Origin of the sequence: Tsukamurella spumae (genome assembly GCF_012396015.1) — a bacterium.
GTDB classification, from domain to species: Bacteria; Actinomycetota; Actinomycetes; order Mycobacteriales; family Mycobacteriaceae; genus Tsukamurella; species Tsukamurella spumae.
Genome location: NZ_JAAXOQ010000013.1, coordinates 1 through 56,441 on the forward strand (window position 1 = coordinate 1; position 56,441 = coordinate 56,441).

A 56,441-nucleotide genomic window follows, 5' to 3' on the forward strand; every position below is an offset into this window, starting at 1 on the left:
GCAGTCCATGCTACTCTCTCCAAACCAACCAGTCAAAAACCCTGGCCGGCCCGCTCGGAGCAACCGTTCAAGCTTAGCAGATCGGAAATCCGTGTGCAACTCGCTCTCGCGGGCCACCCTCGGAAGCGCTTCGAACCGCTCAACCGCACGTTCAAGTGCCCTCGACCGTGTCATACGTTCGAGAGGCGATCTCTCCGTGGAGGCTGGCTGCTCGGAGCAACCGTTCCAGCTTATATCGGAGTCGATCTCGGTGTCAAACCGGGGCTCGGCTCCATCTTGTCAAGCTATCAGAGTTTCTACCTTCTGACCTGGGCTTTTCGGCCCCGTCCTGGTCGGTGTCGCTCTGACTTCGAATAAGTTACGCACCGTGGAACGGAAGCACAAATCCGCAGGTCAGCTCGTAACATCCCGTTCATCTATGCAGGTCAGCGGCCTGACTGGACCGACGCACCGTCGAATCCCATGAATGTGATCCGCAGCACAAAGGCCGCCCCGCGCTCGATGACGGGACGGCCTCAGTGGTGATGACCAGGGGATTCAGGCGATGCGGGCGCCGGCGAAGGACTTCTTGCCTCGGCGGAGCACCAGCCAGTGCCCGTGCAACAGGTCGTTCGGGGTCGGCTCCCACTCCTCCGACTCCACCTTGACGTTGTTCGCGTAGGCGCCGCCCTCCTTCACCGCGCGGCGCGCCGCGCCCTTGGACTCGCACAGCCCCGACGCCGTCAAGAGGTCGACGATGGTGCGCGGCTCACCGGCCGCGACCTCGATCACGGAGGCCTCCGCCAGCGCGGCCGCGAGCGTGCCCTCGGGCAGATCGGCGAGGTCTCCCCTTCCGAACAGCGCCTGGGATGCCAACTCGGCGGCGCGGGTGTGCTCCTCCCCGTGGACCAATGTCGTCATCTCGGCGGCGAGCCGCTTCTGGGCGGTGCGTCGCTGCGGTGCCTCCGCGGTCTCACGCTCCAGCTCCGCGATCTCCTCGCGGGTGAGGAACGTGAACCAGCGCAGGTAGCGGATCACGTCGGCGTCCGCGGTGTTCACGAAGTACTGGTACCAGGCGTACGGACTGGTCAGCTCCGGGTCCAGCCACAGCGAGCCGCCGCCGGTGGACTTGCCGAACTTCGTGCCGTCGGACGACGTGACCAGTTGCGTGGTCAGGGCGTGCACGTGCCGGCCGTCGATCTTCCGGTTCAGGTCGACGCCCGAGACGATGTTCCCCCACTGGTCGGAGCCGCCGATCTGCAGCGCGGCGTCGTACCGGCGCGCGAGCTCCACGTAGTCGTAGGCCTGGAGCAGCATGTAGCTGAACTCGGTGTAGCTGATGCCGTCCGACTCGAGCCGGCGCTTGACCGTGTCGCGCGCGAGCATCACGTTGATCGAGAAGTGCTTGCCCACGTCGCGCAGGAAGGTCGGCACGTTCATCTGCCCGTGCCAGTCGAGGTTGTTAACCAGGATCGCGGCGTTCTCGCCGTCGAAGGTGACGAACCGCTGCAGCTGCGTGTCGATCTTCGCCGCCCACTCCGCGACGGTGTCCACGGAGTTCATGACCCGCTCGCCGACGTCGCGGGGGTCACCGACCTGCCCCGTCGCACCGCCGCCGAGGACGACGGGCCGGTGCCCCGCCTCCTGGAAGCGACGCAGGGTGAGCAGCTGGACGAGATGCCCCGCATGCAGCGACGAGGCGGTCGGGTCGAACCCGGCGTAGAGCGTGATCGGTCCCGCGTCGAGGCGCTCGCGCAGCGCGTCGATGTCGGTGGACTGCGCGATCAGTCCGCGCCAGGACAGTTCCTCGAGGATGTCAGTGCTCACCGGTCCATTGTGAACGAACGGCCGCATCGCCGAGGTCACCCCCCTGCAGAGCGGTGACCAGCAGCTCGCGGTCCGCCGGACCGCCACCCCGGGTGAACATCACCAGGTCCCCGTGCACCAGCTGATTCACCAGCAGGTCCGCGACCGCCCGGGCCGCGCGGTCCGCGTCCTGGAGCCCGGCGGCTCCGGAGATCCGGGCGATCGCCGCGAGATCGGCGACCATCACCGCCGCGGGCTCCGCCTCGTACTCCGGGGTCAACTCGGCGACGAGGGCCATGTCCCGCACCGTCCACCGGGCCTCTATCGGACCCACGGTCCCGAACCGGTCGAACAGGCGCTCCCAGCCGTCGAACGGCCCGCGCAACCAGGCCGGGGCGGGGAGTTCCTCCCGGAGCGCCAGCGCGCCCGGCACCCCCGGGCGGAGGTATCCGGTGAGCAGGTCCCGCACGTCGTCGCTGGTCGACGGTGCTGCCCGCTGCACGTCCCGGAGAAATCGGGGCCGCGCCACCACCCCGACGGTCCCCGCGCCGTCGTCGACGGTGACCAGGTCCCGGTCCTCCGTGAAGGTGACGCCGGCGAGCCCGTGCGGGAGGTCGAACAGGGACTGCACCGCCGCGGCGGTGGCGGGCGGGAGGCCCGCGAGCCACGGCGCGATCACCAGTCCACGGACGGTGATGCGGGCGGGGTCGAGCTCGGCGCGGTCCATCCAGCGAAGGATCCCGACGATCCCGGCGCCGAGGATCACGACCGCGAGCAGGGCCCCGATGGCGAAGACCGCGCCGAGCAGGGACAACAGCCACAGCACCACCGCGCCCACGCCCGCCAGCCCCAGAGCGATCGCGACCGCGGCCGCGACCTCCACCGGGATCTGCGCGCGATGCGCGGCCCGACGGTGGCGCTCGAGCTCAGCCTGCGCACGCCCCGCACCCGGTCCCAGTCGCCGCAGGTCCAGTAGGCCGAGGATCGCCGCGAGCCGCGCCTCCGCGGCGGTCGCGAGTGCGGTCGCCGACCGGGTCTGGAGGATGGGAACCAGTCCCCAACCCGCCTCGATCAGGCCCTCGGTGGTCGCGGGGAACGGCGCCCCCATCAGGGCGCGGGCGGCCCGCTCCTCGTCGGGGTCGGCGAACGCCCGCCCGTTCATCGCGTTCAATCCGCGGTCTCGGTCGAGTTGGTCGGAGTCGATCATGGGCCCAGTCGAGCAGTTCCACCTTGGCCGGCGGTTGGCTTCCGCTGGGGGCGGGTCAACGACTCACGGAGGGGTGGCCCTGCAGCCACAGCCGCCACGGAAGATCGACCGCTCTGCTGATCCCGATCCGCGGTCCGGCGGCGATCGGGCCCCGTCGGGCGGCGATCTCGAGCCTGACCTCGGAGGACGGGGCGAGCACGTCGACGCCCTTGTCGGCCAGCGTGAGCCCGAGAGCCTGGCCGAGCCGTCCGGGCCCGGCGGCGAGCCGCGCGTCCGGGTCGCGCACGGCGCGCCGTTCCCGCACCAGGTCCAGACCGGATTCGATCGCGGCGCCGCGGAGCAGCACGCCCGCGCCGACACCGTCGGGCCCGGCGGTCACGTTGATGCAGGTGTGGATGCCGTACGAGAGGTACACGTACAGGTGTCCGGCCGGGCCGAACATCACCTGATTGCGGGGCGTGGGCCCCGGGTAGGTGTGCGCCGCGGGGTCCGGCCAGGGCCCGTCGGCGGGCGAGCCGTACGCCTCGACCTCGACGATGCGGGCCCGCACGTCTCCCACGGTGAGGACGGATCCGAGCACGAGCCGCGCGGCGTCGAGGGGGTGGCCGGACAGCCGCTCCCGCGCGCGCTCGGGGGTCACTGCGCGGCGCGGGCCAGGATCGCCTCGTGCTCGGCCGCGTCCACGTCCCGCGCCTCACCGATCAGCAGCACGGGCAGTCCGTCCTCGATCGGGTACGCGCGGCGCAGGCGCGGGTTGTAGAACAGCTCGTCCGGCACGTACAGCAGCGGTCCCTTGTCCTGCGGGCAGGCGAGGATCTTCAGCAGCGTCGCGTCGATGGCCATGCGCCCATGCTACCCAGCTGGGAGCCAGACCGGCTTGACCGCGGTGCCCTCGCGGGCCGCGGCCCAGGCCTCGTCGAAGTCGGTGAACGCGGTGACCAACTTGTCGACCGGGAGTCGCCCGTCCGCGACGGCCGCCGCGAGTTCGGGGAGGAACTCCGCGGGCTCCGAGTCCCCCTCGATCACGCCGATCACGCGCAGGCCGCGGGCCATGATGAGCATGACGGGCAGGTCGGCCGACGGTGCTCCGAGCCCGACCACCGCGAGGGTGCCGCGCGGTCGGAGGGCCAGGACGGCCTGCCCCAGCACCTCGGCGCGGGCCGTGGTGTCCACGGCGGCGTGCGCGCCGCCGCCCGTCGCCTCGATGACCTGCTGCGCGGCCTGCGGACCGGCCTCGACGGCGTGCGTGGCACCGAGCTCGAGGGCGAGCGCGCGGCGGTCCTCCCGCGGGTCGACCGCGACGATCGTGGTGGCGCCGGCGAGCTTCGCCCCCATGACCGCCGCGAGCCCCACGGCGCCCGTCCCGAAGACCACGACGGACTCCCCCGACCGCACCTTCAGCGCGCGGGTGACGGTCCCGACGCCGGTCTGGACGCTGCACCCGAGCGGTGCGGCCAGCGCGAAGGGCACATCGCCGATGGGGACCGTGTTGCGGTCCGTCGCGAGCGCGAGGCCCGCGAAGCTCGACTGGCCGAAGAAGCCGCCGGTGACGGCCGTCTCCCCCGAGCGGATGCCCGGGAGTCCGAGGTAGTTGCGGGTGATCGACTGCTCGCAGTAGCCGGGCGTACCCGCCGCGCAGAACTCGCAGGTGCCACAGCTGTCGAAGGTGAGCGAGACCCGGTCGCCGACGGCCAGTCCCCGCGCATCGGGGCCGAGCGCCTCCACGACGCCCGCGCCCTCGTGGCCGAGGATCACGGGCATGCCCTGCTCGGGCCACTGCGCGGCGAGGGTCAGGTCGGTGTGACAGACGCCGACCGCGTGGATGCGCACCAGGACCTGGTTGCCGGTGGGCGCGGGGATCTGGACCTCGAGGGGCGACGGTGCCTCGCCCGGCGCGGCGACGACCCGCGCGACGGTGCCGGTCACCGGTCCGCCAGACAGCCGCCGGACGACGCTGGGCGGGCGTCACGCTCGAGGTAGAAGTAGAAGTACGGCGCGACCAGCTTCTTCCCGGTCATGACTCCCATGACGGTGTCGTCGTCGACCTTGGCGAAGTGGTCGATCACCGGCTGCCCGTCGTAGACCATCGACGCGGTCACGGTCCCGTCGAAATCGATCAATCGCAGCGTGGCCTCCCCCTTACCGAGGGCGACATCGGAGAACTTCTCGCCCTGCTCGTCCAGGCAGACCAAGGGCTGGACGTCGTTCGCCGAGGCGAAGCTCTTGCCGTACCACCGGGCCTTGCCGAGGGCGCCGTCCATCGGGTGACCCGACGGCAGCTCGCCGCCGCGCCAGTCCCCGAGCAGGAACTCGATCGAGACGGGCTCGAGCTGCGCGAACAGCCCCGCGAGTTCGGCGGGTTCGGAGTAGCGCGGCTCGTCGATGAGCCCGCGGACGGTGCGCTCTGCGGTCATACCGCGATGTTATCCGAGGTTCTCCGGAGTCCGGGCCGGAACCGGAACACGTTCCAGGCGATCTCGACCAATCCCTTGACATCGCCCCGAGCGCGGGCGCAGAATTCAACCGTCCATGAATTCATCGATCAGTGAATTGATCGGAGGCGCGATGACCAGCGCGATCACCCTGTCCGGGCTCACCGTGGTCCGCTCGGGCACCACCGTTCTCGACCACCTCGATGCCGAGATCCCCGCGGGCGCGATCACCGGGCTGCTCGGGCCGTCGGGGTCCGGCAAGACCACCCTGATGCGGGTCATCGTGGGCGCCCAGCGGATCACCGGCGGCACGGCGACGGTGCTCGGCCGTCCCGCGGGTCGGGCAGACCTGCGCGCCCGCATCGGCTACACCACGCAGTCCCCCGCGGTGTACGGCGACCTCACCGTCGCGCAGAACGTCGCGTACTTCGGCGCGCTGTACCCCGGGCGCCGCGCCTCGGCGAAGGCCGATGTCGCGGAGGCGATCGCCGCTGTCGGGCTCGAGGCCTTCGCCGGACGCCGGGCGGACTCCCTCTCGGGCGGGCAGCACTCGCGGGTGAGCATCGCGTGCGCGCTGGTCGCGCACCCCGAGCTGCTCATCCTCGACGAGCCGACCGTCGGCCTCGACCCGCTGCTGCGGGCCGAACTGTGGGAGCGATTCGCGGCCATGGCCGCCGCCGGCACCACGCTGCTGGTCTCCAGCCATGTCATGGACGAGGCCGCCCACTGCGCCCGGCTCCTGCTGCTGCGCGAGGGCCGCCTCGTGGCCTCACCGACCCCGTCGGAACTGCTCAGCAGCACCGGAGCCCCCACCCTGGACGAGGCCTTCCTCGCGCTCGTCCGCAACCAGGAGGCTGCGGCGTGAGCACCGTCCTCAACCCCGGCATCACCCGTGCCACAGCGGTCCGCGTGCTGCGGCAGCTGCGCGCCGACCCGCGCACCGTCGCCATGATCGTCGTGGTCCCCACGGCCCTGCTGGTCCTGCTCTACTTCCTCTACCGCGACTCCCCGGGCGGCTCGGCGGTCTTCAGCCGCATCGCCCTCGTGCTGCTCGGCGTGCTGCCCTTCGCGCTGATGTTCATCGTGACCTCGATCGCGATGCAACGCGAGCGCGTCTCCGGCACGCTCGAGCGCCTGCTCACCACGCCGCTCGCCAAGGCCGACCGCCTGCTGGGCTACGCCGCCGCGTTCTCCCTCGCGGCCACGGCACAGGCAGCGATCGCGACGGCGGTCGCGGCGACCCTGCTCGGCATGAACCCCGCGGGCAGCGTGTGGCTGGTGGTGCTCATCGCCGTGGTCGACGCCTGGCTCGGCGTCGCGCTCGGGCTGCTGTTCAGCGCGTTCGCGCGCACGGAGTTCCAGGCGGTCCAGTTCATGCCGATCGTGGTGGTGCCGCAGCTGTTCCTGTGCGGACTGTTCGTCCCGCACGACGCGATGCCCGGATGGCTGCAGGGCATCGCCGATGTCCTGCCGATGACCTACGCGGTCAAGGCCCTGCAGGAGGTGGGTGCCCACGCATCCCCGACCGGGACCATGTGGACCTCCCTCGCCGTGGTCGCCGGGTTCGCGGTCGCGGCGCTCGCCCTCGCGGCGGCGACGCTACAGCGCAGGGTCGCGTGAGCGCGGGCCGCTCGGGCCGACGGTCCGGAAACCCGGACACCCGCACGCAGATCCTCGACGCCGCCCGGGCCGGGTTCGCCCGTGGCGGCCTGGCGGGGACGACGGTGCGCTCGATCGCCGAGGCCGCCGGCGTGGATTCGGCGCTGGTGCACCACTATTTCGGGACCAAGCAGCAGCTCTACCTCGCGGCCCTGGCGATACCGGTCGACCCGGAGCTGGTGCGCGCGCCGCTTCGGGACGCCCCGCTCGAGGACACCGCCCGGGCGCTGCTCCGTGCCGTCCTGACGATGTGGGACGGGCCGCTGCGCGAGGTCGGCGTCGCGGTGGTCCGCACCAACCTCGGCACCGACGGCGCTCCCTCGATCGTGCGGGGATTCCTGCTCGAGATCGCCCTCGGCGAGTTGATCGTCCGCCTCGAGGAGGGGCCCGGCGACGGGGTGCTCCGAGCGAATCTCATAGTGGCCCAGGTGTTCGGCCTGCTCGTGGCGCGCTACGTCGTCGGCCTCGAGCCGCTCGCGTCGCTCCCGCTCGAGCAGGTGGTCGCCGTCGCCGCTCCCCCGCTCCAGCGGGTGATGACGGGGCCCCTCCCGGGTTGCTAGGCGCCCGCCCAGGCCCGCAGGGCGGGCAGGGCCGCGGTGACCCGGTCGAGTTGCGTGGCCACGGCCGACGGTGCCGTGCCGCCCCGGGCGCTACGGGAGCCGACCGAGCCGCGCACCGTCAGGACCTCGCGGACCTGCGGGGTCAGCGCCGGATGGATCCCGGCGAATTCCTCGTCGGTGAGGCCGTCGAGGCCGACGCCGCGGGACTCGGCGGCGCGGACGCACTCGCCCGCCGCCTCGTGCGCGACGCGGAACGGGATGCCCTGCCGCACCATCCACTCCGCCACGTCGGTCGCGAGCGTGAATCCTGCGGGCGCCAGCTCACCCATGCGTTCGGGGTGGAAGGTCAGCGTGGCGGTCAGTCCGGCGACGGCGGGCAGCAGCAGTCGCAGCTGCTCGACCGAGTCGAAGACCGGTTCCTTGTCCTCCTGCAGGTCCCGGTTGTACGCGAGCGGCTGCGCCTTGAGCGTCGCGAGGAGACCGGACAGGTTGCCGATGAGCCGGCCCGCCTTGCCGCGCGAGAGCTCCGCGACGTCGGGGTTCTTCTTCTGCGGCATGATCGAGCTGCCCGTCGACCACGCGTCCGCCAGGGTCACGTACCCGAACTCGGCTGTGCTCCACAGGATCACGTCCTCCGACCACCGGGACAGGTCTACGGCGATCTGCGCGAACACGTACGCGGCCTCCGCGGCGAAGTCCCGCGAGGCGGTGGCGTCGAGGCTGTTGTCCGCGGCGGAGTCGAAGCCCAGGTCGGCCGCGATCGCGCCGGGGTCGAGCCCCAGCGACGATCCGGCCAGGGCGCCGGACCCGTACGGCGAGACCGCGATCCGCTTGTCCAGGTCCTGCAGCCGCTGCACGTCCCGCAGCAGCGGGTGCGTGTACGCGAGCAGGTGGTGCGAGAGCAGGATCGGCTGCGCCGCCTGCAGGTGCGTCTTGCCCGGCAGGATCGTCTCGGGGTTGGCCTGCGCCTGCGCGACGAAGGCGTCCACCACGTCGAGCACGCCGACGGCGACCAGCCGCACCGCGTCGCGCAGCCACATCCGGAACAGGGTGGCCACCTGGTCGTTACGCGACCGGCCGGCGCGGAGGCGCCCGCCGACCTCGGCGCCCGCGCGCTCGATCAGCCCGCGCTCCAACGCGCCGTGCACGTCCTCGTCGGACTCGGCCGGCCGGAACGCGCCCGATGCCACATCGGCCCCGAGCTGATCGAGCGCCGCGAGCATCGAGGCCAGATCCTCGTCGGAGAGCAGCCCGGCGCCGTTCAACACGCGGGCGTGCGCCTTCGACGCCCGTACGTCGTACGGGGCCAGCGCCCAGTCGAAATGGGTGGACTTGCTCAACGCGGCCATCGCCTCGGCGGGGCCGGACGCGAACCGTCCGCCCCACAGGCTGCCCTCGTTGGTGCCGTGCTTCTCGCTCACTGGCGTGTCGATCCCTTCCGCGGTCGGGTGGTCAGTCGGTGCCGAGGTCGAACGCGGCGTGGTTGCTGGCCTCGTCGAGCGCCGACGGGATCTGCTCGCCGCCGGAGACGATGGCCTCTGCGCCGCCCCGCTCCAGCTCGCCGACCAGCGCGGCGGTCTCGCCCGCGACGATGCCCTGCGCGGCGTACTGCTCGAGCCGCGAACGGGAATCGGCGATGTCGAGGTTGCGCATGGTGAGCTGGCCGATGCGCTCGTCGGGGCCGAAGGCGGCGTCGCCGACGCGCTCCATCGAGAGCTTCTCCGGGTGGTAGCTCAGGTTGGGGCCGGTGGTGTCGATGATCGAGTAGTCGTCGCCGCGGCGCAGGCGCAGCGTCACCGAGCCGGTGACGGCGGACGCGACCCAGCGGATGATGGCCTCGCGCTGCATCAGCGACTGCGGATCGAGCCAGCGGCCCTCGTACATCAGGCGGCCCAGGCGGCGGCCCTCGTTGTGGTAGGTCGCGATGGTGTCCTCGTTGTGGATCGCGTTCACCAGGCGCTCGTAGGTCGCGTGCAGCAGCGCCATGCCGGGCGCCTCGTAGATGCCGCGCGACTTGGCCTCGATGATACGGTTCTCGATCTGATCGGAGATGCCGAGACCGTGGCGGCCGCCGATGCGGTTCGCCTCCCGGACCAGCTCGACCGGGTCGGAGAACTCCACACCGTTGATCGCGACCGGCACGCCGGCCTCGAAGGTGACGGTGACGTCCTCGGTAACGATCTCCACCGACTCGTCCCACGGGGCGACGCCCATGATCGGATCGACGATGAGCACGCCGGTGTTGAGGAACTCCAGGTCCTTGGCCTCGTGGGTGGCGCCCCAGATGTTGGCGTCGGTGGAGTAGGCCTTCTCGGTGGAGTCGCGGTACGGGAAGCCGTGCGCGACGAGCCACTCGCTCATCTCCTTGCGGCCGCCGAGCTCGGTGACGAACTGCGAGTCCAGCCAGGGCTTGTAGATCCGCAGCGCCGGGTTCGCCATGAGGCCGTAGCGGTAGAACCGCTCGATGTCGTTGCCCTTGTAGGTGGAGCCGTCGCCCCAGATGTCGACGCCGTCCTCCTTCATGGCCCGCACCAGCATGGTGCCGGTCACGACGCGGCCGATCGGGGTGGTGTTGAAGTAGGTCTTGCCGCCCGAACGGATGTGGAAGGCGCCGGTCTGCAGGGCGGCGATGCCCTCCTGCACCAGCAGCGGCTGCACGTCGACCAGGCGCGCGATCTCGGCGCCGTACTCCTTCGCCCGGTCCGGCACCGCGTCGATGTCCGGCTCGTCGGGCTGGCCGATGTTCGCGGTGTAGGTGCAGGGCACGGCGCCCTTGTCGCGCATCCAGGCGACGGCCACGGAGGTGTCGAGGCCGCCGGAGAAGGCGATGCCGACGCGCTCGCCGACGGGCAGGGTGGAGAGGACCTTAGACATGGTCGATAAGCCTATCTGGTGGAGGGTGTTCGGATTCAGGCGAGCGCCACGAGCCGCTCGGCGAGGTCCTTGCCGGTCAGGGGCTCGCGCGCGACGACGAGGACGGTGTCGTCGCCGGCGACGGTGCCCACGACCTCCGGCAGCGACGAGCGGTCGAGCGCACTGGCGAGGAAGTTCGCCGCGCCCGGCGGGGTGCGCAGGACGCAGATGTTGCCGCTGTGGTCGGTGGAGACGAGCAGTTCCCCGAGGAGGCGGGAGAGCCGCTCCGTGCCGCCGGACACGCCCCGCACGGGCGAGCCGTCCTCGGGCACCACGTACACGCCCGTGCCGCCGTCGGCGCCGCGCAGTTTCACGGCGCCGAGCTCGTCGAGGTCGCGCGAGATGGTGGCCTGCGTCGCCTCGTAGCCGCCCCGCACCAGGAGCGCCTGCAACTCGGCCTGGCTGCGGACCTGGTGGTTGGCGAGGATCTCGACGATGGCCGCCTGCCGCCCGGCCCGGGTGGCGAGCGGTTGGTCGGTCACGGTCTGGCCTTCCGGGCGGTCGTCACGAGTGCTCCAGGAGCCAGGCGAGCAGCGCCTTCTGGGCGTGCAGGCGGTTCTCCGCCTCGTCGAAGACGGCGGACTGCGGGCCGTCGATCACCTCGTCGGTGATCTCGTCCCCGCGGTGCGCGGGCAGGCAGTGCAGCACCATCGCGTCGGGGTCCGCGTGCGCGAGCAACTCGGCGTTGACCTGGTACGGCCGGAAGGGCGCGTTGCGGTCGATGCCGTCGTCCTCCTGCCCCATCGACACCCAGGTGTCGGTGACGACCACGTCGACGCCGGCGACCGCGAGCACCGGATCGGAGATCACGCTGACCTCGGCCCCCGTCTCCTTCGCCCGGGCCCGGGCCGCCGCCACGAACCTCTCGTCCGGCTGGAAGCCCGACGGTGCGCTGATGGTCACGTCCATCCCGGCGGTCACGCAGCCGAGCATGTAGCTGTGCGCCATGTTGTTCGCGCCGTCGCCGAGGTAGGTCAGCTTGAGACCGGCCACGGAACCGGTCCCCTCCGCTCCCTTCCGCTCGGCGATCGTCTGCAGGTCCGCGAGGATCTGGCACGGGTGGAAATCGTCGGAGAGGGCGTTGACGACGGGCACCGTCGAATACCGGGCCAGCTCCTCGAGGCCCTCCTGCGCGTAGGTCCGCCAGACGATGGCGTCGACGAACCGGGACAGCACCCGGGCGGTGTCCGCGAGGGACTCGTCGCGACCCATCTGGGTGGACTTGGTGTCGACGACCACGGCGTGGCCACCGAGCTGCGCGACGCCCACGTCGAAGCTGAACCGGGTGCGGGTGGAGTTCTTGTCGAACAGCACCGCCACGCCCTTGGGACCCTCCAGCGGGCGCCGGGAGAAGGGCGCGGCCTTCAGCTCCGCGGCCAGTGCGAGCACCTCGCGCTGCTCGGCGGGGCTGAGATCGTCGTCGCGGAGGAAGTGGCGGGTCATGAGTTCTCCTGGGCTGCATCGAGAAGAGCGGGAAGCGCGGTGAGGAAGCGATCCGTCTGCTCGTCGGTGAGGACGAGCGGCGGGGCGAGCCGGATCACATCGGGCTGCGCGGCGTTGAGGAGGAAGCCCGCATCGCGGGCGCCGGTCTCGACCGCCTTGGAGACGGGCTGCGCGAGCGTGATCCCCAGCAGCAGACCCGAACCCCGCACCCCGGTGACGAGCGGGTGGCCGAACCCCTCGACGGTGGCGGCGATGTGCTTGCCGAGCGCGTCCGCGCGCGCGGCGAGGCCCTCGGATTCGACGACGTCGAGTACGGCGTTCGCGGCGGCCGCGGCGATCGGATTGCCGCCGAAGGTGGTGCCGTGCTGACCGGGGGTGAGCAGCTCGCCGGCCGCGCCGACGGCCACCGTCGCCCCGATGGGCAGGCCGCCGCCGAGCCCCTTGGCGAGCGTGAAGACGTCCGGGGTCACGCCGGCGCGCTGGTACGCGAACAGTGTTCCCGTGCGGGCGATCCCGGTCTGCACCTCGTCGAACACCAGGAGGGCGCCGGCGTCGGTCGCGGCGGCGCGGGCCTCCGCGAGGTAACCCTCGGGCGGGACCACGACGCCGTACTCCCCCATGATCGGCTCGAGGAAGATCGCGGCCACCTCGCCGGCCTCGGGAGCGGTGGCGGCCCGGAGTGCGGCGGCGTCGCCGTAGGGCACGTGGGTCACCGACTCGATGAGCGGCTCGAAGGGCTCCCGCTTCCCGGGCTGTCCGGTCAGTGCCAGCGAACCCATGGTGCGGCCGTGGAAGGCGCCCTCAGCGGCGAGCATCCTCGTCCGGCCGGTCCGCCGACCGATCTTGATGGCGGTCTCGTTGGCCTCCGCGCCCGAGTTGCTGAAGAACACCCGCGTTCCCGGGACGCCCACCGCGTCGGTGAGCCGCTCGGCGAGGCGGACGACCGGCTCGCTGATGTACAGGTTCGAGACATGGCCCAGGGTCGAGACCTGCCGCGTGACCGCCTCGATGATCTTCGGATGCGCGTGGCCGAGGGCGTTGACGGCGATGCCGCCGAGAAGATCGACGTACTCCTTGCCGTCGGCGTCCGTCACCGCCGCACCGCTGCCGGAGACCAGCGCGACGGCCGGGGTGCCGTAGGTGTTCATCAGCGCGGCGTTCCACCGCTGCTGCATCGTTTCGTTCGTCATGTGTGTCAGATCCAGGTCTTCTCAGTGTGATTCGGGGCGGTCACCATCGTGCCGATGCCCTTGGTCGTGAACAGTTCGAGAAGCACGGAGTGCGGCACCCGCCCGTCGATGACGTGCGCGGTGGGGACGCCCCCGTGCACGGCTCGCAGGCAGGCCTCCATCTTCGGCACCATCCCGGAATCGAGGCTCGGCAGCAGGGCCGCCAGCGTGTCGGTATCGATCTCGGAGGTCAGCGAGGACCGGTCGGGCCAGTTCGTGTACAGGCCCTCGACGTCGGTGAGCACCACCAGCTTCTGCGCGCCCAGCGCCTCGGCCACGGCGGCCGCGGCCGTGTCTGCGTTGATGTTGTGCACCACGCCGTCGGCGTCCGGCGCGATCGTCGAGATCACCGGAATCCGGCCGGCGGAGATGAGGTCGTTCACGGCCTCGGGGTTGACCTCCGTGACATCGCCCACCAGCCCGATATCGGTGGGGGCACCGTCGACCACGACCTCCCGGCGGGTGGCCGTGAACAGGTGCGCGTCCTCGCCGGACATGCCGACGGCGAAGGGTCCGTGGGAGTTGATCAGCCCGACGAGCTCACGGCCGACCTGGCCGAACAACACCATCCGCACGACGTCCATCACCTCGGGCGTGGTCACGCGGAAGCCGCCCTTGAACTCGCCCTCCATGCCGAGCCGCCCCAGCATCGCGTTGATCTGCGGGCCGCCGCCGTGCACCACCACCGGGTGCAGGCCGCAGGTGCGCAGGAACACCATGTCCTGGGCGAACGACCGCTTGAGCTCGTCGTCGACCATGGCGTTGCCGCCGTACTTGACCACCACGGTCTTGCCGTGGAAGTCGAGCAGCCAGGGCAGCGCCTCGGCGAGGACGCCCGCCTTCTCGAGCGGGGTCAGATCGGGGCCGTTCATGAGGAGTAGGCCGAGTTCTCTTCGACGTACGCGTGTGAGAGGTCCGTGGTGCGGATCGTCGCGGTGCCGCGCCCGAGCCCCAGGTCGACGGTGACGTCGATCTCCGGCCCGGAGAGGTCGACGTCGCGCGCTCCCGGTACGCCGCAACCGTTCTCGGCGATCGGCTGCCCGTTGAAGGAGACCGTCAGCTTGTCGTGGACCAGCTCGATCGGCGCGATCCCGATGGCGGCCATGACGCGACCCCAGTTCGGATCGCTGCCGAAGAGCGCGGTCTTGACCAGGCTGTCGCGGGCGATGGCCCGGGCGCCGATCAGGGCCTCCTCCTCCGAGGCGGCGCCGGTCACGGTGATCAGGATCCGCTTCGTGACGCCCTCGGCGTCGCCCTGCAGCTGCGCGGCGAGATCGTCGCAGACCTCGCGCACCGCCGCGTTGAGTTCGTCCTGGGTGCAGGACTTCTCGCTCGCCCCGCTGCTGAGCAGCAGGACGGTGTCATTGGTGGACGTGGCGCCGTCCACGTCGAGTCGATCGAAGGTGTAGCTCGTGGCGTAGCGCAGGGCCTCGTCGAGCTGCTGCGGCGTGGCGTGCACGTCGGTGGTGAGCACCACGAGCATCGTGGCGAGCGACGGCGCCATCATGCCCGCGCCCTTCGCCATGCCGCCCACGTTCCAGCCACCGGAGTGGTGCAGGGCCGTCTCCTTGGGCACGGTGTCCGTGGTCATGATCGCGTGCGCCGCGTCGGTGCCCCCGGTGAGGCCGCCGCCCATCTCGTGCACGATCTCGGTGACGCCGGCGAGCACCTTGTCCATGGGCAGCCGGTCGCCGATGAGGCCGGTCGAGCAGACCGCCACCTCCCCCGCGCCGGTCTCGGTCCCCCAGTGGCTCAACACCTCCGCGACCTTCTCCGCCGTGGCGTGCGCGTCCTGGAAACCCCCGGGGCCGGTGCAGGCGTTCGCGCCCCCGGAGTTGAGGATCACCGCCCGCAGGTGGCCGTCCCGGAGCACCTGCTCGCTCCACAGCACGGGCGCGGCGCGGACCTTGTTGCGGGTGAACACGCCGGCCGCCGCGTAGTGCGGCCCCTCGTTGAAGACCAGGGCGAGGTCGGGCTTGCCGGACACCTTGATCCCCGCCGCGATGCCCGCGGCCTTGAAGCCCAGCGGCGCCGTCACGCCCTGGTTCCGAACGAGTTTGAAGCTTCCGGCGGTCACGGCGCGACTCCTACGATGCTCAGGCCCGCGGTCTCGGGGAGACCGAGCGCGAGGTTCATGGACTGGACGGCGGCGCCGCCGGTGCCCTTGGTGAGATTGTCGATCGCGGCGGTGGCCACGAGCCGTCCCGCGCGCTCGTCGACGGCCACCTGCACCTGCACCGCGTTGCTGCCGAGCACCGACTTCGTCTGCGGCTGCGCCCCTTCGGGGAGCAGGTGCACGAAGGGCTCATCGGCGTAGGCCTTCGCGTAGACCTCCCGGGCCTGCGCGGAGGTCACCGTCGTGGGTGCGGAGACGGTGGCGAGGATGCCCCGCGCCATCGGCACCAGGACCGGCGTGAACGAGACCGTGACGGGCGAATCCGCCACGGCCGAGAGATTCTGGGTGATCTCGGGGGTGTGCCGGTGCGTGGTCACGCCGTACGCCCGCGCCGAGCCGATCGCCTCGGAGGCGAGCAGGTCCACCCGCAGGGACCGGCCCGCGCCCGACGTGCCGCTCACGGCGACGACGGTGACCTCGGGCGCGACGATGCCGGCCGCGACGGCGGGCAGGAAGGCGAGGGTCGACACCGTCGGGTAGCAGCCCGGGACGGCGATGCGCGACGCACCCGCCAGGACCTCGCGGTTGCCGGGCAGTTCGGGCAGGCCGTAGGGCCAGGTGCCGGCGTGCTTGCTGCCGTAGTAGTGCTCCCACTCGCCGGCGTCCTTGAGGCGGTAGTCGGCGCCGCAGTCGATGATGAGGGTCGACGGGGGCAGCGCCTCCGCGATCTCCGCGGACTTGCCGTGAGGCAGGCCGAGGAAGACGACGTCGTGGCCGCGCAGCGTCTCCGGCGTGGTCTCCTGCAACACGCGGTCGGCGAGCGGCAGCAGGTGCGGGTGGTGCTCGAACAGCGCGCTGCCGGCGTTGCCGCCGGCGGTGAGCGCGCCGATCGTGAGCTCACCGGAGAGGTACTGCGGGTGGTTCAGCAGCAGCCGGAGGATCTCTCCCCCGGCGTAGCCGCTGGCGCCCGCGATCGCCACGGAAACAGTCATGCGATGATTATGCACCATCATGCAAGCGTATTCATAAGTCCGCGCTCATCCACCGTGTCGAAGGCTTCCTCAGAGCTCCCACAGGGTGCGGCAAGCCCGAGGTCAGGCATCGTCGGCATCCTCGGTGGTGGTAACGAACCGCATCGCCGACCCGAAAGACATCACATGCGTAACGACCACCGAAACCTCACCCCCGACGCCATGACGCAGCCGCTGTCGCTGCCGCGCCGCCAGGGCGGCGTGCGCGGTTCTGTCAACCGCGTCCTCGACGGCTTCGCGCCGCGCGTGGAGAACCGCGCCATGCTCGTCAAGATGGGCCGCGGCCGCCCCAGCCTGGTCGGTGATCACCGGCGCGGCAACCACATCACGCAGGCCTTCCACCTCGGCTGAGGGGCCTCACGCCAGGTCGCGGAATCCGACCGTGTGCCGCAGTCCGCCGCGCGGCCCCGTCGCCGCGGAGACCTGCGCCCGCGCCTGCTCGATCACCGGCGTCCGCGGGTCGAGCACGGACAGGTACTGACGGTGTTCGGCCAGCGATTCCACGGCGCGTTCGGTGAACCCGGTGACATCCACGATGTACGCCGGATCCGGCGCCGTCTGATACGCGGTGACGCCCGCCGCCGTAGCGGCTTCGGCGACCGCCCGGGTGAACTCCATGTGGTCGCTCTGATTCGGCTTACCGGGCCCCCAGTCCGGCCCACCCCACAGCGTGATCACGATGTCCGGCTCGTACCGGGCGATGGACCGACGAATCGACTCCCGCAGCTCCGGCGTGTTCGCCAGCCGGGAGTCCGGATAGCCCCAGAACCGCACCTCGTCGACCCCGACGACCGCGGCGGACCGTCGTTGCTCCTCCTCGCGCACCGGGCCGGCGGTGCTGGGCGTCATGCCCGCGATCCCCGCCTCGCCGGAGGTGGCGAGACCGTACGCCACCTTCTTCCCCTGGGCGGTCCATCGTGCGACCGCCGCCGCCATTCCGTACTCCGGGTCGTCGGGATGCGCGACCAGCACCAGGCCGGTCGACCAGTCCTCGGGGAACAGTTCCGGCTCGGGAGAGGTCGCATCAGCCATGGCCCCACGGTAGCGGGGGCGTCCCATCAGCGCAGCAACTCGACCGACACCCCCTCGGCGAACCGGTAGGGCTTGGCCACGATCAACCCGGCCACGCCACGGCGCAGCCGAGAGATCTCGGCCCGAACCGTGACCACGCGCCCCGGATCGCCGAAGAGCGACTCGGAGATCTGCGCGGCCGACCACCCCTCCGCCCTGCTCGCGATGAGCTCCAGGATCTGGACGTGGCGCGGCGGGAGAAGGTGGCGCCACGTCCCACTGGAACCCGTGACGACGACCTCGGGGTCCCGGCTGGGCCGCACGTCGATGACGACCCGGACTCCGGCGCCCGAGACGACGTGCTCGCCGCCGGGTTGGATCAGCCACCCGCCGGGGAACCGGTCTACGATGCACTCGCCGAACTCGGGCAGCCACACCGACGGGCCGACGATCGGCTGGGGCAGCGTGATCCGGGACCGGGGCGCGAGGTCCCCGACCGCCACGACCCAGCCGTCGACGTCGACCGCGAGGCGTGGACCGGACATCGCGGCGATCATCGGTGCCGCGACGGTCCGCAGGCGGTCGAGCCGGAGGAGATGGTCCGCGCGAAGACGGGACTCCGCGAGACCGGCGACCGCCGCAACGAGGGCGAGCGTGGTCGGGTGCACCGTCACCGCGGGTCCCGACACATCGACCACTCCCAGGATCTGGCCCGTGCGGGGGTCCCGGATCGGCGCGCCCGTGCAGGTCCAACCGTGGTGGCTGCGCGCGTAGTGCTCCGCGGAGAAGATCTGCACGGGGCCGCGGGCGGCCAGCGCTGTGCCGATCGCGTTCGTGCCGACCTCCTTCTCGCCCCATTGCGCTCCCGGCACGAAACCGAGGCGATCGGCTTGGGAGAGCACCCTCGACGATCCGCTGCGCCAGAGCACGGTGCCGTCCCGGTCGGCGATCACGAGGATGTTGTGACCGTCGGCGGTCAACGACGCGAGCCCGGCGGCGAGGTCGTCGACGACGGCGCGGAGGCCCGAGGCATCGCGGCGACGCTCGACGGCGCACACGTCGAGCACGTTCCGGGGAGCGTCGGCGTCGGGTGCGACGCCCGCGGCACGCACCCGCCCCCAGGACTCGCTGACCACGTCCCGCGGACGAGCCGGCGGCCGCGATCCGGACATCGTGGCGTCGTAGACGGCGGCGAGGAGCCGGGCGTACTCGCGCGGATCCTCACCGAACGCCATCGCGGGCTCAGACACCGCGGTCCCGCCTCCGGGCACGGCCGCCTCCCACCGCGTCGGTCACCGGAACACGAGCCCGCCGTCGATGAGTCCCGCCTGCCCCGTCATGTAGTCGGAATCCGGGCCGGCCAGGTAGGAGACGAACGCGGCGACGTCCTCCGGGGTCTGCGCACGGCCGAGCGCGATGCCGCCGACGAACTTGTCGTAGGTCTCGCCCTCCGCGGCGCCGGTCAGTTCCGCGAACCGGCGGTCGATCTCGACCCACATGTCCGTGCCCACCACGCCCGGGCAGTACGCGTTGACCGTGATTCCCTCGCTCGCCAGCTCACGAGCCGCCGCCTGCGTGAGCCCGCGCACGGCGAACTTGGTCGCGCTGTACGGGCCGAGCATGGCGAAACCGTCGTGTCCGGCGATCGAGGAGGCGTTGATGATCTTCCGCACCCGCCCCTCCGCCCGGCCCTGCGCCCGGAACGCGGCGGTCGCCGCCTGAATACCCCACAGGACGCCGTTCACGTTCACCGACCACAGGCGCGCGATCTCCGCCTCCGTGGCCTCGGCGATGGTGCCGACGAGGGCGATCCCGGCGTTGTTGACCATCACGTCGAGACCACCGAGCTCCGCTACCGCGGAATCGACGGCGCCGAAGACCGCAGCGCGGTCGGTCACGTCGGCGGTGATGGCGACGGCTCGACGGCCCGCGTCGCGGACCTCGCGCGCCACGGCGTCGATCCCGTCGGCGGTCAGATCGACGAGGGCCAGATCGAATCCGTCCGCGGCCAGTCGCCGGGCGATGCCCGCACCGATTCCCCTGCCGGCTCCCGTCACCAATGCCACACGCACGTCGCTCATCCCACGCTCCTTCGATACCCGTCTCGGCGGGGTTCCGCCTCACCCCGGTATATGTGACTCAGGTCACGTGGACCAAGGTTGCGGACGGTTGCATCGCCCCGCGATCGGGGCCAACCGGATGCAACCTCGGGCGGCGACCCCGGCAGGGTGTGACCTGAAGCACATGACAACGACGACCGACCCCACACCACGCCGCTCGATCACTGACGGCACCTCCCGCGCGACACTGTTCGGCATCGCCGATCTCGTGGTGGTGACCGTGCTCGCGCTCGCGTCCTGGTACCTCCTGGCCGATCCGACCACGAGCCCGTGGCACTTCTACCCACTCCCGTTCAACGCGGCACTGTTCTGGGGGATCCTGTTCATCGTGTTCGCGGGCTTCGTCTGCGAGTTCGCCGGCTTCGACCGGCTGCGACAGCCCGTACGCGGACTCGCCCTGTGCGCCGCGACCTTCGTCTTCGGCATCGCCGTGACGGCGGCACTGGCCCTCGGCCTGGGTGCGTCGAACGCCGACTTCGCGGCCGACCGGCCCGGCGGGCTCGGGTACTTCACCGGAGCGCTGTTCGTCCTCGTCGGCTTCGGGACCTGGGTCATGTCGGTGTTGAACTGGCGGCATTGGCCGTGGCCGCAGCTGGGGCTGCGGCAACCCTGGGCCGGCCTGTGCGAGATCGGGGCGATCGCGATCCCGACGCTCGCGCTGTATCTGACGATCGGCCTCCCGGCCTTCTCGACCGCGGCGCACGACCCGGTGATGTCCGGCGACACGGTGCTCGGGTGGTTCTACTCGATCGTGGTGGTGGTGATCCTCACCGGACAGTGCCTGGACAACCAGCCGTGGCAGTTCCTGGGCGGCGACCGCCCCGGCCGCGTCGCGGCGATCTCCACCGTCGGGAACGTGCTCGTGGGCACCGGCCTCTACTTCGCCTTCCTCCCGTTGACGAGACTGCTCATCGGCTCGGCCGCGGCGGCCGATCTGGGGCCGGCGATCCACCAGTTCCCGGCCCAGCTCGGCGTCTGCTGGGCGTTCTGGATGATCTTCTGGGCCAACGCGTTCGGAAACCGGCCGACGTCACTGGGCACCGTCGCGAATCACCTCGCGCGGACGGCGATCACCTTCACCCTCGCCGTCGCGACGTTCCTGCTCTACTACCGGTTCGCCGCCCAGCACGTGCTGCACGAGCCCGCCGCGGCGACGGGGATCCACGGCAACGCGCTGGGCTTCCTCGACTGGATGGTGCTGTGGACCCTGCTGTACGTGGTCGGGTTCGAATCGATCGGGTTGCGACGCTGGGCGCCGTCTGCCGAGAAGCCCGCGGCCACGGTCACTGAGAGCGCGTGAAGCGGCGCGGCCGGACGCCCGCCGCGGTGCCACCGCGCACCGTCAGCGCAGGACCTCGACCGTCACCCCGTCCGCGAAGCGGTAGGGCTGCGCGGCGATGAGACCGGACAGCACACGGCGCAGCCGCGAGATCTCCGCGCGGACGGTGACCACGCGCGAAGCGTCGCCGAAGAGCGACAACGCGAGCTGCGCCGCGGTGTGCCCCGTACCGTCGGCCAGCAACTCGAGGATCTGAGCGTGCCGAGGCGTGAGCCCGTGCCGCCACTGCCCGCCCGAGCCCACGACGCTGACCTGCGGCGACCGCTCGGACCGGAGATCCACCGTGACCCGGGTGCGCTCCAGGGAGCCCGCCGCGTCGACCGGCCGCAGCAGCCACCCTCCCGGGAGCGGTTCGACGGCGCACTCCCCCAGCTCGGGCAGCCACAGGTGCGAGCCGTCCATCATCTCCGGCAGGGTGACCCGCGCCCGGGGCGAGAGCTGCCCGACGGCCGCGACCCATCCGTGCGGATCGACGACGAGGCCCGGGCCGGGCATCCCCGCGAGCAGCGGAGCCGCGACGGTGCGCAGTTGGTCCAACCCCGCGAGATGGGATTCGTGCAGCCGGGACTCGGCCAGCCGGGCGACGGTGGCCACCAGGGCGAGAGTGGTCGGGTGCACCGTGGACGCCGGGCCGCTCACGTCGACGACGCCGATCAACTTTCCGGTGCGCCGGTCGCGGATCGGGGCCGCGGCGCAGGTCCACGGGTGCTGGCTGCGGGCGAAGTGCTCCGCGGAGAAGGTCTGGACGGCGCTCCGGGCCGCGAGCGCGGTGCCGATCGCGTTCGTGCCCACGCGACTCTCGGACCACGCAGCGCCCTCGACGAAACCGAGACCGTCGGCCTGGCGCAGTACCCGCGACGGTCCGCCGCGCCACAGGATGGTGCCCTCGGCATCCGCCACCACGAGGATGCTGGAGCCGCCCTCGGTGAGCGGGGCGAGCCCACTGGTGAACTCGTCGATCATCCCGGCCAGACCCGACTCGCGCCGCAATCGGGCCAGGTCGGCGGCGTGGATCGCCGGCCCGGCGGCATCGTCCGGCCGTAGCCCCGCGGCCCGCACCCGGTCCCACGAGTCGCCGATCACCTCGCGGGGACGGGCCGGCGGTCGCTCGCCCGACATCGTCGCGTCGTAGACCTGGGCGAGCAGCCGCGCGTAGGTGCGCGGATCCTCGCCGAGAGCCACCGCGGGCTCGACCGTTTGTCCCACCCCTCGATTGTGCCTCAACTCACAGTCCGCGGCGGCCACGCCCCCGCTTTCCCCCGCCCGCGTCGTCACATCTGCAACGGAACGCAACCCTTGCCGCACCCCTTGCACCCGGCGTGTGATTCACACCACAGCACGACCTCCAGTCCCGACCTCAAGGAGCACAGACATGACCGCAATCGCGGATGCCGAACAGACCAGCGCCACTGACGCCCAGCAGCGGATCGACGCCTGGCTTCAGCAGTTCCAGGCAGCGCTGTCGGCGCGCGACATCGCCGCGGCGGTGGAGCTGTTCGAGCCCGGCGCCTTCTGGCGCGACCTGGTGTCCTTCACCTGGAACCTGAACACCAGCGAGGGCCGCGACCAGATCCGCGCGATGCTCACCGAGCGGCTCGACGACACCGCGCCGACCGGCTTCGCCACCACCGACCCCGCCACCGGCGAGGATGTCGCCGAGGCCTTCATCGAGTTCGAGACGAGCATCGGCCGCGGCAAGGGCCACCTGCGGATCCGGCAGGGCGACGACGGCGTCGACCGCGCGTGGACCCTGCTGACCACGCTCCGCGAGCTCAAGGGGTACGAGGAGTCCTTCGGCGTGCGCCGCCCGATGGGCGCCGTGCACGGGGCCCATGTGGATGCACCCACCTGGGCCGAGCGTCGCGAGCGCGAGGAGGCCGAGCTGGGCCGCACCGTCCAGCCCGACACCCTCGTCATCGGCGGCGGCCAGGGCGGCATCGCGCTCGGCGCCCGCCTGCGCCAGCTCGGCGTGCCGGCGCTCGTCGTCGACAAGTACGACCGCCCCGGCGATCAGTGGCGCGGCCGGTACAAGTCGCTCTGCCTGCACGACCCGGTCTGGTACGACCACCTCCCCTACCTGCCCTTCCCGGCCAACTGGCCCGTCTTCGCCCCCAAGGACAAGATCGGCGACTGGCTCGAGATGTACACCCGCGTCATGGAGGTGCCGTACTGGTCGCGCACCGAGGCGCTGTCCGCGTCCTACGACGAGGCCAAGGGCGAGTGGACCGTCGAGGTGAACAAGGACGGCGAGAAGCTGACCCTGCACCCCAAGCAGCTCGTGCTCGCGACGGGCATGTCGGGCAAGCCGAACGTCCCTGACTTCCCCGGCATGGACACGTTCACCGGCGAGCAGCACCACTCGAGCAAGCACCCGGGACCGGACGCCTACGCGGGCAAGAAGGTCGTGGTCATCGGCGCGAACAACTCCGCGCTCGACATCAGCAAGGCCCTCATCGAGTCCGGCGCCGAGGTCACGATGGTGCAGCGCAGCTCGACGCACATCATCAAGTCCGAGTCGCTCATGGAGCACGGCCTGGGCGATCTGTACAGCGAGCGCGCTGTCGCGAGCGGCGTGACGACCGACAAGGCCGACATGATCTTCGCCTCTCTGCCCTACCGGATCATGAACGAGTTCCAGAAGCCGATCTACGACAAGGTCCGCGAGATCGACGCCGACTTCTACAAGGGCCTCGAGGACGCCGGCTACGAGCTCGACTTCGGCGACGACGGCTCCGGCCTGTTCATGAAGTACCTGCGCCGCGGCTCGGGCTACTACATCGACGTCGGCGCCGCCGGCCTGATCATCGACGGCTCCATCAAGCTGGCCAAGGGCGGCGTGGACCACCTGACGGAGGACGCCGTCGTGCTCAAGGACGGCACGGTGCTGCCCGCCGACCTGGTGGTGTACGCCACGGGCTACGGCTCGATGAACGGCTGGGCCGCCGACCTCATGGGCCAGGACACCGCCGACCAGCTGGGCAAGTGCTGGGGCCTCGGCTCCGACACGACCAAGGACCCGGGCCCGTGGGAGGGCGAGCAGCGCAACATGTGGAAGCCCACGCAGGTTCCCGGCCTGTGGATGATGGGCGGCAACCTGCACCAGTCGCGGCACTACTCGCTGTACCTGGCGCTGCAGCTCAAGGCCCGTTACGAGGGCCTCGACACCCCCGTGTACCAGCTGGCCGAGGTGCACTACACCAGCTAGTCACCCACAGACTCCGGCCCCGGCGGTAGCACGAGCACCGCCGGGGCCGGTTCCATGTCCGGGTCAGGATCAGCGCAGGACGGCGCCCACCAGCTCGGCCGCCTTCGCCACCGCTGCGTCGCGCGCCGCCGAGGCCTCGTCCTCGGTGAGCGTGCGGTCGCCCGCGCGGAAGCGCAGCGAGAAGGCCATCGACTTGCGGCCCTCGCCCACCTGCGCGCCGGTGAACACGTCGAACAGCGAGATCGCCTCGAGGAGCTCACCGGCACCGTCGGCCAGAGCCGACCGCACCGTCTCCGCCGGGACCGAGGCGTCGACGACGACGGCCACGTCCTGCAGCACGGCGGGGAACGGCGAGACCACGGGCGCGGGCAGATTCTCCACCAGCGGGATCGCGTCCAGGTCCACCTCGGCGGCGCACGTGCGGGCCGGGAGACCGGCGCGTTCGAGCACGGCCGGGTGCAGCTCGCCCGCGTGGCCCACGACGGTGTCGCCGACGAGGACCTCGGCGCAGCGCCCGGGATGGAAGGGCGCGAACTGCGCGGATCGCAGGGTCAGCTCGACATTGCTCGCGCGGCCGATCTCGCGGACCGCCTCGAACGCGTCGGTGGCGTCCGCGGGCCGCGCCGTGCCCCAGGGACCGGACGTGCCGCGGAGCCCGGTGAAGACGAGCGCGATGTGCTCGGGCTGGACCGGCAGCGAGGCGTCGAGCTCCGCGACCTGCTCCGGCGTGGGGCGCCGGTCGACGGGGATCGGGTCCACCGCCACCGTGCCGGCGGTGGGCAGGACCACCTCGGCGATCGTGTACAGCGCAAGGTCGCGCTGGCCCCGGGAGACGTTGCGCGCCAGGATCTCCAACAGCCCCGGGAGCAGCGTCGTCGCGAGCGACGGGCGGTCCGACTCCAGCGGGTTGAGCACCTTCGTCGTGTTCCGGCGCGGATCACCGGCGTCGAGGCCCCACGTGTCGAACACCTCGGCGGGCAGGAACGGGCTGGTCAGCACCTCGACGTGGCCGGTGTGCGCGAGCGATCGGCTCACGACGCGGCGGCGACGCTGACGGGCGCTGAGCCCGCGCCCGCCCGGCGCGGCGGGCAGCACCGGCGGGATCTGCTCCAGTCCCTCGAGGCGCAGCACCTCCTCGACCAGGTCGGCGACCATGTTCAGGTCGGGACGCCACGTCGGCGGGGTCACCGTCAGGCTGCTCTTCCCCTCGACCTCGCAGCCGATCTGGGTCAGGCGGCGCACCGTCGTCCCCGGGGCGTAGGTGATGCCGGCGACGCGGTCCGGACGGTCCGCGGCGATCGTCACCTGCGGGCGCTCGTCGTAGGAGCCCAGGTCCGTGATCTCCCCGACGACGGTGCCGCCGGCGATCTCGGTCAGCAGGCGCGCGGCCTCCCGGACGGTCCACACGCTGATCGCCGGGTCGACGGTGCGCTCGTACCGCTTGGCGGCATCCGAACTGAGCTTGTGCCGCTTGCCGGTCCGGAAGACCTTGACCGGGTTCCAGATCGCGCCCTCGAAGATGACGTTGACGGTGCCGGCGCCGACCTCGGTGGTCGCGCCGCCCATCACGCCCGCCAGCGAGACGGGGCCGGACTCGTCGACGATCACCGCGTCCTCGGGATCGAGCTTCCGGGTCACGTGGTCGAGGGTCTCGAGGGTCTCGCCCGGGCGCGACGCGCGTACCGTCAGGCCACCCCGAACGAGGTCGGCGTCGAAGGCGTGCAGCGGCTGGCCGGTGAGCAGCATCAGGTAGTTGGTCACGTCGACCGCGGCGCTGATGGGACGCACGCCGGAGGTGAGCAGGCGGCGCTGCAGCCACCACGGGCTCACGGCCTTCGGGTCGATGCCCTCCACGCGCAGCGCGGTGAAGCGGGTGCAGCCCGACTCGGGCTCGACGGTGACGTCCACGCCGCCCTTCCCGCTACCGGCCTTCGCCGACGGGGTGGTGATATCGGTGAACGGGAGGTCGTAGCCGCAGGCGAGTTCGCGGGCGAGTCCGCGGACGGAGAACGCGTACCCGCGATCGGGCGTCACGTTGAGCTCGATGACGGTGTCGTCCATGCCCAGGACCGGCTTGGCGTCGTCGCCGGGCTGCGCGGTTCCCTCGGGCAGGACGAGGATGCCCGAGTGGTCGTTGCCGATCCCGAGCTCGCTGACCGAGCAGATCATGCCGTCGGAGATGTGGTCGTAGGTCTTGCGGGCGGCGATCTCGAACCCACCGGGCAGCACCGCGCCGGGCAACGCGGCCACGATCAGGTCGCCTTCGGCGAAGTTCCGCGCGCCGCAGACGATGCCGCGCGGCTCCGCCTCGCCCACGTCGACCTGGCAGAAGCGGATGGGCTTGCGGAAGTCAGTGAGCTCCTCGATGTGCGCGACGCGGCCGATCTTCAGCGGACCGGACACGGTGTCGAGCGAGTCGAGCTCCTCGACCTCGAAGCCGACGCGCACGAACCCCGCGTCCAGCTCGTCGGCCGTGACGCCCCACTCGGGGGTGTCGCGGCGGAGGATCTCGGTGAGCCATGACTGTGCAACGCGCACGGTGGAAGTCCTTCTCCTGGAGTAGCTGTGTGCTGGGGTTCTGGGCCGTCGCGTCCGACGCTAGCCGCGGACGCCGAAGGGCAGGGTGAAGCGGACATCGCCCTCGACGATGTCGCGCATGTCGGACAGGCCGGTGCGGAACTGCAGGGTGCGCTCGAGGCCCATGCCGAAGGCGAAGCCCGAGTACTCCTCGGGGTCGATCCCGCAGGCGCGCAGCACGTTCGGGTTGACCATGCCGCAGCCGCCCCATTCGATCCAGCCGGCGCCGCCCTTCTTGTTGGGGAACCACACGTCCACCTCGGCCGACGGTTCCGTGAAGGGGAAGTAGTTCGGCCGCATGCGGGTGGTGGTCTCGGGGCCGAACATGGCCTTGGCGAACGCCTCGAGGGTGCCGCGCAGGTGCGCCATCGTCAGGCCCTTGTCGACCGCGAGGCCCTCGACCTGGCTGAACACCGGGGTGTGGGTGGCGTCCAGCTCGTCGGTCCGGAAGGTCCGGCCGGGGCACGCGACGTAGATCGGCACGTCGCGGGTGAGCATCGAGCGCACCTGCACCGGCGAGGTGTGGGTCCGCAGCACCTGCCGCGAGCCCTCGGGCGCCACGTAGAAGGTGTCCTGCATGGATCGCGCGGGGTGGTCCGGCAGGAAGTTGAGCGCGTCGAAGTTGAAGTGCTCGGTCTCGACCTCGGGCCCCTCGGCGATCTCCCAGCCGATGCCCACGAAGAAGTCCGCGACCTCGTCCGCGATGATGCTGACGGGGTGCCGGGCGCCCTGCGGAGCGCGGGCCGAGGGCAGCGTCACGTCGATCGATTCGGAGACGAGGACGGCCGCGTCACGCTCGGCGTCGAGCACGGACTTGCGCTGCTCGTAGGCGGCGCGGGCGCGCCCCTGCGCCACGTTGACCCGCTTGCCGGCGTCCTTGCGGTCCTCCTTGGGAATGGACCCGAGCGCCCGCTTGCTCAGCGCGAGCGGCGACTTCTCGCCCAGGTGCGCGAGCCGGGCGGCGTTGAGGGCATCGAGGTCGGACGCTGCGTCGAACGCCCGCGCGGCCTCGTCGGCGAAGGCGTCGAGCGCGGCTTCGCTGAGGTCATCGACGGGGGCGATCTGGTCTTCCGACACTGCTCTGGGCTCCTCGGTGAGGTGGGACGGTACCGGTCCAGACTAGACGACGGGATTCCGCGGACGGAATCGCATTACCGCTGGTACGCGGCCACCGCTCGGTCAGGCGTCGCGCTGCCGCTCTCGTCACGGGTCCGACGGTACGCCCGCTCAGCGGCAGTTGGCGACGTACGGCATCGAGCCGTACGGACCCCAGATCTTCGACTCGGCGTTGGCTCGCGCCGCGGCGCGATTCGGTCCGGTGCCGTGCACCGTGCCCGCGAACGACGAGAACTGGTCGCCGAACTGCTGCGCGTAAACGTCACAGGTGACGCTGACGGGTGCGCCAGGCGCGGCCTGTGCTGCCGCGGCGGGTGCCACGACCACGCCCAGTCCGACGATTCCCGCGATGACGATGCGCTTCATTTCGACCCTCTCCACATTATTCGACACTTCCTGTTCATCAGATCACACTCCGCCCGCGGTCGCCGCGGGGCACCGGCACGTCGGCCCGAGTCCCGGCGACCGCCCGCGCCGCCACCAGCGCCGCGACGAAGACCGCGAGCGCCCACCAGCCCGTCTCCGTACCCAGCCCCTCTTTGGCCATCAGCAGAACCGCCACACCCGCGAGGCAGACGAGGGCGCCGGCCAGCGCTCCCCGGCCCCCGCGCCCCGCGACCCGCGCGTCCCACCACGGCAGGCGACGGTGTTCGAGCGGCGAGAGCAGGATGAACAGCGCGAACATCACGACCGCGAAGACCGCGGCGCGCAGCGCCATCAGGCCCCAGAACCCCGACTGGTACGGGTCGACCGCGTCGATGCCCACCGCGTGCAGCGCGAACGCCGCCACCGCGATCGCGGGGATGTGCCAGAGGTAGAGCGTCATCGCGCCCCCGTTGCCGACAGCCACCGGGTACCAGACCCGTGGGCGACGCGCCCAGCACCCGATCGCGGGCGCCGCCGCGACGAACAACAGGCTCACCCACACGCAGTGCAGGCCGAGGAGGAGCGTGGGCGGCGTGGTGTTGGAGAAGGTCTCGGCACCGGTCACGACCAGCGGCACATCGTAGGGTCCCGCCACCACCGCGACCACTGCTCCCGCGAAGGCGAGCGCCGCGACCACCAGCGCCACCGGGGTCGGGATCAGCCGCCGCGCATACGCCACGCCGATCACCACGGGGATCAACCACACGACGAGGAAGTTCGGGAACCCCCATTCGATCGAGCCTGTGGCGAGGCGCGCACCGTCGAACCCCGCGCACGCGACCAGCAGCCCGACGACGATCCCACCGAGGGCGGCGCCGCCGCATCGCATCAGGGCCGGGACGAACGCCAGGACCACCAGGTAGACGCCGATGAACCACAGCAACGCGACCGATTCGCCGCCGAGCCGCGCGGCGCTCGACTCCCCCAGTAGCACCCGCGTCGCGCCCAGGGCGAGCGACCAGAACGCCAGGTACCAGAACACCGGTCGGGCCAGCCGCTGAGCACGCCCGAGGAGCCATCCACCCCACGGCGTCCCCGGCTTGAGCCCGTAGGCCGACGAGGCCGCGCCGGCCAGGAAGAACAGCGGCATGACCTGCAGCACCCACGTGATCGGCTGCAGCGCGGGCTGCGCGCCCAGGGTGTTACCCACCCAGACGCCCGACGGGGTGACGGTGGCGAGCAGGAGCACGCAGTGGCCGAACATCACGACGAGCAGGCTGAGGATGCGAGCGACGTCGATCGCGCGATCGCGGGTGTCCGGCGTGCCGTCGACGACGACGGTGCGGGAGGGCAGCAGTCTCATGTCCACCATGCTTCCGGCCCGCGGGGCCCCGCGGATGAGTAGTCCTACCCGGAACAGGTAGGGCTCTATCCCCGATTCTGCACGCGGGAGCTCGCGTACAGGCAGATCGACGCGGCGGTGGCGAGGTTCAGCGACTCGGCGCGGCCGCGGATGGGGATGGCGACGCGATGGTCGGCGAATGCCTGCAGTTCGCGGGGCAGGCCGTGGGCCTCGTTGCCGAACAGCCAGGCGGTGGGCCCGGCCAGGAGCTCGTCCGCGTCGTCGAGGGAGACCTCGCCGTCGGCGGCGGTCGCGAGCACCGTCAGCCCGGCACCCTTGAGCTGTGCGATCGCGGCCTCGGGGTCGCGTTCCTGCGCCACCGGCAGGTGGAAGACGGAGCCCGCGGACGCCCGCACGACCTTCCCGTTCATCGGGTCGACGGTGTCGCCGGCCAGCAGGACCGCATCGGCGCCGACGGCGTCCGCGACGCGGATGACGGTGCCGGCGTTGCCCGGCTCGGAGACGTCGACGGGGACGGCGACCAGCCGCGCACCGTCGGGCACGCGTGCCTCGGGAAGGGCTCGGCAGACCGCCACGATGCCGGGCGGGGTGACGGTGTCCGACAACCCGCGCATTGCGCGCTCGGTCACGTACGCCGCGCGGCCGGTCAGCAGCTCGGGGTACCGCTCGGCGCCCTCCTCCGTGACGTAGAGCTCGACGACGAGCCCCGCCGCGAGCGCGGAGGTGACGGCGTTGGAGCCCTCGGCGAGGAAGAGCCCGGCCTTCCTGCGGCCCGCGGCGCGCAGGAGCTTGGATGCAGCAACGACCCGCGGGGTCCGCTCCGTGAAGAGCTGGTCCGCGGGTCGCTGCGGGTGCTGCGTCAAAATTACGCGGCGGGCGCGTTCACGTCGGCCGGAAGCGCCTTGCGGGCGATCTCGACGATCGCGGTGAACGCGGCGGGATCGGACACGGCGATCTCGGCGAGGTTCTTGCGGTCCACCTCGACGCCGGCCAGGTTCAGGCCCTGGATCAGGCGGTTGTAGGTCATGTCGTTGGCCCGGGCCGCGGCGTTGATGCGCGTGATCCACAGCTTGCGGAAGTCGCCCTTGCGCGCACGGCGGTCGCGGTAGGCGTAGGTCAGCGAGTGGAGCTGCTGCTCCTTGGCCTTGCGGTACAGCCGCGAACGCTGGCCGCGGTAGCCCTTCGACGCCTCGAGGATGGAACGACGCTTCTTCTGAGCGTTCACTGCGCGCTTGACGCGTGCCATAGGTCTTCGTCCTTACGTGTGAAAAGTTCTAGCGGGTGATGCGGAGCGGCTTACTTGCCGAGCAGCTTCTTGACGCGACGCACGTCGGCGGGGGCCACCTCGGCCACGCCGTCGAGGCGACGGGTCACGCGGGAGCTCTTGTGCTCGAGCAGGTGGCGACGGCCGGCCTTCTGGCGCAGCACCTTTCCGCTACCCGAGATCTTGAAGCGCTTCGCGGTACCGCTGTGGGTCTTGTTCTTCGGCATGTCTCGTCTCGTTTCTTCTCTGGTTCTTCAGCGGGTTCGCGACGTGAGTCGCTTACCCGGCCGGAGCCTCGGGCGCAGCGGGCCGCGCCGCGGGGGCTTCCTTGTCCTGTTGCGCCTTGGCGCGGGTCTTCGCACCCTTGTGCGGGGCGAGGACCATGGTCATGTTGCGACCGTCCTGCTTGGCGGACGTCTCGACGAAGCCGTACTCGGCCACGTCGGCGCCCAGGCGCTGCAGAAGACGGAAACCCAGCTCGGGACGCGACTGCTCGCGACCGCGGAACATGATCGTGACCTTGACCTTGGAGCCCTGCTCCAGGAACCGGACCACGTGGCCCTTCTTGGTCTCGTAGTCGTGGTCGTCGATCTTCGGGCGGAGCTTCTGCTCCTTGATCACGGTCAGCTGCTGGTTCTTCCGGGACTCGCGCAGCTTCTGCGCGGCCTCGTACTTGAACTTGCCGTAGTCCATGATCTTGCATACGGGCGGACGGGCGTTGGGTGCCACCTCGACCAGGTCGAGGTCCGCCTCGTACGCCAGCTTGAGCGCATCTTCAACCCGCACGATCCCGACCTGCTCTCCGCCGGGGCCGACGAGCCGGACCTCAGGGACGCGGATCTGACCGTTGGTGCGTGTCTCAGTGCTGATGGGGCCTCCTCATATAGGTACTCGCGACGCTTGCGAGCGGTCTTCACTCGTAGACCGCCGCGCAGCTTCAGACCCCGATCCCACACAGCGAAAAGGCCCCGACCAGGTGACTCACACCTGGCGGGGCCCACACCGACCGATTCGGGCCGTCGCGGCATGCACCGACGATCAACCCCTCCTCCAACGAGGAGACCGCGCGTGATGTTCCTGACGGACATCACCGCGGCGACCGGACCAGCCGACCGGAGGTCGACGTGGTGGGAGTGGACTCCACTTGCTGCCCCGGCTCAAGTCCGGAGCGGTCGCACATGACACTGTAACAGTCGTGAGTGAGAATCCGAATTCGTCCCCCGAGCCCGACACACTGGAACGCCTGGTCGCAGACTCGCCGTCGATCGAGGTGATCTCCAGCGCGTGGATGCTGCTGATGAGCGCCGCGGCGGAGAAACTGGGCCTCACCGGCGCCGAGGCCGCCGCCGAGGGCGACGATCAAGCCGCCTTCGACCCGCGCAACAGCCCCCACTTCGACCTCGACGAGGCCCGCCGCCTGATCACCGCGCTCGCCGGCTTGACCACGGCGTCCGTCGAGTACCTCGGACCGCACGCCGGCCCGTACCGCGACGGCCTCAAGTCGCTCCAGCTCGCCTTCCGCGAGTACAGCGCCTACCCCGATGAGCCCGGCCAGGGACCGGGCGAGAAGTACACCGGACCGGTGTATAGCTAACCTCAGGGTTATCCCCCAAAAACACCCTGACCTGTGTAAATAGGTCTAGTGTTCCAGGTCACACCGGGCGTACCGTTCCCCTATGAAACGGATGAGAACGCTCGCGGCCGGCGTACTGGTCGCTGCAGGAGTACTGGCTCCACTCGGGGGCGTCACCGCCGCGACGGCGTCGGCCACCCCGTCGACACCGGCGGTATCGCACCCCGGACCCCGATGGTGCGAGCAGGGCCGCTGGGTCGGTGGGTACTGGACGCAGGGTCGTTGGCACAACGGCTGGTGGCAGGCGGGCTATTGGCGGCCGGGTTGGGGCGACCGGTGGGGCTGGCACCCCGGCTACTGGGTGCAGCCGCAGTGGCATCCCGGCTGGTTCGAGCAGGGCCACTGGGTGCCCGGCCGGTGGGAACCCGGCCGTTGCCACTGGTGAGCGGCGACCGGAGCCCACGGCCTCAGGCGGGATCCGGCGGCGTGCAGCCCGCATGACGAACGACGAACGGGCCTTCCATCGCATCCCCGCGACGGAAGGCCCGTTCGTCGTTCGCGCGTCCGTACGCGCGGCGGCGTCAGGCGGCCACCAGCGCCTTGATCCGGTCCGGGCGGAAGCCCGACCAGTGGTCGGCACCGTCGATCACGACGACGGGTGCCTGCAGGTAGCCGAGCGCGAGGACGTACTCCCGCGCCTCCTCGTCGAGACTGATGTCGACGGAGGTGTACTCGACACCCGCCTTGTCGAGCGCGCGGTAGGTCGCCGTGCACTGCACGCACGCGGGCTTGGTGTAGACGATCACGTTGCTCATGCCGATAACACTACATCTTGTGTTACATCGCTGCAATTTACACAAGATAAGGCGTTTGATGCACACGTTCTCCACAACCCGATCCCCAGCCGGCGACGGTCCCGAGCAGGTCCGGACGCGGATCCGGTCCCGTCTGTGGAGGAAATCGCCCGGCCGGGTTGTGCACCGCTCGCCTACGTCCGCCCCCGGAGGTAGCTCCGCTTGGACTTGCGTACGTGCGCGGCCATCGCCATCCCGGCGGCGTCCGGATCGCCCGCATCGATCGCAGCGATGATGCCGTGGTGCTCCGGCCACGACGTGGGAGCCCGGCGTCGCGCGTCCGCGGTGTAGAGGCGCTCGATCGACCCGGCGATCGTGCGCAGCAGCAGGACCATCGTCCGGCTGCCGCTTAGCTCGGCGATCAGGTGATGGAACTGCATGTTCAGCTGCGTCAGCGGCTCGAGGTCGCCGGCGGCGAGCGCGGCGTCCCCTTCGGCGAGCACCGCATCGAGCCGCGTCCGCAGGTCGGCCCAGTCCCCGTCCTCGACCCCGTCGTCGCGGTTCGCGGCGGCACGACGGGCGGCCCGGCCGGCGGTCGCCCGCTCCAGTGCCAGGCGGATGTCGAACAACTCCCCCGCCTCGTCGGGTGCCAGATCCGCCACGCGCACGCCGGCGAAGGGACGGGATTCGACGAGGCCCTCCGTCTCCAGGAGGCGCATCGCCTCGCGGATCGGGACGCGGCTCACGCCCAGCTCACGACTCAACGCTCCCTCGCCCAACCGCTCCCCGGCCTCCAGGTCGCCCGCGATGATCCGCTTGCGCAGTTCGGCGCGCACCCGTTCGGCGTTGCTCTCGGCCACGTCGCCTCCTATCCGAAGAAGTCCGCTCCGGGGATCGCGGCCAGCAGCTCTCGTGTGTAGTCCTCGGCCGGCGCGCCGAAGATCCTATCGACGGGCCCCTGCTCGATGACCCTGCCGCGCCGCATGACCAGTACCTGGTGCGCCACCTGCCGCGCCACCGCGAGGTCGTGGGTGATGAACAGGTACGCCAGGCCCAGGTCGCGCTGCAGATCGCTGAGCAGCGTCAGGATCTGATCCTGCACCAGCACGTCCAGCGCCGAAACGGCCTCGTCGCACACCACCAGACGCGGGTTGATCGCCAGCGCCCGGGCGATCGCCACGCGCTGGCGCTGCCCGCCCGACAGCTGTCCCGGCCGGCGCTGCGCCACCGCTCCGGGGAGGGCCACGGCGTCCAGCAGCTCGCCGACCCGCGCACGACGCGCGGTGCGATCGCCGATTCCGAAGACCCGCAGCGGCTCGTCGATGAGGCGCTCGATCGAATAGGTCGGGTCCAGCGACCCGAACGGATCCTGGAAGACGGGCTGCATGAGGCGCCGGGCCGCACGGCGGCGCACGCCGCGCAGCTGGGAGACGTCCTCCCCATCGACGCGGACCGAGCCGGATGTCGGCCGCTCGAGGCCGAGGACCATGCGCGTCAGCGTGGTCTTGCCCGACCCCGACTCTCCGACGATCGCGGTGGTCGACCCCTCGTCGACGCTGAAACTCACCTCGTCGACGGCGCGGAAACTCTCGCGGGAGCCCCGGATCCGGTACTCCCGCACCAGGTCCCGCACGTCGAGGATGGGCTGCTTCGCCGCGGCCGCCTCCACCGTCGCCGCGCCCGCGACGACACCCGGTAGCACCTGCTCCCGGGCCGCGACCAGGGACGGCGCCGCCGCGACGAGCCGCTGCGTGTACTCCTCGTGCGGCGCCTTGAGGATTCGCGCGGGCGGTCCCTCCTCGACGATCCTGCCGCCCTGCATCACAACCACCCGGTCCGCGCGATCGGCGGCGAGGCCGAGATCGTGCGTGATCAGGAGCAGCGCGGTGCCACGCGCCTCGATCAAGGTCTGCAGATGATCGAGGATCTGACGCTGCACCGTGACGTCCAGCGCACTCGTCGGCTCGTCGGCGATCAACAGGTCGGGCTCGCAGGCCAATCCGATCGCGATCAACACCCGCTGGCGCATGCCGCCGGAGAACTCGTGCGGGTACTGCCGTGCCCGGCGGGCCGGCTCCGGGATCCCCGCCTGGTCCATGAGTTCGAGTACGCGGGCCCGGATCGCCCGCCGGGTTCGCGCAGGCCCGCTCGCATGAGCGCGGAGCGTATCGGCGATCTGCTCGCCGATCCGCATGGCCGGATTGAGGTTCGACATCGGGTCCTGCGGCACCAGTCCGATCCGCCGGCCGCGGATACTGCGCAGGGTCCGCTCGTCCGCGCGAGCCAGGTCGGTCCCCGCGAAGTCGACGATGCCGCCCGTCACCCTGCCTCCGGATGCGATCAGGCCGATGGCGGCGGAGGCCACCGTCGACTTGCCCGAACCGGATTCGCCGACGACGGCGACCCGTTCCCCCGGCGCCACCGACAGATCCACGCCGTGCAGCACCTCCGTCTCACCGTCGTCGCCGGCGAAGGCGAGCCGGAGCCCACGTATCGCGAGCAGTGGTTCAGCGTCCTGCGGCATAGCCCTGCGCTCCTCTCGGGTTGGCGGCGGCGCACAGCAGCCCGGTCGCCGGTTCGCGCCCCGCCATCGACAGTCGGCCGAGCGCCCAGTCCCCGGCCCTGGTGACACGGTGTCCGAGCGCCGCGAGAGCCGAGATCGTCTCCGCACCCAGACGGTCCTCGACGACCACGCCTCCGGGCGTCCAGGTGCGGGGCCAGAACGAGCCGGGCACCGACGTGGTGTGGAAGGCGGGCGCGTCGATCGCCTGCTGCGGGGTGTACCCGCCGACGATGGTGCGCAGCAGGTACAGCAGTTGCCACTGGTCCTGCTGGTCACCGCCCGGGGAGCCGAGCGCGGTGACGGGAGCACCGTCCACCAGGACGAGCGTCGGGGTGAGGGTGGTGCGGGGACGGCGCCCGGGGGTCAGCGTCGCCGGCCCACCGGGTTCGAGCCAGGTCATCTGCAGGCGGGTGCCGAGACAGAATCCGAGTTCCGGGATGAGCGGGGAGGACTGCAGCCAGCCGCCCGACGGGGTGACCGAGACGAGGTTCCCGTGGCGGTCGGCCACATCGAGGTGGCAGGTGTCCCCGCGGGACTCGCCGGTGACGTTCACGGTGGGCTCGCCGGCGCCGCCGCCGGATGGCGCGTCGTACTCCTCGCGCAGGGGCGGCACGAACGGCTGATGGCCGTCGACGGTGCCCGGGCGGAATTGGGTCGAGGCGCGCGGCCCGATCATCGCGCGGCGTTGCGCACCGTACTCGGCCGAGAGCAACTGCGGCAGAGGGACGTCCGCGGCGTCACCGTAGTAGGCCTCACGGTCGGCGAAGGCGAGCTTCTGCGCCTCGATGATGCGATGCGCACCCGCCGCGGTCGAGGGATCGAGCTCGTCGTCGGCGAAGCCCTCCAGGATGCGCAGCGTCTGCAGCAACACCGGACCCTGTCCCCAGGGACCGGTCTTGGCGATGGTGTGGCCGCGGAAGACGATGCTGACCGGGTCCTCCTCGCCGGCCCGGAAGCCGGCGAAGTCGGCGCGGTCGATGACGCCCGCGTGATCGGTGCCGGTCGAGTGGCGGTGCGGTGCGGCGACGAAATCGACGGCGGCCGCGGCGACGAACCCCGTCGACCACGCGTCCCGGGCTGCTGCGATCCGCGCCACGCGCGCCGCCTCGTCCTGTCCGGTGACGCCGGCACCGGCCTCGATCAAGCGGTCCAGGGTGCGCGCGTAGGCGGGATTGCGCAGCACCTCACCCGCGGCGGGGACCCTTCCGTCGGGCAGCCACATCGCCGCCGATGTCGGCCAGTGCCGCTCGAAGAGCTCACGCACCGTGGCGATCGTCTCCCCGACGCGTCCGACCATCGGGCACCCCGCACGGGCGTACCCGATCGCGTAGGCCAGGACGTCGGACAGCTCCCAGGTGCCGTGCTCGGCGAGCAGGTGCAGCCAGGCGTCCACCGCACCGGGAACCGCGGCCGCGAGAGCTCCGGCCCCGGGCACCAGGTCGAGGCCCTCGGCGCGGAAGTGCTCGGGCGTGGCCGCCGCGGGCGCCGGGCCCTGCCCCATCAGGACCCGGGGCGCACCGAGCCGGACATCGAAGAAGACGCCCGTCAGATCGCCACCGGGTCCGTTGAGGTGCGGTTCGGCGAGGTGGAGCACGAAGCCCGCCGCGACCGCACCGTCGAAGGCGTTGCCGCCCCGTTCGAGAACGCTCTGCGCCGCCGCGGTCGCGAGCCAGTGCGTCGAGGCGCTCATCCCGAAGGACCCGCGCAGGGTCGGGCGGGTGGTGAAGGCATCGGGTTCGGTGAAACTCATGGTTACCTCCGTCGGGTGGCCGGGTCGAGCGCATCGCGCAGGGCATCGCCGAACAGGTTGAAGGCGAGGCAGATCAACATGATCGCCACGCCCGGGAAGATCGCGGCGTAGGGGGCCCGGAAGATGTACTGCTGGGCGTCGGAGAGCATGATGCCCAGGCTCGCATCGGGAGGCTGGATCCCGAGCCCGAGGAAGGAGAGCACCGCCTCGCCGATGACGGCGATCGGCATGATCACGGTCGCCTGCACGATCACGGCGGACGCCACGTTCGGCAGCACGTGTCCGCCCAGGATGCGCACCGGGCCGGCGTCCATGGCACGGGCGGCCGTGACGTAGTCGAGCTCCTTGACCCGCATGGTCTCGGCCCGCACCACGCGGATCATGGTGGGGATCTTGGCCAGCCCCAGGGCGATCGCGGCGCCGGCCAGGCTCGCGCCGTTGATCGCGGCGATCCCCACCGCGACGATGAGGAACGGGAAGGCGAGCAGCACGTCGGCGACGCGCGAGATCAGCGCGTCCAGGCCCCGCCAGTAGCCCGCGAGCAGGCCGAGCGGGGCGCCCACGAGCACTGCCAGGCCCACGGCGAGCAGACCGACCTGCAGCGAGGCACGAGTGCCGTAGAGCAGGCGGGACATGATGTCGCGTCCGAGATCGTCCGTCCCGAACCAGAATCCGACGGTGCCCGGCTGCTGGTAGGGCGTGGCGAAGTGGACCTCGGTCGGGTCGTAGGGGGCCAGGACCGGCGCCAGGAGCGCCGCTCCGAGGACGAGTACCAGGAGCACCGCGCCGGCGACACCCACCGGATTGCCGAACACCGCGCGCAGCACGCGGTGCCGCTCGCCGCCCAGTGCGGCCGTGGACGGGGTCGTGGCGGTCATCGATCTCCTCCCACCCGGATACGGGGATTGATCACGGAGTACAGCAGGTCCACCACGAGGTTGATCACGATGTAGGACGCCGTGACCACGAGGACGACGGCCTGGATCACGGGGTAGTCGCGGGTGAACACCGAATCGAGGGTGAGCTTGCCGAATCCGGGGAGGCCGAAGATCCTCTCGGTGACCACGGCGCCCGAGATCAGGCCGCCCAGTTGCAGTCCGGCGATGGTCACCACCACGACCAGGGAGTTGCGCAGGCCGTAACGCAGCAGGATGCGACCGCGGCCGAGCCCCTTCGCGCGTGCCGTGCGGACGTAGTCCGAGCCCATCGCCTCGATCATCGACGCTCGCGTCTGCCGCATGATGACCGCGGCGAGGCCGATGCCGAGGATGATCGCCGGCAGGGTCAGGTAGTAGACGCCCCGCACCGGATCCGAGAGCACGGGAACGTAGCCCGATGCCGGGAACCAGCCGAGGTTCACCGCGAGCAGCGTGATCGCGAGGATCCCGAGCCAGAAGTTCGGTACCGACAGTCCGATCACGGCGCCCGCGCTGGCGATCCACTCCGGCCAGCGGCCGCGGAATCTCTCGGCCACGATACCCGCGCTGATGCCGACCACCACGGCGATGAGGATGGCGAAGGTCGAGAGCCACAACGTGACCGGCAGAGTCGAGCCGATCAGGTCGGACACCGGCGTACCGGTGCGGATCGAGCTGCCGAAGTCACCGCGGAGCGCGTCCCCGAGGAACTTCACGTACTGGACCGGGATGGGGTCGTCGAGGCCCAGCCGGTCCCGGATCGCTGCGAGCGCCTCGGGATCCGCCTCCTCCCCCGCCATCGTGCGCGCGGGGTCGCCGGGAATGGCCCGCACCCCGGCGAAGACGACCATCGACGCGACGAGCAGAGTCACCGCGGACTGCCAGGCCCGGCTGAACAGATATCGGCCCATGATCACTCCTTCTCGGCCAGGAAGGCCGCGCGTTCGAGGCGCACCACGCCGTCCGCGTACGTGCGCACGCCCGCCACGTCGGAGACGTACGCGGTGAGATTGCGCATCCGGTAGCCGTAGACGATCGGCACGTCCTCGTGCACCTTCGTGGTCACCAGCCCGTACAGCCTGGCGCGCTCGCCCTGGTCGTTCGTCCGCGCCGCGTCCGTCAGGAGCCGGTCGACCTCGGGATCGGAGTACCCGCTGTAGTTCCGCACCGCCCCGGACGCGAGGAAGGCGGCGAGGTTCGCGTCGGGGTCCACGCGCCCGGACCAGCCGAGCAGCACCGCGTCGAAGGTGCCGCGCGCCTGGACGTCGAGCAGCGTGGAGTACTCGACGGGGCGCACCGCCACGTCGAAGCCACCGGCGCGCGCGCTCGCCTGCACCGCCTGGGCGTACCGCTGCGAGTCCGGCGATGTCGCCACCGAGAGTTCGACCCGCACCGGCAGGGTGTAGCCGGCGTCGATCAGGATCTTGCGGGCCGCGGCCGGGTCGTAGGGCGGGCAGGCGTTCGACGCGGGCGTGGCGTACGGCGAGGCGGGAGAGATCGCCGAGCACGCCGCCTCGTGCCAGTTGTTGAAAACCGAATTGACCATCGCCGCGCGATCGAGCGTCATCTGGAAGGCCCGGCGCACCCGCGCGTCCCGAGCGATCGGCGTCTCACGCTGCCGCACCGGCTTACCGACGCCGTCCGCGTTGCCGATGTTGAACGTGATGCCCTGGTAGCCGAGCGAGGCCGACTGGAGCAGCGTGATCCCCTTCTCCCGCTGGAGGGCATCGGCGTCCTGGGGCGAGATGGTGTCGGCGACCTGCACGCTCCCCGAGCGCAGATTCGCCGCGCGGATGTTGGCGTCGGACATGATCCGGTAGACGATCTCCGACAGGTGCACCTCGCGCGCGGCGTAGTACAGGGGATCGCGCACCAGGCGGATGGACGTCTGCGGAATCCTGCGCTCGAACTTGAACGCGCCCACGCAGACCGGGCTCTCCGCGAACGGGCGCGGGTCCTTGAGCCTGGTCGGCGAGACGATCATGCCGGCGCGGTCGGCGAGGGCGGCGGTCAAGGGGGCGAACGGGCGCTTGAGGGTGATCCGGACGGTGGCCGGATCGGCCACGGTGACTGTGTCGATGGGGCCCAGCTCGGACTTGCGCGCCGAACCGGGAAGTGTCAGGTTGCGATCGAGGGTGACCCGGACCGCCTCGGCGTCGAGCGCCGTGCCGTCCGCGAACCGTGCATCAGTGCGCACGGGGATGGTCACGGTCAGACCGTCGGGGCTGATGGCCGGCAGCGCCGTGGCCAGCTGCGGGACGATGGTGCCGTCCGGCGCCAGGTCGTAGAGCTTCTCGCACATCGAGGCGGCGACGTAGCGGGTGTAGAGCGAGGTCGACGTGGCCGGGTCCAGCTTGTCGGGTTCGGACGAGAGGGCCATCGACAGGACGCCACCCTCGCGAACCGGGCGGGCACCGATCGGTTCGCCGAGCGCATCGGACTTGTCGCCGGGCGGGATCGCCGGCTGGATGGGGACGCAGCCCGCGACCAGGGCCGCCACCGAGACGATCAGCGCGAGGATTCCGTTCCTCCGGGGGACGCCTCGGAACACCCGCGCAGTGGGGTCCGGATTCATGGCCTGCTCACTTTCCCACAGTGGATAAGTGCGGCAACCGTATACGATAATTCCGACTTGCACGTCGTTTTCGTATACGAAAACCTACGATCCCTGGAGACCCATGCCGTCCGAGCCGAACCGAGCCGACCTGCTCAATCTCGCCCTCATGCTGGTACTCACGTTCTCGACCGGTGTGATCGACGCCGTCGGCTACCTGGGCCTCGATCGCGTCTTCACCGGGAACATGACGGGCAACGTGGTCCTCCTGGGCGTCGGGCTCACCGGCACGACGGACCTCCCCGTCCTCCGGCCGATCCTCGCGTTGGCGGCCTTCTGCGTAGGAGCCGTCGTCGCCGGGCGGCTGCTCCGGGGGCACGCAGGGCACTGGTCGACGCGGATGACCGGCGTGTTCGCCACGGTGACCGTGATCCTCGCCGGGACCGGCGCGGCACTGGTCACCGTCGGCGATCCGGGGCACGAGCCGTGGACCGGTATCGCCACCGGCGCGAGTGCCCTCGCGATGGGCATGCAGGCCGCGGCGGCCCGGGTCCTCAAGGTGGCGGACGTGACGACCGTCGTGGTGACGTCGACGCTCACCGGTCTCGCGGCGGATTCCCGCCTCGCCGGCGGCGCGGGCGCCAACTGGGTCCGGCGAGTGCTGGCGATCGTCCTGATCGGCGCCGGCGCCGGGGCCGGGGCGGCCGCCCTTCTCGCCCACGTCTCCGCCGGTCTGCTACTGGCCGCCGCTCTCACCGCGGGCGTCACGATCGCGGGCCCGGTGGGGCACCACCGGATCGCGCGCCCCACGCCGGCCGACGCCGTCGCGGACTGAACCGATCGATCAGCCCTGCAGGACCTCCGCGAGGAACTTCCCGGTATACGACTCGGGCACCGCAGCCACGTCCTCCGGCGTCCCCTCCGCGATGACGGTGCCGCCCCCGCTGCCGCCCTCCGGCCCCATATCGACGATCCAGTCTGCGGTCTTGATGACGTCCAGGTTGTGCTCGATGACGATCACCGAGTTCCCCTTGTCGACCAGCCCGTCGATCACCTGCAGCAGCTTCGCGATGTCCTCGAAGTGCAGGCCCGTGGTGGGCTCGTCGAGGATGTAGACCGTGCGCCCGTTCGACCGCTTCTGCAGCTCCGCGGCCAACTTGACGCGCTGCGCCTCGCCGCCGGACAGCGTGGTGGCGGGCTGGCCCAGCCGCACGTAGCCGAGGCCGACCTCGACCAGGGTCTTGAGGTAGCGGTGGATCGAGGTGACCGCCTCGAAGAACTCCGCGGCCTCCTCGATCGGCATGTCCAGCACCTCGGCGATGTTCTTGCCCTTGTAGTGCACCTCGAGCGTCTCGCGGTTGTATCGCGCGCCGTGACACACCTCGCACGGCACGTAGACGTCCGGGAGGAAGTTCATCTCGATCTTGATGGTGCCGTCGCCCGAGCACGCCTCGCACCGGCCGCCCTTGACGTTGAACGAGAAGCGCCCGGGCTGGTAGCCGCGCACCTTCGCCTCGGTCGTGGCCGCGAACAGCGTGCGGATCTTGTCGAAGACGCCGGTGTAGGTGGCCGGATTGGAGCGCGGGGTGCGGCCGATCGGAGACTGGTCGACCTGCACGAGCTTGTCGAGATCGTCGAGCCCCGTGACCCGGCTGTGCCGGCCCGGGACCTGGCGCGCGCCGTTGAGCTTGTTGGCGAGCACCGTCGAGAGGATGTCGTTGACCAGCGTGGACTTGCCCGAGCCCGAGACACCCGTGACCGCCGTCAGCACACCCAGCGGGAACGCCACGTCGATGTTCTGCAGGTTGTGCTCGCGGGCGCCGACGACCTTGAGCTGACGCTTCTTGTCGATCGGGCGCCGCACCGCGGGCACGGGCAGCGCACGCCGCCCGGACAGGTAGGCGCCGGTCAGCGAGTCCTTGTTCTTGAGCAGCGCCTTGTACGTGCCGCTGTGCACCACGTTGCCGCCGTGCTCGCCCGCGTACGGGCCGATGTCCACCACCCAGTCGGCCATGCGGATCGTGTCCTCGTCGTGCTCGACGACGATGAGCGTGTTGCCCAGGTCCCGCAGGCGCACGAGGGTGTCGATGAGACGGCGGTTATCGCGCTGGTGCAGGCCGATGGACGGCTCGTCGAGCACGTAGAGCACGCCCGCGAGGCCGGAGCCGATCTGCGTCGCGAGGCGGATGCGCTGCGCCTCACCGCCGGACAGCGAGCCGGCAGCGCGGGAGAGCGAGAGGTACTCCAGGCCCACGTCCAGCAGGAACGCGATGCGGGCCTGCACCTCCTTGAGCACACGGCCGGCGATCGCGGCCTCGCGCGCGCCGAGCTTGAGATCGGACAGGTAGTCCGAGCACTCCCCCACGGACATCGCGGAGACCTCGGCGATCGACTTCTCGCCGAACCGCGGGTGATCGAGCGTGACTGCGAGGATCTCGGGCCGCAGCCGCGCGCCGGAGCACGCCGGACACGGCACGTCGCGCATGTAGCCCTCGTACCGCTCCTTCATCTGCTCCGACTCCGTGGACTCGAGGCGGCGGTGCAGGAAGGGCATGACGCCCTCGAACTCGGCGTAGTACGAGCGGGTGCGGCCGTACCGGTTGCGGTACTTCACGTGGACCTGGTGCTCGGACCCCTCGATGACGGCCTTGCGCGCCTTCGCCGGCAGGTCCTTCCACGGGGTGTCGAGGTCGAAGCCCATCGCGTCGGCCAGGCCGGAGAGCAGGCGCAGGAAGTACTCCGCGCTCTGCCCCGACGACCAGGGGGCGATGGCACCGTCGGCCAGCGACAGCAGCGGGTCCGGGACGACGAGCTCCGGGTCCACCTCCTTGCGGACGCCGAGGCCGTCGCACTCCGGGCAGGCACCGAACGGCGAGTTGAACGAGAACGATCGGGGCTCGAGATCGTCGACGGCGATCGGATGGCCGTTGGGGCAGGCCATCTTCTCGGAGAAGCGCCGCTCCCGCTCCGCGTCGTTCTCCTCGCGGTCCACGAAATCGAGGACGACGATGCCGTCGGCCAGCCGCAGGGCCGTCTCGATCGAGTCGGTGAGGCGTTGCTTGGCGGACGACTTCACCGCGAGCCGGTCGACCACGACCTCGATGTCGTGCTTCTCCTGCTTCTTGAGCTTCGGCGGCTCCGAGAGCTGGTACACCACCCCGTCGATCCGGGCGCGCGAGTAGCCCTGCGTCTGCAGTTGGTTGAACAGGTCCACGAACTCGCCCTTACGGGTGCGGACGACGGGTGCCAGCACCTGGAACCGGGTGCCCTGTTCCATGTCCAGGACCTGGTCCACGATCTGCTGCGGCGTCTGCCGCGCGATCACCGAACCGCACTCCGGACAGTGGGGAGTGCCCGCGCGCGCGTAGAGCAGGCGCAGGTAGTCGTACACCTCGGTGATGGTGCCGACGGTGGACCGCGGGTTACGGTTCGTCGACTTCTGGTCGATCGACACCGCGGGCGAGAGCCCCTCGATGAAGTCGACATCGGGCTTGTCCATCTGGCCGAGGAACTGCCGCGCGTACGCCGACAAGGACTCCACGTAGCGGCGCTGTCCCTCGGCGAAGATCGTGTCGAACGCAAGGCTGGACTTTCCCGAGCCCGACAGACCGGTGAACACGATCAGGCTGTCGCGCGGGAGGTCCACATCGACACCCCGCAGGTTGTGTTCGCGCGCTCCACGCACGATCAGGCGATCAGCCACCGTTTTCCTTCCGTCCGAGCTTGCAGGCCCACAGACGGGACCCGGATCAATGCTAGAGAAGCCCACCGACAAGTTCTCCGCCGCGCGGTACCGTAAGCCCGTGACCACCACGATCAACCAGATCTCCGTCGGCGGTATGGACAACAACGTGTACCTGGTGAGTGATTCCGCCGGCCGCACGCTGCTGATCGACGCGGCCAACGACGCCGAGCGGATCCTCGAGTTCGCGCGGGAGACGGGCGGCGTCGAGCTCATCGTCACCACGCATCGCCACCTCGACCACTGGTACGCGCTCAAGGAGGTCCGGGAGGGTCTCGGCGTGCCGGCCGCCGCCGGCGTCAACGACGCGGAGGGCATCGACGCCCCCACCGACCGCACCCTCTCCGATGGCGAGGTACTCACGATCGGCGACCTCGTCTTCGACGTGATCGAGCTGGTCGGGCACACGCCCGGGTCGATCGCGCTGGCCCTGCGCCCCGAGTTCGACGGTGCGCCGGTCCACCTCTTCACCGGCGACAGCCTGTTCCCCGGAGGAGTGGGCAAGACCGGCTCCCCGGCGGACTTCGAGCGCCTGATCTCCGACGTGACCGACAAGCTCTTCGACCGGTTCGGCGACGACACCGTCGTCCATCCCGGTCACGGCAAGGGCACCACCCTCGGCGTCGAGCGCCCGCACCTGACGGAGTGGCGCGAACGCGGCTGGTGACCCGGGGAGGAGACCCATGACCGGCCCCACGGTGTTGATCGCCGGGGCGAGTATCGCCGGACCCGCACTCGCGCACTGGCTCGCGCGGTACGGCGCCCAGGTCACCGTCGTGGAGCGGGCTCCCGCCCTCCGCCCGGGCGGCCAGGCCGTCGACGCGCGCGGAGTGGCCCGTGAGGTGATCCGCCGGATGGGACTCGACGAGGCCGTACGCGCCGCGCGCACGGAGACCGCGGGCGCGCGCATCGTGGACGAGGACGGCACCGTCGTCCAATCCTTCAGCGCCGAGGACGACGGTGGTGACGGCTTCATCGCCGACATCGAGATCCTCCGCGGAGACCTGTCCCGGGTCCTCCACGACGCCACCCACGCCCGGGTCGAATACGTCTTCGGCGACCGGATCACCGCACTGGAACAGGACGGCGACGGCGTCGACGTCACCTTCGAGCACCGCGCCGTCGATCGGTTCGACCTGGTGATCGGTGCGGACGGCCTGCACTCGTCCCTCCGTGCGCTGGCCTTCGGGCCGCACGAGGAGCACATTCGTCGCCTCGGGCACACCGTGGCCTTCTTCACGGTGCCCAACGAATTCGGTCTCGACCGCTGGCTCATCGACTGCATCACGCCCGACCGGACCGCCGGCCTGCGCCCGATCCGCGACGCGACTCTCGGGATGGCCCTGTTCTCGTTCGCCTCGCCCGAGCCCGGCACCGACCGTCGTGACCTCGCAGCGCAGAAGGGCCTGCTCCGCGAGCGGATGGAGGGCATGGGCTGGCTCACGCCGCGCATCCTCGAACACCTCGACGCCGCCGACGACTTCTACCTCGACGAGGTCGCGCAGGTCGTGATGGACCGCTGGTCGACCGGGCGCGTGGCACTGCTCGGCGATGCCGCGTTCTGCTCCTCGCCGATGTCGGGTCAGGGGACCAGTCTCGCGCTGCTCGGCGCGTACGTCCTCGCCGGCGAGCTCGCGGCCGCGGACTGGGACCCGGCCGTCATCGAGCGCGCGATCAACGGCATCGATCTCCCGGACTACGAAGAGGCGATACCCGATGTTCGATGACGAGGACCCCGTCGAGCCCGCGAGCGCGCGCGAACGACTCCGGAGCGGGGACGCGGAGCCCCCTCCGCCGGACAACCGGCGGACCCGGCGCGCCGCGGCGATCATGTTCCTTCCGGTCTTCGTCGGGGTGCCCGGCCTCGGATACCTCTTCCTGGACGGGGACAGCGGGACCGCCCGCATCGTCGGGATCCTGATGATCATCTACCTGGTCGTGCTCGGCTACCTGATGGTCAAGTCCATCGTCCGTCGCTGACCTCGGCGTGCCCGGCGTGATCCCGCGCGCTACTCGCGGGATCCGCCCTTCTTGCCGCCCTTGCCGGTGAGCCACGAGACCAGCTCCCCCACCGCACCGTCGAGCGGGGAGCGTCCGCGCTTCGTCGAATCCTTGCCGCTGATCCACGCGACCATGCCGCCGAGTGCCGTGTTCGTCGCCGAGGGCCGTTCGTCAGGTGCCGTCATGGTCATCCTCCTCTTGAGTGTTTGATAGTCAAACACTACGCTGGAGGAATGCCTCCTGTCGAGACCGACCGCGCCGAACGCGAACGATCGATCGGCCGCACGATGGCCGACCTGCAGGCGTCGATCGATGCGGACGATCAGGCGCTCGCCGATCACCTGGGCATCGGCCGCACGGACCTGCGGTGCCTCGACATCGTCTTCCGCCACGGCCCCCAGCCGGTCCGGCAGCTGGCGCGGTTGATGAACCTGACACCCGGATCCGTGACGACGATGACGGACCGCCTCGTCGCGGCGGGGTACGTGCGGCGCGTGCCGGACCCCACTCACGGCCGGCGGGTCCTGGTCACACCGACACCGCAGTGCGTCGAGATCATCACCGAGCTCTTCGGAGATCGCGTCGCCGAAGCGCACGCGGCCCTCGCCCGGTTCGACGACGCGCAGCTCGCCGCGATCGCGGAGTTCCTCGGCCTCAGCGTGGCCCGGCACACGACCTCCGCCGCACACCTGCAGGCGCTGGGCAGGCGGCCCCGACCCGGTCGGTGAGGGCGCTCGCCCCACGACCGCCGCGGATCGTGGACAATGGACGGTCTGATTCATCGCAGCCGCCCACGAGGAGTGCCGTGACCACCGACGCCGTCGATCCTCTGCTCGCCGAGGAGCAGGCCCACCTCGATCGCGTGTACGCCCGGATCGACGCCATGCGCGACACCGCGAGCCGGCGCCGCAGCGACAACCTGCAGGAGGTGGGCGAGAACCCGCAGGAGATCTCCGAACGGGACTCGTACCACCAGCTCTACACCGACGACATCGCCAAGTACGACGCCGCCGAGCAGAACCTGTACTTCGGCCGCTTGGACATGGCCGACCAGGACGGATCCGTCGACGCCATCCGACGCATCGGGCGCATCGGTGTCCTCGACGGCGACGAGGACCTGAGCACCCTGCTGCTGGACTGGCGCGCGCCGCTCGCGCGCCCGTTCTACCTCGCCACCCCCGCCCAGCCCGAGGGCGTCGCCGTCCGGAGGCACGTGCGCACCCGGGGCCGGGATCTGACGGGCGTGGTCGCGGAGCGGCTCACGCTCACGGGCGAGCCGCTCGAAACCGGGCCCGACGGTGCCGAGAACGGCCTGGGCTCGAACGTCGCCGGAGAGTCCGCGCTGGTCGAGGCGCTCAACCGGGCCCGCACGGGACACATGGCCGACATCGTCGAGACCATCCAGCGCGAGCAGGACGCGATCATCCGCTCCGAGCATCGCGGCGTCCTCGTGGTCCAGGGCGGGCCCGGCACGGGCAAGACCGCGGTCGCGCTGCACCGGGCCGCCTACCTGCTGTACACCTACCGCCAGAATCTCTCGCGCACCGGCGTTCTCATCGTCGGCCCCAACGAGACCTTCCTCACCTACATCAGCCAGGTGCTGCCGAGCCTCGGCGAGACGGGCGTGCTGCTTAGCACCATCGGAGACCTGTACCCGGGCGTGATCGCCGTCCTCGAGGACACCGCGGCCGCGGCCCGACTCAAGGGTTCGACGGACATGGTCGAGGTCTGCAAGCAGGCGGTGCGCGGCTGGCAGACGGTGCCCGACGCGCCGATCGTCCTGAAGTTCGACGGGTACCCGCTGACGCTCGACAAGAAGCTCGCGACCCGGGCCCGCGGCCGGGCGCGCAGCTCCCGGCGCCCGCACAACACCGCCCGCGCGATCTTCCGGCAGTCCGCGCTCGACGCGCTGGCCGCGCAGCACGCGGCCACGATCGGCTCGTCGGTCGTCGACAACACGATGTTGCTCTCCCGCACCGACATCTCCGACATCCGCGACGAGCTGGCACAGGACCGCGAGGTGCTCGGCGCGCTCGACGCGCTGTGGCCCGCGCTGACGCCGCAGCGCGTGCTGACGGAGCTCCTCCGCGACGAGGACCGCCTGGCCGAGGCCGCGCCGGACCTGACCGACGCCGAGCGCGCCGAGCTCCGTCGGGACCCGGTGACGGGGGCCGACGGCAAACCCGCCTTCTCCCCCGGCGATGCCCCGTTGCTCGACGAGATCGCCGAGTTCCTCGGCGACGACGACGCCGACGCGGACGAGGCCGAGCGGCAGTGGAGGCAGCGCCTCGAAGAGGCCCAGGAGGCACTCGACATCCTCACCGGCTCCGCGCCACAGGACCTGGACGACGAGTTCGACGCCGAGATCCTCATGGCCTACGACCTCATCGACGCCGAGCAGCTCGCACAGCGACAGACGGTGCGCGAGTTCAACACCACCGCCGATCGGGCCCGGGACGACCGCACCTGGACCTTCGGGCACATCATCGTCGACGAGGCGCAGGAACTCTCGGCGATGGCCTGGCGAATGCTGATGCGGCGCAGCCCGAACCGGTGGATGACGCTCGTCGGCGACACCGCGCAGACCGGCGACGCCGCCGGGACGACCAGCTGGAACGAGGCGCTCGACCCGTACGTACCCGGCCGGTTCAAGGTCGCCGAGCTGACGGTGAACTACCGCACGCCGAAGGAGATCATGGATCTCGCCGCCGACGTGCTGGCCGAGATCGACCCCACGCTGGCCCCGCCCACCTCGGTGCGGTCCGGCGCGCAACCGCCGCGCCTGGTCAGGGTCGACGGTGCCGCCGACCGACAGGCGCTCGTCCACGCGGTGCGGGCGGAACTGCCGGACGATCCCGACCGACTCACCGCGGTCCTGGCACCGTCGAGCCTGGTGGCGCCCCTGCGCCGGCTGACGGGGCCGAACGTCCGCGTGATGGGGGTCCGGGACGCGAAGGGCCTCGAGTTCGACCACGTGATCGTGGTGGAGCCGGGGCTGATCGTGGGCGAGCCCGCCGATATCGAGTTCGACCGCGGGCTGCGGGATCTGTACGTGGCACTGACACGAGCGACCCAGACGCTGACCGTGGTCACGTCCGGGTCGCTGCCGCGCGTGCTGCGCGCTCTGGAGGACTGAACCCCCAGCGGGTTGTTACGTGGTGTGGACGATGAGGATGTCCACGGAGGTCTTGCGGGCGGCGTCCGAGGGCACCGAGCCCAGCAGACGCCCGGTGAGGGAGTTCATGCCCTTGTTGCCCACGACCAGCAGGGCCGGCTCGGGCAGGGACTTCACCAGGTCGAGCAGCGCGTCGACCGGCTGGCCCTTGATGGCCCGCTTCTCGACGTTCTCGGCGCCGGCCTTGAGCGCGCGCCCCTCGGCGGTGCGCAGCATGTCGTTGACGGGGTTCGCACCCTGCAGCTGGTACGCGTCGGCACCCAGGGCGTCGGCGGCGGCCGGGTCGACCCCCTCGCTCGGCAGGAATGCGCAGGCGATCACCAGCTTCGCGCCGGCGGACAGCGCAGCGGCGCGCTCCACCGCGCGCAGCGACGACTCCGAACCGTCGGTACCGACGACGATCGTGCTGTAGCCACTCATCGAGTCTCCTCTTTCTCTAGATTGCTCTAGCGGACATCCGCCAGGTTGGAATGTCCTGGCATACTTCTCCGACACAATAGCCCCATCCGGCCCGGGAACAGGCAGTTTGCGGCAGGGAACACATCGAAGCGACCGATGTAACCGGATTCGCAGGTCATTGCAAACCTGCCGCGTCCATCCCGCGCAGTTCCTTCTTCAGATCCGCGATCTCGTCCCGAATGCGCCCCGCCAGCTCGAACTGCAGCTCCCGCGCGGCGTTCATCATCTGCTCGGTGAGTTCGGAGATCAGGTCCGCGAGCTCGGCGCGCGGCATCGATTTCACGTCCTCGCCCTCGTACATCCCGGCGCTCACCGCCGACACCGACCGCAGCTCACCCTGAGCGCGCCGCCCGCGGGTGGCATTGCGGCCGGACCCGCCGATGGCCTGCTCGGTGTCCTCCGCCTCGGTGTACACCTGGTCGAGGATGTCGGCGATCTTCTTGCGCAGCGGCTTCGGATCCACGCCCATCTTCGTGTTGTACGCGATCTGCTTCTCGCGGCGGCGGTCCGTCTCCTCGATGGCCACCCGCATCGAGTCGGTCACCTTGTCGGCGTACATGTGCACCTCGCCCGAGACATTGCGGGCCGCGCGACCGATCGTCTGGATGAGCGAGGTGGTGGAGCGCAGGAAGCCCTCCTTGTCGGCATCGAGAATCGCCACGAGGGACACCTCGGGCAGGTCGAGGCCCTCGCGGAGCAGGTTGATGCCCACCAGGACGTCGTACTCACCGAGCCGCAGCTGGCGCAGCAGCTCCACCCGGCGCAGCGTGTCGATGTCGCTGTGCAGGTACCGGACCCGGATACCCGCGTCCAACAGGTAGTCGGTGAGATCCTCCGCCATCTTCTTGGTCAGCGTGGTCACCAGGACCCGCTCGTCCTTCTCGGTGCGCTCGCGGATCTCGTGGATAAGATCGTCGATCTGGCCCCTGGTCGGCTTGATCACCACCTCCGGATCGACCAGCCCGGTGGGACGGATCACCTGCTCGACGAACTGCCCGCCCGTCTGCCCGAGCTCGTACTGGCCCGGCGTGGCCGAGAGGTAGACCGTCTGCCCGATACGACCTTCGAACTCGTCCCAGGTGAGCGGCCGGTTGTCGACGGCGGAGGGCAACCGGAAGCCGAAGTCCACGAGATTGCGCTTGCGCGATGCGTCGCCCTCGAACATGGCGCCGATCTGCGGGACCGTGACATGCGACTCGTCGATCACCAGGAGGAAGTCCTCCGGGAAGTAGTCGATCAGGGTGGCCGGTGCCGAGCCCGCCTCGCGCCCGTCGATGTGGCGGCTGTAGTTCTCGATACCGGAGCAGAACCCGACCTGGCGCATCATCTCCACGTCGTACTGGGTGCGCATGCGCAGCCGCTGCGCCTCGAGCAGCTTGCCCTGCCGCTCGAACTCCGCGAGCCGCTCCTCGAGCTCCGCCTCGATGCCCTCGATCGCACGGGCCATCCGCTCGGGACCCGCGACGTAGTGCGTCGCGGGGAAGATGCGCAGGTTCTCGACCTCGCGCACGATGTCCCCGGTGAGGGGGTGCAGGTAGTACAGCGCCTCGATCTCGTCCCCGAAGAACTCGATCCGGATCGCGAGCTCCTCGTACGACGGGATGATCTCGACCGTGTCGCCCCGGACCCGGAACGAACCGCGCGTGAAGGCGGTGTCGTTGCGGCTGTACTGCACGTCCACCAGCAGCCGCAACAGCGCGTCCCGATCCACTTCCATGCCCACCTCGAGCTGCACCGAGCGGTCCAGGTAGCTCTGCGGGGTGCCGAGGCCGTAGATGCACGAGACCGATGCGACCACCACCACGTCACGCCGGGACAGCAGAGACGACGTGGCCGAATGCCGCAACCGCTCCACGTCGTCGTTGATCGAGGAGTCCTTCTCGATGTACGTATCGGACTGCGCGATGTACGCCTCCGGCTGGTAGTAGTCGTAGTACGAGACGAAGTACTCGACCGCGTTGTTCGGCAGCATCGCCCGCAGCTCGTTCGCGAGCTGCGCGGCCAAGGTCTTGTTGGGCGCCATGATCAGCGTGGGCCGCTGCACCTTCTCGATCAGCCACGCGGTAGTGGCCGACTTGCCCGTTCCCGTGGCGCCCAGCAGCACCACGTCCCGCTCCCCCGCGTTCAGCCGCCGTTCGAGGTCCGCGATGGCCGTGGGCTGATCCCCTGCCGGCTCGTACTCGCTGACGACGGTGAACTCCGCCGACGCCCGCTCGATCTCCCCGATCGGCCGATGCTCGGAGTGCGCCACCACCGGTTGTTCCGCCGCGAATGCCATGCTTCAAGCGTAGGCCGAGCCACTGACAACTTCGCCGCGAGCCGTGCGCCCGTCCGTCACGGCCGCTCAGTCACGACGGGCGACGATCACATCCCTCGTGATCACCCGGTCCACCCGGTGCCGCAGGTCGTCGTACCCGGGCCCCTCCAGCACCGTCAGGCCCGCGGACGCCAGCAGCTCGACCACCCGGTCCCGCGGCGCGACCCGGGTGTTCCAGGCCAGGCCCATCGCGCCGCCCGTCCGCAGCCGGCTCGCCCACCCCGGCAGCGCGGCTTCCAGCAGTTCGAGCGGGTTCCGCACGAGACCACGGGGCCCGCGACTGCCGTGCTGCACGCCGTACGGAAGGTCGCCGATCACCACGTCGACGGTGCCCGGCTTCACCAGTTGGGAGGTCAGCAGCGTATCGGCCGCGTAGAAGGTCAGGTGCTGCTTGTGCCCGGCCAGGTAGTCGGCCTTGTCGGCCGCGAAGTCCACCTCGTACTTCTTGGCGATCACCGACTTCTCGCGGCGCACCGGGGTGGTCGAGGCGGCGTGCTTGAACCGGTGGTCCTTGAGCCAGGTGGTGAAGAACGAGGTGTAGAGCTCGAAGTCCTTGGTGTCGATGTCCACGCCGGTCACCGGCAGCCCGTACATCACGGCCTGGCTCAGCGTGGTGCCGCGGCCGCACACGGGGTCGAGGACGTGCAGCGACCCGTCGAGCACCGCTTCGGGCCTGGAGGTCGACGCCGCGGTCACGTTGAGTACGAGCCGCGTGAACTGCTCGTTGGTCTTGCCCTGGTACTTGAGGATGGTCAGTAGGTCCGACGGATACCTGTCGGGCGAGGGCACTGCGACCGGGCGCAGCCGGTCCCCGTCGACCTCGAACAGGGCGTAGAACGCCGAGGTCAGCCCGAGGAAGCCCCGGTCCTGTTCAGTCAGCTCGTCGGCCTCGAAGGCGAGGTACTCGACCCCTGCCAGGGTCTCGGTGTCGACCGTGCCGATCCGCCCCGCCAGCGCGGCGCGACTGAGAACGGTCAGCTCGGCGCGCACCATGGCGGCCGCCGCCTCGGCGTAGACGCGGTTGGCGGCGGGGGCGGGGAGAAGGGCGTAGCGAGGCACGGCGGGCATCGTATCGTGGGACCATGCAGGCGGAAGAAACGTTCGAGATCAGCGTCGACGGTGCCGCCGCGATCGGCACCCTCGGGTCCGGTTGGCTGGATCTGACGGTGCTCGACGCCGCGGAGGACGCGGTACCCGCACTACTCGACGCCGCGCGGGAACGGGCCGCGGGCCAGGACGGGATCCTGGTGCGCACGCACGACGATGCGCTCGCGGCGCTGCTGCGGCGCGCCGGATTCCGGCCGACCGGCGCCGTCGCCGGCAGGCCGCGGGGCCGGACCGAGGTCACGCTGGTGCTCCGCCTCGCCGCCGATCCCGCGGTGGACGACGGCGCGATCCATCCGCCCAAGCGGGAGGTGCTGGACCCGCCGGCGATGACCAACACCGACCCGAAGGGGTTCGTGCGCGAGGTCGAGGAGTTCCGAGAGACGACCTTCGGGCTGTACATGTTCCGTCGCTCCGACCACCCGAAGTTCGACGCGCTGGAGTCCTGGCTGCTCCCGGCGTTCGACCTGCGGGCCAACATCTTCCACTTCACCCCCGGCAACGAGCGGGACCAGCGGGTCTACCTCGACGTGGCACGGGTGTGGCGCGACGGGAACCTGTGGCACACCGAGGACTGGTACCTCGACCTGGTCGAGCACCCCGGCCGCCCGATCGAGCTGATCGATGTCGACGAGCTGGTGGCCGCGACCTCCGCCGACCTGCTGAGCCACCAGGACGCGGAACGCGCGATCCTCGCCGCGACCCGCGCCGTGGCCGGGGTCACGGCGCACGGGCACGACGTGGATGCGTGGCTGGCCGCGGAGGGCGCGCCGATCAGGTGGCGCTGAGACCGGGAATCCTGGCTTCGAGGCCGTCGAGCAGTACCTGCAGGCCCAGCTCGAAGCCGGCGTCGGGATCGCCGGGCGCGCTGTAGTACTCACCCACGGCGGTGCCCACGCGCGCCGCGAGGGGGAACCCGCCGGGCGGCATGACGGCGGCCAGCTCCGGCCCGACGACCCCCCACCACTGCGCGTCCGTCAGCGGCCGCGAGGCCGCGCCGCGCGCCCCGGCACTCCGCGCCGCGCCCGCGGCGAAGCTCTCCAGCAGCACGAGCAGCCAGTCGCGCTCGATGTCTCCGATCGGCAGATCCTCCAGGAGCGCGAGTTGCGCCTCGTACTGCGCGATCCGCCCCGGGCCGAGCACGTCACGCCACGACGGGGCGTCGAGCAGCCAGGTGTGCACGAGGTACTCGTCGCGGCGCGCCCGCACGGCGGCGGCGAGCGACTCCCGCAGTGTCGTGAGGCGCCGGACCGCGGGCTGCTCCTGCGCGACCGCATCGACCATGAGCGCCACCAGCACGTCACGGGTCGGGACGTAGGTGTACACGCTCATCGGTCCGACGCCGAGGCGCGCGCTCAGGGCACGCATGGTGACGGCGGCCAGCCCCTCCGCGTCGGCGAGCCCGATCGCGGATCGCACCACCTCGTCGACGGTGAGCCGCTGTTTGGGCCCCTTGCGGGCCCGGGCGGGCTCGCCGGTCTCCGACCGCCACAGCAGCCGGACCAGCGCCCGGCCCTCGTCTTCGGGATTCATCGCCTTCTTTCTCCGTACGATGTACACTGTTGACGTACTCCGTACAACGTACTCTATTCGACTCCTGTGAAGGACGCACCCTGAGCCTCGAAGTCACCTACCTCCCCGACCTGCACCAGTTCGCCCTCTGGTCCTCCCACGACCTCGACGATCCCGCGCGCGCAACGCTCCTCCCCCTCGTCGTCCCCGTCGACGGCGCCCTCGCCGCCCGGGACGTCCGCTGCGACCTCGTCGACGTGACCGCCCTGCCGGGCGGGGCGGGGTCGGCGTCGCAGGCCGCGTGGTCCGCGTGGTGCCGGGGCGAGGAGGCGCCGCTGCCGATCGCGGCGCACGCGGAGCCGGATCCGACGGGCACGGCGATCACGTCCGCGACCTACGCGACGGCCGCGTTCGCGGACACCGTCGCGACCGCCGTGACACTCGACGGCGTCCTCGACGCGAAACCGCGCCCCTACCAGGCCGCGGGCGTGGCCTGGCTGCTCCGCACCCTGCACGATCAGGGCGGCGCGCTCCTCGCCGACGAGATGGGCCTCGGCAAGACTCTGCAGGCGATCGCCGCGCTCACCCGGCTCGGACCTGGCCCGCACCTCGTCGTCTGCCCCACGAGCCTGGCGACCAACTGGCGGCGGGAGATCGCGCGGTTCGCGCCGGCGCTCCTCGGCGAGGTCACGATCGTCTCCTACGCCCGGCTCCGCCTGTCGGCGCCCGAACTCGCGGCGACGCGGTGGACGGCGGTCGTGTTCGACGAGGCGCACACCCTGAAGAATCCGCGGACACAGGTCTCCCGTGCGGCTCGCGACCTGAACGCCGAGTTCCGAATCGCACTGACCGGTACCCCGATCGAGAACTCGCTGGACGACCTCTGGGCGATTCTGCGTGTGGTCGCTCCGCGGATATTTCCGGTGAAGGCTGTGTTCCGTCGCCGGTTCACGCGCGCCGTCGAGTCCGGGGACGACGGTGCACTGCGCCGCCTGCGCGCCGCTGTCGCGCCGGTCATGCTGGCCCGCACCAAGGAACGGGCGGCCGGGGCGCTCCCACCGAAGATCGACAACCCGATCCTCTGCGACCTCAGCGACGAACAGGCCCGCCGCTACGACGCATGTCTCGTCCGTGCCGCGGACGACGGATTCGGCAGCGGGCTCGAGCGCCACGGACGCCTGCTCGCGGTGCTGACGACGCTCAAGCAGATCTGCAACCACCCCGACCTGGTCGACGGTGCGGCA

The 56,441-nt window shown here is 70.9% G+C and carries 55 protein-coding genes (1 of these 55 running past the window's edge); 16 read left to right on the forward strand and 39 right to left on the reverse strand.

Going from position 1 to position 56,441, the window contains the following annotated elements:
* Window positions 1–537 precede the first annotated feature (537 nt).
* Genes tyrS through HF999_RS11230 form a run of 6 tightly spaced genes read right to left on the reverse strand, consistent with a single transcriptional unit; the run spans window position 538 to window position 5,406 of the window.
* Window positions 538–1,833, reverse strand: a complete 1,296-nt coding sequence (gene tyrS, locus HF999_RS11205; RefSeq protein ID WP_210733726.1) for a tyrosine--tRNA ligase — start codon at window positions 1,831–1,833, stop codon at window positions 538–540.
* Window positions 1,796–2,992 carry a hypothetical protein gene (locus tag HF999_RS11210; RefSeq protein WP_168545964.1) on the reverse strand — a complete coding sequence of 399 codons (1,197 nt, stop codon included), beginning with the start codon at window positions 2,990–2,992 and terminating at the stop codon, window positions 1,796–1,798. Before HF999_RS11210 ends, tyrS begins: the two co-directional genes overlap by 38 nt.
* A gap of 55 nt (window positions 2,993–3,047) precedes the next feature.
* Window positions 3,048–3,632: a DNA-3-methyladenine glycosylase gene (locus HF999_RS11215; protein WP_168545965.1), complete on the reverse strand. Its 585-nt coding sequence runs from the start codon at window positions 3,630–3,632 to the stop codon at window positions 3,048–3,050.
* Window positions 3,629–3,835 carry a Trm112 family protein gene (locus tag HF999_RS11220; protein ID WP_068569984.1) on the reverse strand — a complete coding sequence of 69 codons (207 nt, stop codon included), beginning with the start codon at window positions 3,833–3,835 and terminating at the stop codon, window positions 3,629–3,631. The genes HF999_RS11215 and HF999_RS11220 overlap by 4 nt, the downstream gene beginning before the upstream one ends.
* Window positions 3,836–3,844: 9 nt before the next feature.
* The gene (locus HF999_RS11225; protein ID WP_168545966.1) at window positions 3,845–4,918 is read right to left on the reverse strand and encodes an NAD(P)-dependent alcohol dehydrogenase; all 1,074 of its coding nucleotides are present in this window, start codon (window positions 4,916–4,918) and stop codon (window positions 3,845–3,847) included.
* Window positions 4,915–5,406, reverse strand: coding sequence for a DUF4334 domain-containing protein (locus tag HF999_RS11230; protein WP_168545967.1), 492 nt, complete (start codon window positions 5,404–5,406; stop codon window positions 4,915–4,917). Before HF999_RS11230 ends, HF999_RS11225 begins: the two co-directional genes overlap by 4 nt.
* A 151-nt stretch (window positions 5,407–5,557) precedes the next feature.
* On the opposite strand from HF999_RS11230, the gene HF999_RS11235 reads away from it, so the two are divergent.
* Genes HF999_RS11235 through HF999_RS11245 form a run of 3 tightly spaced genes read left to right on the forward strand, consistent with a single transcriptional unit; the run spans window position 5,558 to window position 7,643 of the window.
* Window positions 5,558–6,289 carry an ABC transporter ATP-binding protein gene (locus HF999_RS11235; RefSeq protein ID WP_168545968.1) on the forward strand — a complete coding sequence of 244 codons (732 nt, stop codon included), beginning with the start codon at window positions 5,558–5,560 and terminating at the stop codon, window positions 6,287–6,289.
* Entirely contained in the window at window positions 6,286–7,044 is a 759-nt protein-coding gene (locus tag HF999_RS11240) for an ABC transporter permease (protein WP_168545969.1), read from the forward strand. Before HF999_RS11235 ends, HF999_RS11240 begins: the two co-directional genes overlap by 4 nt.
* Window positions 7,041–7,643, forward strand: coding sequence for a TetR/AcrR family transcriptional regulator (locus tag HF999_RS11245; RefSeq protein WP_168545970.1), 603 nt, complete (start codon window positions 7,041–7,043; stop codon window positions 7,641–7,643). Before HF999_RS11240 ends, HF999_RS11245 begins: the two co-directional genes overlap by 4 nt.
* Here HF999_RS11245 and argH read toward each other — a convergent pair.
* Genes argH through argC form a run of 8 tightly spaced genes read right to left on the reverse strand, consistent with a single transcriptional unit; the run spans window position 7,640 to window position 16,336 of the window.
* Window positions 7,640–9,064, reverse strand: a complete 1,425-nt coding sequence (gene argH, locus HF999_RS11250) for an argininosuccinate lyase (protein ID WP_168545971.1) — start codon at window positions 9,062–9,064, stop codon at window positions 7,640–7,642. The genes HF999_RS11245 and argH overlap by 4 nt on opposite strands.
* A 31-nt stretch (window positions 9,065–9,095) precedes the next feature.
* On the reverse strand, window positions 9,096–10,517 hold the full coding sequence (argG, locus tag HF999_RS11255) for an argininosuccinate synthase (protein ID WP_168545972.1): 1,422 nt from the start codon (window positions 10,515–10,517) through the stop codon (window positions 9,096–9,098).
* A gap of 35 nt (window positions 10,518–10,552) precedes the next feature.
* A complete protein-coding gene (locus HF999_RS11260; protein WP_068569991.1) occupies window positions 10,553–11,038 on the reverse strand; it encodes an arginine repressor in 486 nt (161 codons plus the stop codon).
* A gap of 22 nt (window positions 11,039–11,060) precedes the next feature.
* A complete protein-coding gene (argF, locus tag HF999_RS11265; RefSeq protein WP_168545973.1) occupies window positions 11,061–11,999 on the reverse strand; it encodes an ornithine carbamoyltransferase in 939 nt (312 codons plus the stop codon).
* Window positions 11,996–13,189 carry an acetylornithine transaminase gene (locus tag HF999_RS11270; RefSeq protein ID WP_168545974.1) on the reverse strand — a complete coding sequence of 398 codons (1,194 nt, stop codon included), beginning with the start codon at window positions 13,187–13,189 and terminating at the stop codon, window positions 11,996–11,998. Before HF999_RS11270 ends, argF begins: the two co-directional genes overlap by 4 nt.
* 5 nt (window positions 13,190–13,194) lie before the next feature.
* Entirely contained in the window at window positions 13,195–14,100 is a 906-nt protein-coding gene (gene argB, locus HF999_RS11275; protein WP_168545975.1) for an acetylglutamate kinase, read from the reverse strand.
* Entirely contained in the window at window positions 14,097–15,305 is a 1,209-nt protein-coding gene (gene argJ / locus HF999_RS11280; RefSeq protein ID WP_168545976.1) for a bifunctional glutamate N-acetyltransferase/amino-acid acetyltransferase ArgJ, read from the reverse strand. Before argJ ends, argB begins: the two co-directional genes overlap by 4 nt.
* Complete coding sequence (gene argC, locus HF999_RS11285) at window positions 15,302–16,336, reverse strand: N-acetyl-gamma-glutamyl-phosphate reductase (RefSeq protein WP_168545977.1); 1,035 nt, start codon at window positions 16,334–16,336, stop codon at window positions 15,302–15,304. Before argC ends, argJ begins: the two co-directional genes overlap by 4 nt.
* Window positions 16,337–16,501: 165 nt before the next feature.
* On the opposite strand from argC, the gene HF999_RS11290 reads away from it, so the two are divergent.
* The gene (locus HF999_RS11290) at window positions 16,502–16,726 is read left to right on the forward strand and encodes a hypothetical protein (RefSeq protein WP_168545978.1); all 225 of its coding nucleotides are present in this window, start codon (window positions 16,502–16,504) and stop codon (window positions 16,724–16,726) included.
* A 6-nt stretch (window positions 16,727–16,732) separates the two neighbouring features.
* Here HF999_RS11290 and HF999_RS11295 read toward each other — a convergent pair whose 3' ends face one another.
* Genes HF999_RS11295 through HF999_RS11305 form a run of 3 tightly spaced genes read right to left on the reverse strand, consistent with a single transcriptional unit; the run spans window position 16,733 to window position 19,467 of the window.
* Entirely contained in the window at window positions 16,733–17,407 is a 675-nt protein-coding gene (locus HF999_RS11295; RefSeq protein ID WP_168545979.1) for a PIG-L deacetylase family protein, read from the reverse strand.
* Between the two features lie 26 nt (window positions 17,408–17,433).
* A complete protein-coding gene (locus HF999_RS11300; RefSeq protein ID WP_312854105.1) occupies window positions 17,434–18,636 on the reverse strand; it encodes a GAF domain-containing protein in 1,203 nt (400 codons plus the stop codon).
* A 42-nt stretch (window positions 18,637–18,678) separates the two neighbouring features.
* The gene (locus tag HF999_RS11305) at window positions 18,679–19,467 is read right to left on the reverse strand and encodes an acetoin reductase (RefSeq protein WP_168545980.1); all 789 of its coding nucleotides are present in this window, start codon (window positions 19,465–19,467) and stop codon (window positions 18,679–18,681) included.
* Between the two features lie 163 nt (window positions 19,468–19,630).
* Here HF999_RS11305 and HF999_RS11310 point away from each other — a divergent pair, with 163 nt between their 5' ends.
* Window positions 19,631–20,806: a hypothetical protein gene (locus HF999_RS11310; RefSeq protein WP_168545981.1), complete on the forward strand. Its 1,176-nt coding sequence runs from the start codon at window positions 19,631–19,633 to the stop codon at window positions 20,804–20,806.
* A gap of 42 nt (window positions 20,807–20,848) precedes the next feature.
* Here HF999_RS11310 and HF999_RS11315 read toward each other — a convergent pair whose 3' ends face one another.
* Window positions 20,849–22,051: a helix-turn-helix domain-containing protein gene (locus HF999_RS11315; RefSeq protein WP_312854106.1), complete on the reverse strand. Its 1,203-nt coding sequence runs from the start codon at window positions 22,049–22,051 to the stop codon at window positions 20,849–20,851.
* A 166-nt stretch (window positions 22,052–22,217) separates the two neighbouring features.
* On the opposite strand from HF999_RS11315, the gene HF999_RS11320 reads away from it, so the two are divergent.
* Window positions 22,218–24,050 (forward strand): NAD(P)/FAD-dependent oxidoreductase, encoded by a 1,833-nt coding sequence (locus HF999_RS11320; RefSeq protein WP_168545983.1) that lies wholly within the window; start codon window positions 22,218–22,220, stop codon window positions 24,048–24,050.
* Between the two features lie 69 nt (window positions 24,051–24,119).
* On the opposite strand, the gene pheT is transcribed toward HF999_RS11320, so the two are convergent.
* From pheT to infC, 8 genes are all read right to left on the reverse strand, one after another.
* On the reverse strand, window positions 24,120–26,588 hold the full coding sequence (pheT, locus tag HF999_RS11325; protein WP_168545984.1) for a phenylalanine--tRNA ligase subunit beta: 2,469 nt from the start codon (window positions 26,586–26,588) through the stop codon (window positions 24,120–24,122).
* 60 nt (window positions 26,589–26,648) lie between these two features.
* Window positions 26,649–27,704 carry a phenylalanine--tRNA ligase subunit alpha gene (gene pheS / locus HF999_RS11330; protein WP_168545985.1) on the reverse strand — a complete coding sequence of 352 codons (1,056 nt, stop codon included), beginning with the start codon at window positions 27,702–27,704 and terminating at the stop codon, window positions 26,649–26,651.
* A gap of 150 nt (window positions 27,705–27,854) precedes the next feature.
* Complete coding sequence (locus tag HF999_RS11335; protein WP_168545986.1) at window positions 27,855–28,109, reverse strand: hypothetical protein; 255 nt, start codon at window positions 28,107–28,109, stop codon at window positions 27,855–27,857.
* 37 nt (window positions 28,110–28,146) lie between these two features.
* The gene (locus tag HF999_RS11340) at window positions 28,147–29,481 is read right to left on the reverse strand and encodes an acyltransferase family protein (RefSeq protein ID WP_168545987.1); all 1,335 of its coding nucleotides are present in this window, start codon (window positions 29,479–29,481) and stop codon (window positions 28,147–28,149) included.
* A gap of 56 nt (window positions 29,482–29,537) precedes the next feature.
* On the reverse strand, window positions 29,538–30,335 hold the full coding sequence (locus HF999_RS11345) for a TrmH family RNA methyltransferase (RefSeq protein WP_168545988.1): 798 nt from the start codon (window positions 30,333–30,335) through the stop codon (window positions 29,538–29,540).
* A gap of 2 nt (window positions 30,336–30,337) precedes the next feature.
* On the reverse strand, window positions 30,338–30,718 hold the full coding sequence (gene rplT, locus HF999_RS11350) for a 50S ribosomal protein L20 (RefSeq protein WP_168545989.1): 381 nt from the start codon (window positions 30,716–30,718) through the stop codon (window positions 30,338–30,340).
* A gap of 50 nt (window positions 30,719–30,768) precedes the next feature.
* Entirely contained in the window at window positions 30,769–30,963 is a 195-nt protein-coding gene (gene rpmI / locus HF999_RS11355; protein ID WP_068570012.1) for a 50S ribosomal protein L35, read from the reverse strand.
* A gap of 52 nt (window positions 30,964–31,015) precedes the next feature.
* Entirely contained in the window at window positions 31,016–31,606 is a 591-nt protein-coding gene (gene infC / locus HF999_RS11360; RefSeq protein ID WP_168546052.1) for a translation initiation factor IF-3, read from the reverse strand.
* A 325-nt stretch (window positions 31,607–31,931) separates the two neighbouring features.
* Here infC and HF999_RS11365 point away from each other — a divergent pair, with 325 nt between their 5' ends.
* Window positions 31,932–32,330, forward strand: coding sequence for a recombinase RecA (locus HF999_RS11365; protein WP_168545990.1), 399 nt, complete (start codon window positions 31,932–31,934; stop codon window positions 32,328–32,330).
* An 82-nt stretch (window positions 32,331–32,412) separates the two neighbouring features.
* Complete coding sequence (locus HF999_RS11370; RefSeq protein WP_168545991.1) at window positions 32,413–32,754, forward strand: hypothetical protein; 342 nt, start codon at window positions 32,413–32,415, stop codon at window positions 32,752–32,754.
* 136 nt (window positions 32,755–32,890) lie between these two features.
* Here HF999_RS11370 and nrdH read toward each other — a convergent pair whose 3' ends face one another.
* From nrdH to HF999_RS11405, 7 genes are all read right to left on the reverse strand, one after another.
* Complete coding sequence (gene nrdH, locus HF999_RS11375; RefSeq protein WP_168545992.1) at window positions 32,891–33,124, reverse strand: glutaredoxin-like protein NrdH; 234 nt, start codon at window positions 33,122–33,124, stop codon at window positions 32,891–32,893.
* 173 nt (window positions 33,125–33,297) lie between these two features.
* Window positions 33,298–33,963 carry a GntR family transcriptional regulator gene (locus tag HF999_RS11380; RefSeq protein WP_168545993.1) on the reverse strand — a complete coding sequence of 222 codons (666 nt, stop codon included), beginning with the start codon at window positions 33,961–33,963 and terminating at the stop codon, window positions 33,298–33,300.
* A gap of 8 nt (window positions 33,964–33,971) precedes the next feature.
* Window positions 33,972–35,627 carry a dipeptide ABC transporter ATP-binding protein gene (locus HF999_RS11385; RefSeq protein WP_168545994.1) on the reverse strand — a complete coding sequence of 552 codons (1,656 nt, stop codon included), beginning with the start codon at window positions 35,625–35,627 and terminating at the stop codon, window positions 33,972–33,974.
* Window positions 35,611–37,416 (reverse strand): gamma-glutamyltransferase family protein, encoded by a 1,806-nt coding sequence (locus tag HF999_RS11390; RefSeq protein WP_168545995.1) that lies wholly within the window; start codon window positions 37,414–37,416, stop codon window positions 35,611–35,613. The genes HF999_RS11385 and HF999_RS11390 overlap by 17 nt, the downstream gene beginning before the upstream one ends.
* A gap of 2 nt (window positions 37,417–37,418) precedes the next feature.
* On the reverse strand, window positions 37,419–38,294 hold the full coding sequence (locus HF999_RS11395; RefSeq protein ID WP_168545996.1) for an ABC transporter permease: 876 nt from the start codon (window positions 38,292–38,294) through the stop codon (window positions 37,419–37,421).
* Window positions 38,291–39,244, reverse strand: coding sequence for an ABC transporter permease (locus tag HF999_RS11400; RefSeq protein ID WP_168545997.1), 954 nt, complete (start codon window positions 39,242–39,244; stop codon window positions 38,291–38,293). The genes HF999_RS11395 and HF999_RS11400 overlap by 4 nt, the downstream gene beginning before the upstream one ends.
* Before the next feature lie 2 nt (window positions 39,245–39,246).
* Window positions 39,247–40,908, reverse strand: coding sequence for an ABC transporter substrate-binding protein (locus HF999_RS11405; protein WP_168545998.1), 1,662 nt, complete (start codon window positions 40,906–40,908; stop codon window positions 39,247–39,249).
* Window positions 40,909–41,011: 103 nt separating this feature from the next.
* On the opposite strand from HF999_RS11405, the gene HF999_RS11410 reads away from it, so the two are divergent.
* On the forward strand, window positions 41,012–41,722 hold the full coding sequence (locus HF999_RS11410) for a YoaK family protein (RefSeq protein ID WP_168545999.1): 711 nt from the start codon (window positions 41,012–41,014) through the stop codon (window positions 41,720–41,722).
* A 9-nt stretch (window positions 41,723–41,731) separates the two neighbouring features.
* Here HF999_RS11410 and uvrA read toward each other — a convergent pair whose 3' ends face one another.
* Window positions 41,732–44,590 carry an excinuclease ABC subunit UvrA gene (gene uvrA / locus HF999_RS11415; RefSeq protein WP_168546000.1) on the reverse strand — a complete coding sequence of 953 codons (2,859 nt, stop codon included), beginning with the start codon at window positions 44,588–44,590 and terminating at the stop codon, window positions 41,732–41,734.
* A gap of 49 nt (window positions 44,591–44,639) precedes the next feature.
* On the opposite strand from uvrA, the gene HF999_RS11420 reads away from it, so the two are divergent.
* From HF999_RS11420 to HF999_RS11430, 3 genes are read left to right on the forward strand one after another with little or no spacing between them, the layout of a single operon-like run.
* Window positions 44,640–45,296, forward strand: coding sequence for an MBL fold metallo-hydrolase (locus HF999_RS11420; RefSeq protein WP_168546001.1), 657 nt, complete (start codon window positions 44,640–44,642; stop codon window positions 45,294–45,296).
* Window positions 45,297–45,312: 16 nt separating this feature from the next.
* Window positions 45,313–46,356, forward strand: a complete 1,044-nt coding sequence (locus tag HF999_RS11425; RefSeq protein ID WP_168546002.1) for an FAD-dependent monooxygenase — start codon at window positions 45,313–45,315, stop codon at window positions 46,354–46,356.
* Entirely contained in the window at window positions 46,346–46,609 is a 264-nt protein-coding gene (locus HF999_RS11430; protein WP_168546003.1) for a hypothetical protein, read from the forward strand. The genes HF999_RS11425 and HF999_RS11430 overlap by 11 nt, the downstream gene beginning before the upstream one ends.
* A 29-nt stretch (window positions 46,610–46,638) precedes the next feature.
* Here the strand turns inward: HF999_RS11430 and HF999_RS11435 are convergent, their stop codons facing one another.
* Window positions 46,639–46,815: a hypothetical protein gene (locus tag HF999_RS11435; RefSeq protein ID WP_168546004.1), complete on the reverse strand. Its 177-nt coding sequence runs from the start codon at window positions 46,813–46,815 to the stop codon at window positions 46,639–46,641.
* Between the two features lie 48 nt (window positions 46,816–46,863).
* On the opposite strand from HF999_RS11435, the gene HF999_RS11440 reads away from it, so the two are divergent.
* Both HF999_RS11440 and HF999_RS11445 read left to right on the forward strand, forming a co-directional pair.
* Complete coding sequence (locus HF999_RS11440) at window positions 46,864–47,358, forward strand: MarR family winged helix-turn-helix transcriptional regulator (protein ID WP_168546005.1); 495 nt, start codon at window positions 46,864–46,866, stop codon at window positions 47,356–47,358.
* A 77-nt stretch (window positions 47,359–47,435) separates the two neighbouring features.
* Entirely contained in the window at window positions 47,436–49,766 is a 2,331-nt protein-coding gene (locus tag HF999_RS11445) for a HelD family protein (RefSeq protein WP_168546006.1), read from the forward strand.
* 15 nt (window positions 49,767–49,781) lie between these two features.
* On the opposite strand, the gene HF999_RS11450 is transcribed toward HF999_RS11445, so the two are convergent.
* From HF999_RS11450 to HF999_RS11460, 3 genes are all read right to left on the reverse strand, one after another.
* On the reverse strand, window positions 49,782–50,225 hold the full coding sequence (locus HF999_RS11450) for a universal stress protein (RefSeq protein WP_168546007.1): 444 nt from the start codon (window positions 50,223–50,225) through the stop codon (window positions 49,782–49,784).
* Between the two features lie 154 nt (window positions 50,226–50,379).
* Window positions 50,380–52,542, reverse strand: coding sequence for an excinuclease ABC subunit UvrB (gene uvrB, locus HF999_RS11455; protein ID WP_168546008.1), 2,163 nt, complete (start codon window positions 52,540–52,542; stop codon window positions 50,380–50,382).
* 66 nt (window positions 52,543–52,608) lie between these two features.
* Window positions 52,609–53,640, reverse strand: coding sequence for a TRM11 family SAM-dependent methyltransferase (locus HF999_RS11460; RefSeq protein WP_168546009.1), 1,032 nt, complete (start codon window positions 53,638–53,640; stop codon window positions 52,609–52,611).
* Window positions 53,641–54,014: 374 nt separating this feature from the next.
* Here HF999_RS11460 and HF999_RS11465 point away from each other — a divergent pair, with 374 nt between their 5' ends.
* Complete coding sequence (locus HF999_RS11465; RefSeq protein WP_168546053.1) at window positions 54,015–54,473, forward strand: ribonuclease FAU-1 family protein; 459 nt, start codon at window positions 54,015–54,017, stop codon at window positions 54,471–54,473.
* Here the strand turns inward: HF999_RS11465 and HF999_RS11470 are convergent.
* Window positions 54,460–55,218: a TetR/AcrR family transcriptional regulator gene (locus tag HF999_RS11470; RefSeq protein ID WP_168546010.1), complete on the reverse strand. Its 759-nt coding sequence runs from the start codon at window positions 55,216–55,218 to the stop codon at window positions 54,460–54,462. The two genes, HF999_RS11465 and HF999_RS11470, sit on opposite strands and share 14 nt — an antisense overlap.
* A 29-nt stretch (window positions 55,219–55,247) precedes the next feature.
* On the opposite strand from HF999_RS11470, the gene HF999_RS11475 reads away from it, so the two are divergent.
* On the forward strand, window positions 55,248–56,441 hold the 5' portion of the coding sequence (locus HF999_RS11475; protein ID WP_246207657.1) for a DEAD/DEAH box helicase. 555 nt of this gene lie beyond the right edge of the window; 1,194 of the gene's 1,749 nt are visible here — the first part of the coding sequence; its start codon is at window positions 55,248–55,250; its stop codon lies off the right edge, out of view.

Excerpts from the sequence above, each read along its gene's own strand:
- tyrS (WP_210733726.1), bottom strand. The coding sequence starts at position 1,833 with ATGCGGCCGTTCGTTCACAATGGACCGGTGAGCACTGACATCCTCGAG.
- HF999_RS11210 (WP_168545964.1), bottom strand. The coding sequence starts at position 2,992 with ATGATCGACTCCGACCAACTCGACCGAGACCGCGGATTGAACGCGATG.
- HF999_RS11220 (WP_068569984.1), bottom strand. The coding sequence starts at position 3,835 with ATGGCCATCGACGCGACGCTGCTGAAGATCCTCGCCTGCCCGCAGGAC.
- HF999_RS11230 (WP_168545967.1), bottom strand. The coding sequence starts at position 5,406 with ATGACCGCAGAGCGCACCGTCCGCGGGCTCATCGACGAGCCGCGCTAC.
- HF999_RS11235 (WP_168545968.1), top strand. The coding sequence starts at position 5,558 with ATGACCAGCGCGATCACCCTGTCCGGGCTCACCGTGGTCCGCTCGGGC.
- argG (WP_168545972.1), bottom strand. The coding sequence starts at position 10,517 with ATGTCTAAGGTCCTCTCCACCCTGCCCGTCGGCGAGCGCGTCGGCATC.
- argF (WP_168545973.1), bottom strand. The coding sequence starts at position 11,999 with ATGACCCGCCACTTCCTCCGCGACGACGATCTCAGCCCCGCCGAGCAG.
- HF999_RS11270 (WP_168545974.1), bottom strand. The coding sequence starts at position 13,189 with ATGACGAACGAAACGATGCAGCAGCGGTGGAACGCCGCGCTGATGAAC.
- argB (WP_168545975.1), bottom strand. The coding sequence starts at position 14,100 with ATGAACGGCCCCGATCTGACCCCGCTCGAGAAGGCGGGCGTCCTCGCC.
- argC (WP_168545977.1), bottom strand. The coding sequence starts at position 16,336 with ATGACTGTTTCCGTGGCGATCGCGGGCGCCAGCGGCTACGCCGGGGGA.
- HF999_RS11290 (WP_168545978.1), top strand. The coding sequence starts at position 16,502 with ATGCGTAACGACCACCGAAACCTCACCCCCGACGCCATGACGCAGCCG.
- HF999_RS11295 (WP_168545979.1), bottom strand. The coding sequence starts at position 17,407 with ATGGCTGATGCGACCTCTCCCGAGCCGGAACTGTTCCCCGAGGACTGG.
- HF999_RS11305 (WP_168545980.1), bottom strand. The coding sequence starts at position 19,467 with ATGAGCGACGTGCGTGTGGCATTGGTGACGGGAGCCGGCAGGGGAATC.
- HF999_RS11310 (WP_168545981.1), top strand. The coding sequence starts at position 19,631 with ATGACAACGACGACCGACCCCACACCACGCCGCTCGATCACTGACGGC.
- HF999_RS11320 (WP_168545983.1), top strand. The coding sequence starts at position 22,218 with ATGACCGCAATCGCGGATGCCGAACAGACCAGCGCCACTGACGCCCAG.
- HF999_RS11335 (WP_168545986.1), bottom strand. The coding sequence starts at position 28,109 with ATGAAGCGCATCGTCATCGCGGGAATCGTCGGACTGGGCGTGGTCGTG.
- HF999_RS11340 (WP_168545987.1), bottom strand. The coding sequence starts at position 29,481 with ATGGTGGACATGAGACTGCTGCCCTCCCGCACCGTCGTCGTCGACGGC.
- rplT (WP_168545989.1), bottom strand. The coding sequence starts at position 30,718 with ATGGCACGCGTCAAGCGCGCAGTGAACGCTCAGAAGAAGCGTCGTTCC.
- rpmI (WP_068570012.1), bottom strand. The coding sequence starts at position 30,963 with ATGCCGAAGAACAAGACCCACAGCGGTACCGCGAAGCGCTTCAAGATC.
- HF999_RS11370 (WP_168545991.1), top strand. The coding sequence starts at position 32,413 with ATGAAACGGATGAGAACGCTCGCGGCCGGCGTACTGGTCGCTGCAGGA.
- nrdH (WP_168545992.1), bottom strand. The coding sequence starts at position 33,124 with ATGAGCAACGTGATCGTCTACACCAAGCCCGCGTGCGTGCAGTGCACG.
- HF999_RS11385 (WP_168545994.1), bottom strand. The coding sequence starts at position 35,627 with ATGCCGCAGGACGCTGAACCACTGCTCGCGATACGTGGGCTCCGGCTC.
- HF999_RS11390 (WP_168545995.1), bottom strand. The coding sequence starts at position 37,416 with ATGAGTTTCACCGAACCCGATGCCTTCACCACCCGCCCGACCCTGCGC.
- HF999_RS11395 (WP_168545996.1), bottom strand. The coding sequence starts at position 38,294 with ATGACCGCCACGACCCCGTCCACGGCCGCACTGGGCGGCGAGCGGCAC.
- HF999_RS11400 (WP_168545997.1), bottom strand. The coding sequence starts at position 39,244 with ATGGGCCGATATCTGTTCAGCCGGGCCTGGCAGTCCGCGGTGACTCTG.
- HF999_RS11405 (WP_168545998.1), bottom strand. The coding sequence starts at position 40,908 with ATGAATCCGGACCCCACTGCGCGGGTGTTCCGAGGCGTCCCCCGGAGG.
- HF999_RS11410 (WP_168545999.1), top strand. The coding sequence starts at position 41,012 with ATGCCGTCCGAGCCGAACCGAGCCGACCTGCTCAATCTCGCCCTCATG.
- HF999_RS11420 (WP_168546001.1), top strand. The coding sequence starts at position 44,640 with ATGCTAGAGAAGCCCACCGACAAGTTCTCCGCCGCGCGGTACCGTAAG.
- HF999_RS11425 (WP_168546002.1), top strand. The coding sequence starts at position 45,313 with ATGACCGGCCCCACGGTGTTGATCGCCGGGGCGAGTATCGCCGGACCC.
- HF999_RS11430 (WP_168546003.1), top strand. The coding sequence starts at position 46,346 with ATGTTCGATGACGAGGACCCCGTCGAGCCCGCGAGCGCGCGCGAACGA.
- HF999_RS11435 (WP_168546004.1), bottom strand. The coding sequence starts at position 46,815 with ATGACGGCACCTGACGAACGGCCCTCGGCGACGAACACGGCACTCGGC.
- HF999_RS11440 (WP_168546005.1), top strand. The coding sequence starts at position 46,864 with ATGCCTCCTGTCGAGACCGACCGCGCCGAACGCGAACGATCGATCGGC.
- HF999_RS11450 (WP_168546007.1), bottom strand. The coding sequence starts at position 50,225 with ATGAGTGGCTACAGCACGATCGTCGTCGGTACCGACGGTTCGGAGTCG.
- uvrB (WP_168546008.1), bottom strand. The coding sequence starts at position 52,542 with ATGGCATTCGCGGCGGAACAACCGGTGGTGGCGCACTCCGAGCATCGG.
- HF999_RS11465 (WP_168546053.1), top strand. The coding sequence starts at position 54,015 with ATGACCAACACCGACCCGAAGGGGTTCGTGCGCGAGGTCGAGGAGTTC.
- HF999_RS11470 (WP_168546010.1), bottom strand. The coding sequence starts at position 55,218 with ATGAATCCCGAAGACGAGGGCCGGGCGCTGGTCCGGCTGCTGTGGCGG.